Origin of the sequence: Thiomonas sp. UBA7699 (genome assembly GCF_002482605.1) — a bacterium.
In the GTDB taxonomy this organism is placed as follows: Bacteria; Pseudomonadota; Gammaproteobacteria; order Burkholderiales; family Burkholderiaceae_C; genus Thiomonas; species Thiomonas arsenitoxydans.
The window spans coordinates 1-57671 of record NZ_DLGH01000025.1 but is presented as its reverse complement, the minus strand read 5'-3'; the positions used below and the strand labels follow the sequence as shown (position 1 = coordinate 57671).

Annotated in this window: 47 protein-coding genes and 1 pseudogene (1 of these 48 running past the window's edge); 19 read left to right on the top strand and 29 right to left on the bottom strand. The window is 65.0% G+C overall.

All coding sequences use genetic code 11. The annotated features are described in order from the left end of the window. The 4 genes from B3H47_RS11375 to B3H47_RS11360 form a co-directional block, all read right to left on the bottom strand. Positions 1-2111, bottom strand: the 5' portion of a protein-coding gene (locus B3H47_RS11375; RefSeq protein WP_276710457.1) for a glutamate synthase-related protein. 2641 nt of this gene lie to the left of the window's left edge; only the first 2111 of its 4752 coding nucleotides appear in the window; its start codon is at positions 2109-2111; the stop codon falls past the left edge of the window. Positions 2112-2261: 150 nt separating this feature from the next. Then, positions 2262-2999: a hypothetical protein gene (locus tag B3H47_RS11370; RefSeq protein WP_276710454.1), complete on the bottom strand. Its 738-nt coding sequence runs from the start codon at positions 2997-2999 to the stop codon at positions 2262-2264. Further along, on the bottom strand, positions 2999-3319 hold the full coding sequence (locus B3H47_RS11365) for a chaperone modulator CbpM (RefSeq protein ID WP_013104944.1): 321 nt from the start codon (positions 3317-3319) through the stop codon (positions 2999-3001). The genes B3H47_RS11370 and B3H47_RS11365 overlap by 1 nt, the downstream gene beginning before the upstream one ends. Further along, positions 3316-4293, bottom strand: coding sequence for a DnaJ C-terminal domain-containing protein (locus B3H47_RS11360; RefSeq protein WP_286987069.1), 978 nt, complete (start codon positions 4291-4293; stop codon positions 3316-3318). The genes B3H47_RS11365 and B3H47_RS11360 overlap by 4 nt, the downstream gene beginning before the upstream one ends. A 290-nt stretch (positions 4294-4583) precedes the next feature. Here B3H47_RS11360 and B3H47_RS11355 point away from each other — a divergent pair, with 290 nt between their 5' ends. Further along, positions 4584-6050: a DEAD/DEAH box helicase gene (locus B3H47_RS11355; RefSeq protein WP_276706220.1), complete on the top strand. Its 1467-nt coding sequence runs from the start codon at positions 4584-4586 to the stop codon at positions 6048-6050. 24 nt (positions 6051-6074) lie between these two features. On the opposite strand, the gene B3H47_RS11350 is transcribed toward B3H47_RS11355, so the two are convergent. Beyond that, complete coding sequence (locus tag B3H47_RS11350; RefSeq protein ID WP_276706221.1) at positions 6075-8030, bottom strand: hypothetical protein; 1956 nt, start codon at positions 8028-8030, stop codon at positions 6075-6077. Between the two features lie 291 nt (positions 8031-8321). Here B3H47_RS11350 and B3H47_RS11345 point away from each other — a divergent pair, with 291 nt between their 5' ends. From B3H47_RS11345 to egtD, 6 genes are all read left to right on the top strand, one after another. Continuing rightward, positions 8322-8984: an enoyl-CoA hydratase-related protein gene (locus tag B3H47_RS11345; protein WP_276706223.1), complete on the top strand. Its 663-nt coding sequence runs from the start codon at positions 8322-8324 to the stop codon at positions 8982-8984. Positions 8985-9002: 18 nt separating this feature from the next. Continuing rightward, a complete protein-coding gene (locus tag B3H47_RS11340; RefSeq protein ID WP_286987068.1) occupies positions 9003-10220 on the top strand; it encodes an acyl-CoA dehydrogenase family protein in 1218 nt (405 codons plus the stop codon). An 80-nt stretch (positions 10221-10300) separates the two neighbouring features. Beyond that, on the top strand, positions 10301-10993 hold the full coding sequence (locus B3H47_RS11335) for a glutathione S-transferase N-terminal domain-containing protein (RefSeq protein ID WP_276706312.1): 693 nt from the start codon (positions 10301-10303) through the stop codon (positions 10991-10993). Positions 10994-11004: 11 nt separating this feature from the next. Beyond that, a complete protein-coding gene (locus tag B3H47_RS11330; RefSeq protein ID WP_276706226.1) occupies positions 11005-11856 on the top strand; it encodes a fumarylacetoacetate hydrolase family protein in 852 nt (283 codons plus the stop codon). A gap of 97 nt (positions 11857-11953) precedes the next feature. Continuing rightward, positions 11954-13264: an ergothioneine biosynthesis protein EgtB gene (egtB, locus tag B3H47_RS11325; RefSeq protein WP_286987067.1), complete on the top strand. Its 1311-nt coding sequence runs from the start codon at positions 11954-11956 to the stop codon at positions 13262-13264. Positions 13265-13443: 179 nt separating this feature from the next. Next, entirely contained in the window at positions 13444-14421 is a 978-nt protein-coding gene (gene egtD, locus B3H47_RS11320) for an L-histidine N(alpha)-methyltransferase (RefSeq protein WP_286987066.1), read from the top strand. Between the two features lie 21 nt (positions 14422-14442). On the opposite strand, the gene B3H47_RS11315 is transcribed toward egtD, so the two are convergent. The 4 genes from B3H47_RS11315 to B3H47_RS11300 form a co-directional block, all read right to left on the bottom strand. Further along, positions 14443-15006 (bottom strand): response regulator transcription factor, encoded by a 564-nt coding sequence (locus B3H47_RS11315; RefSeq protein WP_041608351.1) that lies wholly within the window; start codon positions 15004-15006, stop codon positions 14443-14445. Next, a complete protein-coding gene (locus tag B3H47_RS11310; RefSeq protein WP_286987065.1) occupies positions 15003-16319 on the bottom strand; it encodes an ATP-binding protein in 1317 nt (438 codons plus the stop codon). Before B3H47_RS11310 ends, B3H47_RS11315 begins: the two co-directional genes overlap by 4 nt. 82 nt (positions 16320-16401) lie before the next feature. Continuing rightward, a complete protein-coding gene (locus B3H47_RS11305; protein WP_286987064.1) occupies positions 16402-17382 on the bottom strand; it encodes a quinone oxidoreductase family protein in 981 nt (326 codons plus the stop codon). Further along, entirely contained in the window at positions 17379-18608 is a 1230-nt protein-coding gene (locus tag B3H47_RS11300; RefSeq protein WP_286987063.1) for an MFS transporter, read from the bottom strand. Before B3H47_RS11300 ends, B3H47_RS11305 begins: the two co-directional genes overlap by 4 nt. Positions 18609-18704: 96 nt before the next feature. Here B3H47_RS11300 and B3H47_RS11295 point away from each other — a divergent pair, with 96 nt between their 5' ends. From B3H47_RS11295 to B3H47_RS11280, 4 genes are all read left to right on the top strand, one after another. Next, complete coding sequence (locus B3H47_RS11295; RefSeq protein ID WP_414718242.1) at positions 18705-19481, top strand: response regulator; 777 nt, start codon at positions 18705-18707, stop codon at positions 19479-19481. Then, a complete protein-coding gene (locus B3H47_RS11290; protein ID WP_276727869.1) occupies positions 19478-20848 on the top strand; it encodes an ATP-binding protein in 1371 nt (456 codons plus the stop codon). The genes B3H47_RS11295 and B3H47_RS11290 overlap by 4 nt, the downstream gene beginning before the upstream one ends. 150 nt (positions 20849-20998) lie before the next feature. Then, a complete protein-coding gene (locus B3H47_RS11285; protein ID WP_414718241.1) occupies positions 20999-21790 on the top strand; it encodes a 3-hydroxybutyrate dehydrogenase in 792 nt (263 codons plus the stop codon). A gap of 156 nt (positions 21791-21946) precedes the next feature. Further along, positions 21947-23098 (top strand): patatin-like phospholipase family protein, encoded by a 1152-nt coding sequence (locus tag B3H47_RS11280; RefSeq protein WP_286987062.1) that lies wholly within the window; start codon positions 21947-21949, stop codon positions 23096-23098. Between the two features lie 12 nt (positions 23099-23110). Here the strand turns inward: B3H47_RS11280 and B3H47_RS11275 are convergent, their stop codons facing one another. Then, positions 23111-24058, bottom strand: a complete 948-nt coding sequence (locus B3H47_RS11275; protein ID WP_156054493.1) for a hydrogen peroxide-inducible genes activator — start codon at positions 24056-24058, stop codon at positions 23111-23113. A gap of 55 nt (positions 24059-24113) precedes the next feature. Then, positions 24114-26273, bottom strand: coding sequence for an ATP-dependent DNA helicase RecG (gene recG / locus B3H47_RS11270; protein WP_286987061.1), 2160 nt, complete (start codon positions 26271-26273; stop codon positions 24114-24116). Positions 26274-26420: 147 nt separating this feature from the next. On the opposite strand from recG, the gene B3H47_RS11265 reads away from it, so the two are divergent. The 4 genes from B3H47_RS11265 (at position 26421) to B3H47_RS11250 (ending at position 32580) form a co-directional block, all read left to right on the top strand. Then, positions 26421-26912: a hypothetical protein gene (locus B3H47_RS11265; RefSeq protein ID WP_286987060.1), complete on the top strand. Its 492-nt coding sequence runs from the start codon at positions 26421-26423 to the stop codon at positions 26910-26912. A gap of 99 nt (positions 26913-27011) precedes the next feature. Continuing rightward, entirely contained in the window at positions 27012-28106 is a 1095-nt protein-coding gene (locus B3H47_RS11260; RefSeq protein WP_286987059.1) for an efflux RND transporter periplasmic adaptor subunit, read from the top strand. Next, positions 28103-31234 carry an efflux RND transporter permease subunit gene (locus B3H47_RS11255; RefSeq protein WP_286987058.1) on the top strand — a complete coding sequence of 1044 codons (3132 nt, stop codon included), beginning with the start codon at positions 28103-28105 and terminating at the stop codon, positions 31232-31234. The genes B3H47_RS11260 and B3H47_RS11255 overlap by 4 nt, the downstream gene beginning before the upstream one ends. Next, entirely contained in the window at positions 31234-32580 is a 1347-nt protein-coding gene (locus B3H47_RS11250; RefSeq protein ID WP_276706251.1) for a TolC family protein, read from the top strand. The genes B3H47_RS11255 and B3H47_RS11250 overlap by 1 nt, the downstream gene beginning before the upstream one ends. A gap of 72 nt (positions 32581-32652) precedes the next feature. On the opposite strand, the gene B3H47_RS11245 is transcribed toward B3H47_RS11250, so the two are convergent. The 8 genes from B3H47_RS11245 to B3H47_RS11210 form a co-directional block, all read right to left on the bottom strand. Next, a complete protein-coding gene (locus tag B3H47_RS11245) occupies positions 32653-33792 on the bottom strand; it encodes a deoxyguanosinetriphosphate triphosphohydrolase (protein ID WP_276706253.1) in 1140 nt (379 codons plus the stop codon). Beyond that, positions 33789-34901, bottom strand: coding sequence for a 3-dehydroquinate synthase (gene aroB / locus B3H47_RS11240; protein WP_276706254.1), 1113 nt, complete (start codon positions 34899-34901; stop codon positions 33789-33791). Before aroB ends, B3H47_RS11245 begins: the two co-directional genes overlap by 4 nt. Positions 34902-35019: 118 nt before the next feature. Then, positions 35020-35532: a shikimate kinase gene (locus tag B3H47_RS11235; protein WP_414718240.1), complete on the bottom strand. Its 513-nt coding sequence runs from the start codon at positions 35530-35532 to the stop codon at positions 35020-35022. 71 nt (positions 35533-35603) lie between these two features. Continuing rightward, positions 35604-37844, bottom strand: coding sequence for a type IV pilus secretin PilQ (gene pilQ / locus B3H47_RS11230; protein WP_276706256.1), 2241 nt, complete (start codon positions 37842-37844; stop codon positions 35604-35606). Further along, entirely contained in the window at positions 37841-38413 is a 573-nt protein-coding gene (locus tag B3H47_RS11225; RefSeq protein WP_276706257.1) for a pilus assembly protein PilP, read from the bottom strand. The genes pilQ and B3H47_RS11225 overlap by 4 nt, the downstream gene beginning before the upstream one ends. After that, positions 38410-39093, bottom strand: a complete 684-nt coding sequence (locus B3H47_RS11220) for a type 4a pilus biogenesis protein PilO (RefSeq protein WP_013104915.1) — start codon at positions 39091-39093, stop codon at positions 38410-38412. Before B3H47_RS11220 ends, B3H47_RS11225 begins: the two co-directional genes overlap by 4 nt. Positions 39094-39103: 10 nt before the next feature. Further along, a complete protein-coding gene (locus B3H47_RS11215) occupies positions 39104-39736 on the bottom strand; it encodes a PilN domain-containing protein (protein WP_276706263.1) in 633 nt (210 codons plus the stop codon). Positions 39737-39755: 19 nt separating this feature from the next. Next, positions 39756-40835 (bottom strand): pilus assembly protein PilM, encoded by a 1080-nt coding sequence (locus B3H47_RS11210; RefSeq protein WP_013104913.1) that lies wholly within the window; start codon positions 40833-40835, stop codon positions 39756-39758. Positions 40836-41231: 396 nt separating this feature from the next. Between B3H47_RS11210 and B3H47_RS11205 the strand changes: the two genes are divergently transcribed. Further along, complete coding sequence (locus B3H47_RS11205) at positions 41232-43601, top strand: penicillin-binding protein 1A (RefSeq protein WP_276706265.1); 2370 nt, start codon at positions 41232-41234, stop codon at positions 43599-43601. 12 nt (positions 43602-43613) lie between these two features. Here the strand turns inward: B3H47_RS11205 and cyaY are convergent, their stop codons facing one another. Beyond that, the gene (gene cyaY, locus B3H47_RS11200; protein ID WP_013104910.1) at positions 43614-43940 is read right to left on the bottom strand and encodes an iron donor protein CyaY; all 327 of its coding nucleotides are present in this window, start codon (positions 43938-43940) and stop codon (positions 43614-43616) included. Positions 43941-43965: 25 nt separating this feature from the next. On the opposite strand from cyaY, the gene lptM reads away from it, so the two are divergent. Together lptM and lysA are read left to right on the top strand one after the other, a co-directional pair. Further along, positions 43966-44124, top strand: a complete 159-nt coding sequence (gene lptM / locus B3H47_RS11195; RefSeq protein WP_079668451.1) for an LPS translocon maturation chaperone LptM — start codon at positions 43966-43968, stop codon at positions 44122-44124. 68 nt (positions 44125-44192) lie between these two features. After that, entirely contained in the window at positions 44193-45485 is a 1293-nt protein-coding gene (gene lysA, locus B3H47_RS11190) for a diaminopimelate decarboxylase (RefSeq protein ID WP_276706269.1), read from the top strand. Here the strand turns inward: lysA and B3H47_RS11185 are convergent. The 5 genes from B3H47_RS11185 to B3H47_RS11165 all read right to left on the bottom strand — a co-directional run bounded on the left by B3H47_RS11185 (position 45458) and on the right by B3H47_RS11165 (position 52256). After that, positions 45458-46189 carry a sulfite oxidase heme-binding subunit YedZ gene (locus tag B3H47_RS11185; protein ID WP_276706270.1) on the bottom strand — a complete coding sequence of 244 codons (732 nt, stop codon included), beginning with the start codon at positions 46187-46189 and terminating at the stop codon, positions 45458-45460. The genes lysA and B3H47_RS11185 overlap by 28 nt on opposite strands. 5 nt (positions 46190-46194) lie before the next feature. Next, entirely contained in the window at positions 46195-47211 is a 1017-nt protein-coding gene (msrP, locus tag B3H47_RS11180; protein ID WP_276706272.1) for a protein-methionine-sulfoxide reductase catalytic subunit MsrP, read from the bottom strand. A 223-nt stretch (positions 47212-47434) separates the two neighbouring features. Next, the gene (ccsB, locus tag B3H47_RS11175) at positions 47435-48799 is read right to left on the bottom strand and encodes a c-type cytochrome biogenesis protein CcsB (RefSeq protein WP_414718243.1); all 1365 of its coding nucleotides are present in this window, start codon (positions 48797-48799) and stop codon (positions 47435-47437) included. A 112-nt stretch (positions 48800-48911) separates the two neighbouring features. Continuing rightward, a complete protein-coding gene (locus B3H47_RS11170) occupies positions 48912-51131 on the bottom strand; it encodes a cytochrome c biogenesis protein ResB (RefSeq protein WP_013104905.1) in 2220 nt (739 codons plus the stop codon). 408 nt (positions 51132-51539) lie between these two features. Next, a complete protein-coding gene (locus B3H47_RS11165) occupies positions 51540-52256 on the bottom strand; it encodes a c-type cytochrome (RefSeq protein ID WP_013104904.1) in 717 nt (238 codons plus the stop codon). Positions 52257-52472: 216 nt separating this feature from the next. Between B3H47_RS11165 and yihA the strand changes: the two genes are divergently transcribed. Continuing rightward, positions 52473-53165, top strand: coding sequence for a ribosome biogenesis GTP-binding protein YihA/YsxC (gene yihA, locus B3H47_RS11160; protein WP_276706318.1), 693 nt, complete (start codon positions 52473-52475; stop codon positions 53163-53165). Here yihA and B3H47_RS11155 read toward each other — a convergent pair. The 4 genes and pseudogenes from B3H47_RS11155 to B3H47_RS11140 all read right to left on the bottom strand — a co-directional run. Continuing rightward, positions 53146-55434, bottom strand: coding sequence for a patatin-like phospholipase family protein (locus tag B3H47_RS11155; protein WP_276706276.1), 2289 nt, complete (start codon positions 55432-55434; stop codon positions 53146-53148). The two genes, yihA and B3H47_RS11155, sit on opposite strands and share 20 nt — an antisense overlap. Positions 55435-55462: 28 nt before the next feature. Further along, entirely contained in the window at positions 55463-56026 is a 564-nt protein-coding gene (locus tag B3H47_RS11150; RefSeq protein ID WP_276706278.1) for a zinc ribbon domain-containing protein, read from the bottom strand. Positions 56027-56202: 176 nt separating this feature from the next. After that, positions 56203-57324: a zinc ribbon domain-containing protein gene (locus tag B3H47_RS11145; RefSeq protein ID WP_276706280.1), complete on the bottom strand. Its 1122-nt coding sequence runs from the start codon at positions 57322-57324 to the stop codon at positions 56203-56205. Positions 57325-57379: 55 nt separating this feature from the next. After that, a pseudogene (locus tag B3H47_RS11140) lies at positions 57380-57671 on the bottom strand (zinc ribbon domain-containing protein); the annotation flags it as partial.

Here is a 57671-nt window from a genome sequence, read left to right as displayed (position 1 = left end):
TGCACCGCTTCGGCGCCATAGCCCGCGAGCACGGCGAAATGATGCGTTTCGCGCGCGCTGCCGGTTTCCACCACCAGCCCGGTCTGGGTGCGCAGGCCGTGGGCGGTGAGGTGCTGATGCACCGCGCTCAAGGCAAGCAGCGCGGGAATGGCCACCTGCTGCGCGCTCATGTGGCGGTCGGTGATGATGAGAATGTTGTGACCGCTCTTGAGCGCATCCACCGCTTCGGCGCAAATGGACGCAATGCGCGCCTCGATGCCTTCATGCCCCCAAGCCACCGGATAGCAGATGTCGAGCTCGAAACTGCGGAACTTGCCGCCGGTGTGCTGGGCGATGGAGCGCAGCCGCGCCATGTCGTCGTAGTCGAGCACGGGCTGGCTGACTTCCAGCCGCATGGGCGGATTGACCTGATTGATGTCGAGTAGATTGGGCCGCGGGCCGATGAAAGACACCAGCGACATCACCATGTTCTCGCGGATCGAGTCGATCGGCGGATTGGTTACCTGCGCGAATAGCTGCTTGAAGTAGTTGTAAAGCGGCTTGGCGCGGTTGGACAGCACCGCCAGCGCGGCGTCGTTGCCCATCGAACCCACCGCCTCGTCGCCCTTTTCGGCCATCGGCGCCATCAGGAACTTGAGGTCTTCCTGGGTGTAGCCGAAAGCCTGCTGGCGGTCGAGCAGGGGAATGGGCGAGGGCTCGGCGTGGCCCAGATGATCGAGGTCGTCAATGCGGATGCGCAGGTTTTCGATCCACTGACCGTAGGGACGCGCACTGGCGAGCTGGCTCTTGATTTCCTTGTCGTCGATGATGCGGCCGGCCTCCATGTCGATGAGGAACATCTTGCCCGGCTGCAGACGCCACTTCTTGACGATATGGCTCTCGGAAATGGGCAGCACGCCCGACTCGGACGCCATGATGACCAGATCGTCGTCGGTCACGATGTAACGCGCCGGGCGCAGGCCGTTGCGGTCGAGCGTGGCGCCGATCTGGCGTCCATCGGTAAAGGCGATCGCGGCGGGGCCGTCCCACGGCTCCATCATCGCGGCGTGATACTCGTAGAAGGCGCGGCGGCGCGGGTCCATCAGGGTGTGCTGCTCCCACGCCTCGGGAATCATCATCATCATGGCGTGCGACAGCGGGTAGCCCGCCATCAGCAGCAGTTCCAGACAGTTGTCGAAGCTCGCGGTATCGCTCTGGCCGGGGTAGATCAGCGGCCAGAGCTTTTGCAGATCGGCGCCGAGCACCGGCGAAGACACGGCGCCTTCGCGCGCGCGCATCCAGTTGTAGTTGCCCTTGACGGTGTTGATCTCGCCGTTGTGCGCCACCAGCCGGTAGGGGTGCGCCAGCGGCCACTCGGGGAAGGTGTTGGTGGAAAACCGCTGGTGCACCAGCGCCAGCGCCGACACCACGCGCGGGTCTTTGAGGTCTTTGTAATACTCGCCCACCTGATCGGCCAGCAGCAGGCCCTTGTACACAATGGTGCGCGCCGACATCGACGGCACGAAATACTCTTTGCCGTGACGCAGATCGAGCTTCTGGATGGCGTGGCTGGCGGTCTTGCGGATGACGAACAGCTTGCGCTCCAGCGCGTCGGTCACCATCACATCCGGGCCGCGGCCGATGAACACCTGGCGGATCACCGGCTCCTTGGCCCGCACCGTGGGAGACATCGGCATTTCGGCATCGACGGCCACATCACGCCAGCCGAGCAGTACCTGGCCTTCGGCACGGATGGCGCGCTCGATTTCCTGCTCGCAGGCCAGACGCGAAGCCTGCTCGCGCGGCAGGAAGATCATGCCCACGCCATACTCGCCCGGCGGCGGCAGTTCCACGCCCTGCGCCGCCATTTCTTCGCGGAAAAAAGCGTCTGGAAGCTGTATCAGGATGCCCGCGCCGTCGCCCATGAGCTTGTCGGCCCCCACCGCGCCGCGATGGTCGAGGTTCTTGAGAATGAGCAGACCGTTTTGCACGATGTCGTGGGACTTCACCCCTTTGATGTGCGCCACGAAACCCACGCCGCAAGCGTCGTGCTCGTTTTGCGGGCAATAAAGCCCGTCGCGGGACAGGGCGGCGATTTCGGCGCCAGGGGCGGAATTTAGGGGCGTGGACATGGCAGGCTCCGCAGTGAGTCAACAAGAGTGTGCGAATTTACTGCATCGCAGCACGCGACGCAACAAAAATTCACTATTCTGTCCCTATTAAATAGTAGAACTTGAAATCGACAAAATTAAAAAGGGACAGATTATTCTCACTGAGGCGGGCTAATCACGAGCAACTTTCATGCGCGGGCGCCCCCGCCGGGCAGGAGCCAACCGTCGCCCGCTCTCAGACTCCAACTCCGTCAGAAACGCCGCATCACCCACTGCGAGGCCGCTGCGCAACGCGGCCTCCAGCGCCTGGCATTGCGGCGGCTCGACGCCGTGCGCCAACCGCTCGCAGTAGGCCGCCTCGCGGGCAAAGGGCGTGTTGCCCAGTTGCCAGTAAGCGTCTGGCGCCGAAAGCAGCGGAGGTCGTGCACCACCTGAGGGCACTTCGCCGCAATGCGCCGCCTGGCTGCTCCAGGGCCAGGCGGCGGCACCGGCCAAGTCGGCGCGGTCTGCCGCGCGGTCGATCCACACCATCGCGGTCAGCTCCCAATCGCCGGGCTGCACTAGCGCGCTCTGAAACCGTCCTGCCCAGGCCGGTGCGCGCTGAATGGGCGGCGACGCCCCAGCCGACTCCGCCGACGCCGTGGCCCGCGCGCGACTCGCACGCCGCGCCAGACCCTGGACATAGCGCGAAAGGTCGGCAGCGCTCTGTGGCGTGAGGAGCAACAGCACCGCTTCGGGCAACACGGCATAGCCATGCAGCCGCACCGAAGCCAGACTCAGCCCCTGCGCCATCCACAACACAAACTGATCGCGCAGACCGGGCGTCGCCACCGGCGAAGCGCCACGCGCGGCCTGCAATCGCACCAGATGCGCCCGTCCGGGGCGGCAAAAACGGGCTTGCCGCGCCATCAGCGGCGCAGCGCCTCGCGCAAGGCAGCGATTTCGTCGAGCAAATCGAGCACCAGCGCAGCGGCGGCGGGATTGAGTTCCAGCTCGCGCTGCAGCCGCACCGCGCGGCGAGCCCGTGCCAGCGCCTCGCCACTGAAGCGCCATTGCGCCACGGCGCTTGCGGGCTGCATCGGGTCGATCACGCCCTCTTCGACCAGATGCACGATCTGCGTACGCTCCACCCGGCAAAGGGCACAGACCTGGTCGACCGTGATGTCGATCTGTTCTTCCAGCACCACGCCGACCAAGGGCGCGGCATTCGCGTTCGAGGGGGCGTTCATGATTGAGCTCCTTGGTACAGCGCGGCGCGCGGGTTGAACGAGGAGAAATCTTCCTGCAGACGACGGTAAGCCGAGCGTGCGGCCTCGGTATCCGCCGGGGGCAGCGCCACTTGCGCGACCACATACAGATCACCCGGCGTAGCCCCGGGGATGCCGCGGCCCTTGAGCCGCAAGCGACGCCCGCTGCCGGTGGCCGGGGGAATTTTGAGCGCGACCTTGCCGTCGGGCGTGGGCACATTGACTTCAGCGCCCAGCGCCGCTTCCCACGGCGCCAGCGGCAGGTCGATGAACACGTCGCGCCCTTCCACGCGGTAAAGCCCGTGGGGGTTGAAGCCGATTTCCAGATAAAGATCGCCCGCGCCACCCTCACCCAGACCCGGCGCGCCCTGGCCCGCCAGACGGATGTGCTGCCCGGCGCGCACCCCTTTGGGAATCTGCACCTGCAGAGTGCGCTCGCGCGTCACCACATGGCCCTGCGCATCGACTTCGGGCATGCGAAGGTTGAGCGTTCGGGTCGCGCCCCGGTAGGCGTCTTCCAGATCGATGAGGATTTGCGCATGGTGATCTTGCCCGCGCAGATGCATGCCTTGGGCTCCCGGCCCGCCCTGGCCCGCCCCCGCGCGCCGCGCGCCGCCAGCGCTGCGCGCAAACAGGGCCTCGAAAAAGTCGCTGAAATCGGCCTCATCGCCCGGCATACCGCCGCGCTGCTCGAAGCCCGCGCCCCAGTCCGGCGGCGGCTGAAAGTCTTGACCGGCGCGCCAGTTGCTGCCGAGCTGATCGTAGGCCGCGCGCTTTTCCGGGTCTTTGAGCACCTCGTAGGCCTCACCCAATTCCTTGAACTTGGCCTCGGAACCGGCTTCCTTGTTCACGTCCGGGTGGTATTTTCGGGCGAGCTTGCGGTAGGCGCGCTTGATTTCGTCTTGCGTCGCGCTGCGCTCTACGCCCATGACCTTGTAGTAATCCTTGTAGTCCATCGTGCGTTCCTGTGCGGAAAATGAATCTGGTGATGAAGTGGGGACGGAATCTGAATTTGCAAAACGCTGAGCGCTATTTTCCACCGCATCGGCGCCCCGCAACCACGACCGTCTTGCTCGCCTAGAATGGAGGAGAGTGAATCCGCTGCGGCAGGCTTTGTCCTGCAAATCCCCAGGCGGAACTCTGCGCGGGTCAGGGTGCCCGCCCGTTGACGCCGTCAACGCCCGAGCCGGTTTCAACTGATGTCCGGCTGCTCAATTTTCCATCGCCGCCATCACACACCGCACGGATGAACACCACGACAACCCCGACCGAAGACACTCCTCAGCCTGAACGCTTTTCCGACCTGGCGCTCGACGCGCGCATTCTGCGAGCCGTCAGCGATATGGGCTACGAAAAACTCACACCCATCCAGGCCAAGGCCATTCCGCTGTTGCTGGATGGGCGCGACATCATGGGCGCCGCGCAGACCGGCACCGGCAAGACCGCCGCGTTCTCCCTGCCCATCCTGCAGCAGCTCCTGCCGCTGGCGTCGACCAGCGTGTCGCCGGCGCGCCACCCGGTGCGCGCGCTGATGCTGGCGCCCACGCGCGAGCTGGCCGATCAGGTCTACACCAATCTCAAGGCCTATGCCAAGCACACGCCGCTGCGTTGCGCCTGCGTGTTCGGCGGCATGGACATGGCGCCGCAGAAGGCCGAGCTGCGCACCGGGGTCGATCTGCTGGTGGCCACCCCCGGGCGCCTGCTCGACCACCTCGAAGCCAAGACCGTCAACCTGGGCCAGGTGCAATTCGTGGTGCTCGACGAGGCTGACCGCATGCTCGACATCGGCTTCCTGCCCGACCTGCAGCGCATCCTCGGCTTTTTGCCCAAGCAGCGCACCACCCTGCTGTTCTCGGCCACGTTCTCCGCAGAGATCAAGCGACTGGCTCAGAGTTATCTGCAGAACCCGCTGCTGGTGGAGGTGGCCCGTCCCAACGCCACCGCGACCAATGTGGAGCAGCGCGTCTATCAGGTGGAAGAGGACGACAAGCGCGCCACCCTGGTGCAACTGCTGCGCGACAACCCGCTGCCGCAGGTCATCGTGTTCGTCAACAGCCGCCTCGGCGCCGGCCGCCTGACCCGCTTGCTGGAGCGCGACGGCATCAAGGCCGCGGCCATGCACGGCGATAAATCGCAGGCCGAACGCCTCACCACGCTGGAGGCCTTCAAGCGCGGGGAGATTCAGGCGCTGGTCGCCACCGACGTGGCCGCGCGCGGACTCGACATTGCCGAACTACCCGGTGTGGTGAATTACGACGTGCCCTTCAGCGCCGAAGACTATGTGCACCGCATCGGCCGCACGGGTCGCGCCGGCGCCTCCGGCCTGGCCATTACCCTGGCAACGGCGCGCGACGCGCGCTCTCTGGCCGATATTGAGAAGCTGATCAAGCGTCAGTTTGAAAAACAGACCGTATCGCTTGAGCGCGCGCCTCGGCCGCGCCGCGATGCGGACGAGACGCGGGAACATCGCATCGCGCGTGCGCCTCGTGCACTGCCGAGCGACACCGGCGCCTCGGCGCCGGTGACTGCACGCGTCTCACGATCCTCGCGGCAGGATCCGTGGTTCGACAAACCCTACGAAGCCGACCCGAATGCCCAGCCGGTTTGGGAGGCCGCATCGGCCTCATCCGCAAGCGGCGTGCGCTCGACGTCTTCGAACATCCGCCCGCGACGCAAAATCGCCGCCCTGCTGGGCGGAAGCGATCCGAAATAAGCCGATTCGGCTAAGCGAAGAAGGTCAAGCCTCTTTCTGCTCGCCGCCCTCGCGGGGAAGAAGCTTGAATTGCGACGAGTCGGGTTCGGCAGGCTCAGCCTTTGAAGTCTGCGGCTCCAGCGGCAACTCGAAGTCCAGATCGAGATGTGGCGGTTCTGAGAGAGTCGCCAGTTCCACATGCTCCACCTCGGCGGCGGGCATGCCTTCAGGAAAGCGGTCACGCGCGACTGCGTACAGCATCAGCAGATCACGGTAGGCCGCCAGCTCGAAACCCATGCGGTGTTGGTGCGGGTCGTCGAGCAACATGCGCTCGAGCACGTTCACGATCTGCGGTTCGCCCCAGGTCATGGTGATGAGTTTCATCGCACGGTCGTAATCCATCAGATCGCGGCCCTGCGATTTCCGCAAGGCATCGGCATCCGCCCCCCAAGGCGGCACAGCCACGTTGAAACGACGCTGAAAGCGGCTGTAGAGCGACTCGAACTCGGCCTTGCGCCCATGCTTGCGGTACAGATCGAACAGCAGCAGATAGGGCAGCGCGAAGCTGTCGCTGGCACTGTCGTCGAGCGATTCTTCGAGCAGGGCCATGGCGCGGTCTTCGTCGCCGGTTTCGATGAAGTATTCGGCCAGATGCCCGGCGTCCATCATCTCATCGACATGCACCTGCTTGTCCTGGCTCATGGGCTGCATGAAGCGCGAATCCCAGTCGATTCCGGAGTCTCCCGAGTCTCCCCATTGACCCGCCTTGGCGGATTGGAGAGAGGGCGCGTCGATTTCGGGCTGCAAAGGTCGGCCGTCCACCAGCGGGGCCAGTCCAAAAGGCAGCACGGCCGGCGCGATGGTGCTGGCCTGCACCGACATCGAGGTCATGGCCACGGTGGGCGCCTGAGCAGAGGCGGCCCGCTCGGGTTCCGCCGCAACCCGGTGGCCCACGGAAGCTGACTCGAAGGGGCTGCGCGACAGACCCGGATCGGCGCCGCGACGCCATAGCCAAAAACTCAGCAACGCGAGCGCGATCAGCGCCGCGACCAGGGCGTACACCAAGCTGGCGGAATAGCGCTGCGAGCGCATCTGCCCCAATTCGGCTTGCGACTGCTGCAACTGCTGTGAGGCTTGCTCGAACTGCCGCTGCAGCACGTTCGCCCGGTCCTGCAGAGCGTTGATCTGCTGCAGGGTCGGCTGGGCCTCGCCCGGGGCAGCGGTCGCGTCCATGATGAGCTGGCGCAGTTGATTGAGCTGGCTGCGCTGCTCGGCGCTGAGGGCGGGCACGGTCGCGGGCAGCGCGGTCGCCAGACGCAGTTGCGGCACAGCAGCGAAGTCGGCCGCGTTGAAATCATCGAGTTCGAGCCGGTTGCCTGCATGAACCGGCGCGAGCGGCGCCTTGATGACCTCGGTCCTGCGCGCCTTCGCTTTAGCGGGTTCATGCCCTTCGTGGCGCGCAAGCTCTTGCCGCGCTGACACGGGCGCCTTCGGGCGTTCAGCTTTCGATGCGGTCTTTTTCACGACTGGCGCCTCAGACGGCGACTGACGTGACCCCGGCGTTTGCGCTGGCGCCGCGACCTTGCTGGACGGCGCCTGCCCCGCAGAACGATTGCCAACCGCACTGCCTGCAACCATCGGCAATTCGGGCGCTGGCGGATCGACCAGCAAGGTATAGACCTGAGTGCGTTGGTACTGGCAGGCCAGGTGCAGACGCACGATCAGAATCGGCTCGCGCAGCGCTTGCTGGCTGCGCAGTAACAAAGTCAGACCGTCAGCCGACGGCTTGGAAGTGATCGCCAGCGCCCCCACCCCGCCGCCAAACTCGCCCGATTGCGCCTGGGCCTGCACGCATGACAGCGGCAAGGACTCCTGCGCATCGAGGTGCACCGGAATCGTCATCTGCAGGGTACGGCCGAGTTCGGCGCGCGTTTGCGGGGCGCCGATCATCAGCGCCTGCGCTGGAGTCACGAACTGCGCCGCGAGCCCGACCGCAACCATCCAGGGCCGCAAGCACAAGAGCAGGCCATTGCAAGTCGTGAAAAAAGAGGCGAAACGGCGAAAAACTGAGGGCATTGCAGCGCAAATAAGGGTCGACATCAAAATGTGTCGAATAATTTGAAAGCAATGTATCACGCAGCTTTCATTCCAATTGGCGCCAACAAAATCCGGATGAAAAGGGTGTGAAAAAATTAACAATCGCCTGATTTTCTGTGGGAAACACCCCACAGTCCCCGGCCGCGCATGGCGAGCTGAATATGATGCTTGCACCTCTGGCCCCACCCTCTTTGCATGAGCGCCGAACTCCGAGCCGAACGACAGGGCGACAGCCTCGTGCTGCGCCTGCACCACCCCGAAAGCCGCAACGCCCTGAGCGCCGCGCTCTGCTCGGCCGCGCTGGAGGCGCTCACCACGGCGCAACGTGATGGCGAGATCCGCGCCGTGTTGCTCACCGGAAGCGAACATCACTTCTGCAGCGGCCTGCACGACACCAGCGCACTTGACGCCTTGCACGATTGCATCCTCGCCCTGCGCGATTGCGAACCGCTGGTGGTCGCCGCGGTCGAAGGCCAGGCGCGTGGCGCCGGAGCCGCGCTGGCGCTGGCCTGCGATCTGCTCGTCGCGGCCGACAACGCCCAGTTCCAGTTGATCGACCCCCTGCTGCCCGAGAGCGACGTGGGCGGCGCGCAATGGCTGGCCGCCCAACTGCTGCCGCGGCCCGCGTGCAACGAGGCCGCGCTGCCCGGTCTGGGGCTCGGCGCTGCCCGGCTGCATCAGCTCGGCGTGGTCAACCGCCTGTGTCGGCCCGCCGATGCGCTGCAGACCGCGCTGCAACTGGTCGACGCCATCCCCGGCGCTTCGGGCAGACCGCGCAAAGTCCTGCCCAATGCGCAGGGCTACGCCAGCGCCCTGCATGTTCATCTGGCCAGCCAGATCCTGCCGCCGCGCGACTGAGAGGGTGTGAACGCTCCCATGCCGCCCAGATCGGTCGAAACCGCGCCTTCGCCGCGCGTCAGCACCCTGCAAACCCGGCTGCACCGCTTTATGCACACCGTGGTGCTGCCGCAGGAAGGCGCCATCAACGCCGCCCTGCGCCTGAGCGCGACCGGGCCGCAGGACGCCGTCGGCCAGCTACTCGCCCCCCTCCGCCAGAAGGCCCAACTGGCGGGGCTGTGGAATCTGTTTCTGCCCATCTCCCCCCGCGCCAGCCAGGGGTTGAGCCATTGGGAATACGCGCCGATGATCGAAGCCATGGGCCACATCCCCTGGGCAGCCGAGGTGTTCAACAGCGCCCAGCCGGACGCGGGAAACATGCAGTTGCTCGACAGCTACGGCAGCGAAGCGCTGAAAGATGCCTGGCTCGACCCGCTGCTGCGCGCCGAGACCCGCAGCGCCTGGGCCGCCGCCGAGCCCGACGCCGAGCTGCACAACCCGGACTCGCTGCAGTGCCACGCCACGCAAGACGGCAATTCCTGGCGCCTGAGCGGTCAAAAAACCTGGGTGCAAGGCCTGCTGGACCCGCGCACCGCCAGCCTGCTGGTGCTGTGCCGCACCGATGCGCAGGCGGCCCTGCATCGCCAGTTCAGCGTGCTGCTCGTGCCGCTCAAGACCGATGGCGTGCAGCTCGGTCGGCAGTTGCAGGGCTGGGGTACGGCGCAGAAGGCCTTGGCCGAAGTGTCTTTCGAAAATGCGCGCGTGCCCATCCATCATGTGTTGGGCCAGCCGGGACAGGGCCTGGAGATTTTGCAAGCCCGCCAGCGCATCGTCGGCCTGCACGATGCGCTGTGGTGTCTGGGCGCTGCGGAGCGCGCCCTCGATCTGCTGATCGCGCGGATGCAAACCCGGCGCATCGGCGAACAGCTCGCGGTGCATCACCCGGTCTGGCAGCAGCGCATCGCCCGCACCCGCACCGGGCTGGACACCACCCGCATGCTGGCGCGGCGCAGCGCCTGGCAGATGGACCAGAACGACAGCCACCTGCCCCCGCAGGAACTCGCCATGCTGCAAAGCCTGGCCCTGCCGCTGGCGGTGGATGCGGTGCAATGGAGCATCCTCGCGCACGAGGCCGATGCGCTCGACGACAGCCTGCCCCTGGCCGGTCTGTCTGCGCAATTGCGGCTGATGCAACAACTCACCCCGCCCATCGAGGTGCTCCACGCCCAGATCGCCCAGGGCGAACTGCTGCGCTGAACGAGCGCCTGCAGCAAGGCGGCAAACGTCGCACAATGAGGCGCACCGTTCACCTCGCCGCACAGACGGCGCCTCCCGCCATGATCGACCTCTACTCCTGGGCCACCCCCAACGGCCACAAAATCCACATCCTGCTCGAAGAACTCGGCCTGCCCTACCGGGTGCACGGCGTGAACATCGGCCGCGGCGAACAGTTCGCGCCCGACTTTCTCGCCATCAGCCCGAACAACAAGATTCCCGCCCTGATCGATAGCGACGGCCCGGATGGCCAGCCCATCAGCGTGTTCGAGTCGGGCGCCATCCTCCTCTATCTGGCCGAGAAGACCGGCCGCTTTCTGGGCACAGGGCCGCGGGCGCGCATCGCCACGCTCGAATGGTTGATGTGGCAGATGGGCAGTATCGGCCCCATGCTCGGCCAGGCGCACCACTTCCGCCAGTACGCCCCCGAGAAAATCGACTACGCCATCGCCCGCTATACCAACGAGGCGCACCGGCTCTACGGCGTGCTCGACCGGCGGCTGGCGTCGCAGCCTTATCTGGCCGGTGACGACTACACCATCGCCGACATCGCCGTCTTTCCGTGGTGTCGCAGCGCCGCCAATCAGGGCATAGACTGGGCCGAGTTTGCGCATGCCAAGCGCTGGTTCGACGCCATCGCCGCGCGGCCCGCGGTGCAGCGCGGGGTGCAAGTGCTGACCGACGTGCGCCCGGCCGAAATGGACGCCACCGCACGCGAACAGTTATTCGGCAGCACCCAATACCAGCGCCGCTGAAGGAGCTCGTCATGAAGTTCGTCCGCTACGGCCGCAACGGCCAAGAGCAGCCCGGCCTGATCGACGCGCAGGGCCGCCTGCGCAGCCTCGGCGGCATCGTCGACGAGATCGACGCCGACGTCTTCGGCCGACCTCAGGCGCTGCGCGGCATCGACGCTGAAAGTCTGCCGCTGGTGGGCGGCAAGCCTCGGCTGGGCGTGCCCTTCGTCGGCATCAGCAAGTTCGTCGCCATCGGCCTGAACTACCGCGACCATGCCAACGAGGCGCGCATGGCCATCCCGACCTCGCCCATTGTGTTTAACAAGTGGACGACCTGCATCAGCGGCCCGAACGATGCGGTGCTGCGCCCGCCCGGCGCGCACAAGCTCGATTGGGAAGTCGAACTCGGCGTGGTCATCGGGCGCGAGACGCGCTTTGTGCGCGAGGCCGATGCGCTCAAACACGTGGCCGGGTATTGCCTGGTCAACGACGTGTCCGAGCGCGCCTATCAGCTAGAACAGGGCAGCCAGTGGAATCTGGGCAAAGGCTGCGACACCTTCGGCCCGATCGGCCCCTGGCTGGTCAGCCGCGACGAGATCGCCGACCCGCAGAACATCGACCTCTGGCTCGACGTGAACGGTGAGCGCATGCAGACCGGCAATACGCGCGACATGATTTTCGGCGTGGCCTACCTCGTCGCCTATCTCAGCCGCTACATGACCCTGCTGCCCGGCGACCTCATCGCCACCGGCACGCCGCCCGGCGTGGGCATGGGCCGCAAGCCCCCGCGTTATCTGCAGCCCGGCGATGTGGTCACGCTCGGCAGCCCACAACTCGGCACGCAGCGGCAGGAGATCCGCCCCGCTCCACAGCGTCCGCTGTGATCGGCGCCGCAGCCCGCGTGGTGACCTGCGCAGAGACCTGCGCGGCGAAGTTCATCCCCTGCGGCTATTCTTGAGCTTCACCCTGGAGGGCGTTGCCATGCCGACACTCGATCTGGCCTTGCCGCTGCACGCGCATGACCATTCGCATGAACACCCGCATGACCATCTTTTGCAAGCGGTGCTGCACACCCGCGCGCGCAGCGTGGCGCTGGTGCAGGGGCTGAGCGATGCCGACTGCACCGTGCAGTCCATGCCCGACGCCAGTCCGGCCAAATGGCATCTGGCGCACACCACCTGGTTTTTCGAGGAGTTCATCCTCGCGCCGCATCTGCCGGGTTACCGCGTGTTCGATCCGGCCTTCCGTTATCTCTTCAACTCGTATTACGACACCGTCGGCCCGCGCCACCCGCGCCCGCAGCGCGGCCTGCTCACCCGACCGCCGCTCGAACAGATTCTGGCCTTCCGCGCCCATGTCGATGCGGCGCTGCAACGTCTGACGCGCGAGGCCGCCCCGGCCTCTTTGCTCGAACTTGGGCTGCACCACGAGCAGCAGCATCAGGAACTGCTGCTCACCGATCTGCTGCATCTGTTTGCGCAAAACCCGCTGCACCCCGCGTATCGAGTCGCTGCCGGCCCCATGCCTGCAGCGCAGAACCCGCCGCCGGTGCGCTGGGTGAGTTTTTCCGGCGGTCTGACCGACATCGGCCATGCCGACGAACGCTTCGCCTTCGACAACGAAGGCCCGCGCCACCGCGTCTGGCTGGACGACTACGCCCTGGCGCACCGCCCCGTGTGCAACGCCGACTGGCTCGACTTCATCGCCGACGACGGCTACGCCACACCCGCTCTCTGGCTGGCCGACGGCTGGCGCTGGGTGCAGGAGCAGAACATTCGCGCGCCCGCCTACTGGCAGGCGCACGGCGATGGCTTTCACACCCAGACCATGACCCTGCACGGCCTGCAGCCCCTACTGCCGCAGGCGCCCGTGACTCACCTCAGTTTTTACGAAGCCGATGCCTACGCCCGCTGGGCCGGTGCACGTTTGCCGACCGAGTTCGAGTGGGAGGCCGCCGCGCGCCGCCAGCCCCTGTCGGCCGCGACGCCCGCGCAATTCGCCGATCACCCGTGGCGGTTTCCCCTGCCCGCTGATGACGCGGCCATCGACGGCCTGCAGACCCTCTGGGGCGGCGTGTGGGAATGGACGGCTAGCGCCTACCTGCCCTACCCCGGCTTTCACCCGGCGCCCGGCGCCGTGGGCGAATACAACGGCAAATTCATGAGCGGTCAGATGGTGCTGCGCGGCGGCTCCTGCGCCACGCCGCCCGGCCATATCCGCCCGAGCTATCGCAACTTTTTTTATCCCCACCAGCGCTGGCAATTCACCGGTCTGCGGCTGGCGCGGGCCTGAGAGGGTGTGAACGAATCCGCCATGCCCGCTCCTCGCGCCCAAACACCCCCGCTCGGCGTTGCAAATGCGCGCCGTGCCGACGGGCACGGCTGTGCTTTGCGCCTTGACCGGAGGCGTTTGGACGCGCTGCTCGGCCACGCCGGATTCATTCACACCCTCTGGTACAGAAAGGATCGCCGATGACCTCGCAGACCGCCACCGTCCTGCACCCGCCCGACTTGCCCGACCTCAACCCCGAGTTCTCCACGCAAGTGCTCGAAGGCCTGAGCGCGCATCCCAAACGCATTCCCTCCACCTGGTTCTACGACCACCGCGGCTCGGAGCTGTTCGAGCAGATCACCGAGCTGAACGAGTACTACCTCACCCGCAGCGAAACCGCGCTGCTGCGCAACCTGCACGACGAGTTTGCCCAACTACCCGCTGGCGCAGCCGTGATCGAATTCGGCAGTGGCTCCAGCCGTAAAACCCCCTTGCTGCTGGGCGCCCTGAACGCCCCCGCGAGCTACACCGCCATCGACATCAGCGGCGACTTTCTGCGCCAGTCGGTGCGCGGGCTGCAACTGCGTTTTCCCCAGCTGGATGTGCACGCGCTGGAAGCCGATTTCACCGCCCCGCTGCACTGGCCCGCCGCGCTGGAGGCCGACGTGCGGCAGCAGCCCCGCATCGGCTTTTTTCCCGGCTCGACCATCGGCAACTTCACCCCGGAGCAGGCGGTGCGCTTTCTGCATGGCGCGGCGCAATTTCTCGGCCCCGGCGCGCATTTGCTCGTCGGCGTGGACGGCACGCAGGACAAGGCCAAACTCATTCCCGCGTATGACGACGCCCGCGGCGTAACGGCGGCGTTCAACCGCAATCTGCTCACCCGCATCAACCGCGAACTCGGCGCCGATTTCAATGCGCAGGCGTTCCGGCATGTGGCCCGCTTCGACCCCGCGCACGGCCGCATCGAGATGCATCTGCTCAGCCCCCGGCCGCAGACCGTGCGCCTGCTCGGGCAGAGCTTCACCTTTGCAGAAGGCGAGACTCTGCACACCGAAAATTCCTACAAATACCCGCTGGCGATGTTTCAGCGCCTGGCGCACTCGGCGGGGTGGACGCCGCAGAAACACTGGCTCGCCGCCGATACCGATGTTGCGCTGCACTGGCTGCAGCGGTGAGGCGGTTGGCCGCCCACCGCGTCAGCGCGGCTCTGCGTCGGTCGGCGCTTCGCGCACCGGATGCTTGAGCAGCTTGCGCTGCAGGGTGCGGCGGTGCATCTGCAGCGCGCGGGCGGTGGCGGAGATATTGCCGTCGTGCTCGGCCAGCACTTTCTGGATGTGCTCCCATTCCAGCCGATCGACCGGCAGCGGCTGGGCGGCCACGGCCCGGTCGGCCTCGGGTTCGTCTTGTTCCAGCGCGGCGAGGATGTCGCTCACCGTCGCCGGCTTGGGCAGATAGTTGGTCGCGCCGAGCTTGATGGCATCGACCGCGGTGGCGATGCTGGCATAGCCGGTCAGCAGCAGGATGCGCAGGTCGGGATAGGCCTCGCGCAGCGGCGCAATCAGCGTCAGACCGCTATCGCCAGGCAGGCGCAGATCGAGCACCGCAGCGTCGAACGCCGCCGTACCGATGAGCGCGCGCGCGGCGGGCGCCGAATCGGCATGCCACACGGAAATACCGCGCCGTTCCATGGAATTGCGCGTGGCGGCAGCCAGCGCGGCGTCATCTTCGACCAGCAACAGATTCATCGATTTGCCATTCATTGAGTTGGATCGAGGCGCGGCCATTGCAGCGTGGCGCTCAGCCCGCCGCCCGCGCGTCGTGCCACGGTGAGCGTGCCACCGAGGCGCTCGATCCCGGCGCGGGCCAAGGCCAGCCCGAGGCCGCGCGTCTCGCCCTTGGTGCTGACGAAATCGTAGCCTGCCCGCGCCAGCCGATCATCCGACAGACCGGGGCCGCGGTCGAGCACATGCACGCGCAGACTGGTCGCGTCCCAGTCGGCCTCGACTTCCACCGCGTCGGGGCTGGCGTCGGCGGCGTTGTTGAGCAGACTCACCAGTGCGGCGTTCAGACCCGCATCCACCCGCAGTACCGGGGGCGAACCTGCGCTGCGCAGTGCGAGCCCCGCCTGCGACTGCGGTCGCATGAGGTGCCAGTGCTCCAGCGTTTGCTCCAGCCAGTGCGCCAGCGTTTCGGTCTGGTCGCTGCGGCTGCGAGCGGCGCCGGCTGCCGCGGTGATGTGACCAAGCACGGTGCGGATCTGCGCCACCTGCGCCTGCATGCGCTGCAGTTGGGGCCCGAGTTCATCGTCGCCCGCGTAGTCGGCCTGCAAATCGTCCACCGTCATCGCCAGGGTGGACACGGGCGTAGCGAGTTCATGCGCGGCGGCGGCGGCCTGCATGCCCAGCGCGAACAGATGCTGGTCGCGCAGACCGACTTCACGGCTGCGGGCCAGTTCGATTTCGCGCTCGCGCAAGGCTGAAGCCAGACGCGCCACCACCGCCGCCACCAGCAGCGCCGTGATGAGAAAGTTGCCCCACATGCCCGTCAGATGCTCGCCGAGCATGCCGGTCGCGACCCCGCAGGCCTCGGTCAACGGGGTGGGGAAGAATGACACCAACGAGTAAAGCGTGATGACCACCGCCGTCATGGCCCAGACATAGAACCAGGGCAGAGCCACCGCACTCAGGACGAGCGGTATCAGCAGCAGGGAGATGATGGGGTTGACCTCGCCGCCGCTCCAATACACCAGCAGGGCAAGAATGAGGGCATCGGCCAGCAGGTGGACGAAACCGCCGAAGGCGCCCAAGCCGCGGCGGCTGCGAATCTGCCACCACAGCAAGACGCCGAGGGCCGCCTGAAGGCCGATCAGCCCCAGCACTTTGTAGACCGGCCAGGTGATGTCGAGGAAGTGATGCGCCCAGGGCAGCACCGCCAACTCGGCCAGCAGCATGGCCACGCGCGCCGCGAGCAGTCGGGTCAGGGTGACAGCAGGCAGATGTGGCGAAGCCGACAAAGAAGCTTGCGCTCCCTGATCGGCAAGGGGCAAACGCGGAATACGGGAGGACAGCGGCATGCAGCCATTTTAGGAAGCCCTTGCGGCACGCCAGTACGCGGTTCTCCCTGCGACGCACTGCCGCAGGGAGAACCCGCGCCTGTTACGGCAGCAGCACCGTCGAGCCGATGGTCTTGCGGGCTTCGAGGTCGCGATGCGCCTGCGCCGCCTCGGCCAGCGGGTAGCGCTGGTTGATGTGAATCTTCACCTGTCCGCTGCGAATCAGGGCGAACAGCGCATCGGCCATTTGCTGCTTCACCACCGGATCGGCCATATGCGTGCCCAGCGTGGGGCGGGTGACATAGAGCGAACCGGCTGCCGCCAGGTCGGTGAGCTTGATCGGCGGCACGGCTCCCGAAGCATTGCCGAAACTCACCATCAGGCCGAAGGGCTGCAGGCAGGCGAGCGAACGCTCCCAGGTGTCGCGGCCAATCGAGTCATACACCACCGGCACGCCGCGACCGGCGGTGAGGTCTTTGACCCGGGCGACGAAATCGTCCTGCACATAGTCGATGGCGTGGGCGTAGCCGTTTTCCAGCGCCAGCGCGCATTTCGCCACTGAGCCCGCCGTGCCGATAAGCGTAGCGCCCAGCGCCCGTGCCATCTGCCCGGCAATCAGCCCCACCCCGCCGGCGGCGGCGTGAAACAGCGCCACATCCCCGGCCTTGAGCGCGCGGGTGCGATGCAGCAGGTAATACGCCGTCAGGCCTTTGAGCAGGCTGGCCGCAGCCACCTCGAAAGCGATGTCGTCGGGCAGTTTGATCAGCGGCGCCACCGGCACCACCCGGCGCTGCGCATACGCGCCGGGCGCGCCGGTGCAGTAGCCCACGCGGTCGCCCACCGCAAAGCCCTCCACCCCCGGCCCCACCGCCTCGATCACCCCGGCGGCCTCGCCGCCCAGACTGCCCGGCAGCGGCTGTGGGTACAGGCCGGTACGGTGATACACGTCGATGAAATTCAGCCCGATGGCTTCCTGGCGCACCCGCACCTGGCCGGGGCCGGGATCGGCCAGTTCTTGCTCGCGCCATTGCAGCACTTCGGGGCCGCCGTGTTGATCAAACCGGATCGCGTGGGTTGTCGTCATGTCTCTTCCTTTGTCGTGGGTTGTTCGTGCAGCCACAGCCACAGTGCGGGCAGGCACAGCAAGGCCAATGCCGCGGCCAAGGTGAACAGGGCCGCCGCGCCGATGGTCTGCCACAGCCAGCCCGCGCCGATGGCCGCGAGCAATTGCATCAGCCCAATGGTCAGGTGATACAAGCCGAACGCGGTGCCGCGCAACTGCGGCGGCGCGGCCTCGGCCACGGCTGCGGAGAGTAATCCCTGCGTGAGCCCCATGTGCAGCCCCCACAGCGCAACCCCCAGCCAGAACCCGGGCATTCCCAGCGGCAGCACGCCGCCGAGCAACAACATGGCAGCCGCCAGCACCGCCAGCCCCAGGCCGAACAGCCGCTTGCGCCCCCAGCGCGCCGCCAGCAGACCCACCGGGTAAGCCGAAAGCGCGTAGGCCAGCGACAGCACCAGCGTGACCAGCGCGATCCACACCACCGACACGCCGATCTGGTCGCCGCGCAGCACCAGAAACGCCTCGGTCAGCCGCGCCAGGGTGAACAGCGCGGCCAGGCTGACGACCTGCCAGAATGCCGGCGGCAACTCGCGCGCTGCGCGCCAGTCCATGCCCTTCTTGCGCGCCTTGGCCGCCGCCACGCCAGCCTGAACCCGGCGCGGTTCACGCACGCCAAAAGCCAGAATCGCCACCGCGATGACTGCCGGAATCACCCCGAACCACAGCACCAGCCTCAGGTTGTCGGCATACACCGCCAGCAGGCCGATGGCCGCCAGCGGCCCGAGCACCGCGCCCACGGTATCGAGACTTTGCCGCAGGCCGTAGGCGGCATTGCGCAGCGCGGGCGGCGTGGCGTCGGCCACCAGCGCGTCGCGCGGCGCACCTCGGATGCCCTTGCCGATGCGGTCGATGAAGCGCGCCGCGATCACCTCGCCCGCGCCCGAAGCCAGCGGAAACAGCGGCTTGGTCAGCGCCGACAGGCCATAGCCCGCCACCGCCAGCCATTTGCGCGAACCGATCTTGTCCGACCACACCCCAGACACCACCTTGAGCATCGACGCCGTGGCCTCGGCAATGCCCTCGACCACCCCGACACTGAGCACGCTCAGCCCCAGCACCGTGGTCATGTAAACCGGTAGCAGGGCGTGGATGAGTTCGGACGACATGTCCATGAACAGGCTGACCAAACCCAGCATCCACACGGTGCGGGGCAAGCGGCTGCTTGTTGGATCAGAAGGGAGTTGCATGCGGAATTTGTGGTGAGTGGCCCTGTGCCGGGCGTTAAGCGCAGTCTAAGCGCCTGCCGCTAAAGTCCGGTCTGTATCCATTTGCAATCCAGCCCCATGCGCCTGCTCCTGGTTGAAGATGATGTGATGATCGGCGAAAGCGTGCTCGACGCCTTGCGCGGCGAGGGCTACGCGGTGGACTGGGTGCGCGACGGCGCCGTGGCCGACTCGGCGCTGCGCACCGAGCAGTACGACCTGGTGCTGCTCGATCTGGGCCTGCCCAAGATGGACGGCATCGCCGTACTCAAGGCGCTGCGCACCCGGCGCGAAACCACGCCGGTGCTCATCGCCACCGCGCGCGACGCCGTCTCGGCGCGCATCGCCGGGCTCGACGCCGGAGCCGACGACTATGTGCTCAAGCCCTACGACCTCGACGAACTCTCCGCCCGCATCCGCGCGCTGCTGCGCCGGGCGGCGGGGCGGGCCGAGCCGGTGTTCAGCTACGGCCGCATCAGCCTGAACCCGGCCACCCACGAAGCCCTGCTCGACGGCGAGCCGGTGGCGCTGTCGCAGCGCGAGTGGGCCGTGCTCGAAGCGCTGATCGCCCGCCCCGGCATGATTCTGTCGCGCGCCCAGCTCGAAGAAAAACTCTATAGCTGGAAGGACGAAATTTCGAGCAACGCGGTGGAGGTGTACGTTCACAGCCTGCGCAAAAAGCTCGGCGCAGACCTCATCCGCAACATCCGCGGTATGGGCTACATGATCGCCAAGGAGCCCGCGCCTGCAAGCCCGAGCCGTGATGGCGGCGGTGACGGCCGCCACACGCCAGAAGCCGATAGCGTTGGCGATGGCGGAGATGGCGGCGACGGCGGCGGCGATGGGGGCGGCGATTGAAATCCCTGCGCGCCCGCCTGCTGCTGCTGCTCTCAGTGGCCGTCACCCTGGCGGCGCTGGTGCAGGCGGTGGCCGTGTTCCGCAACGCCATGAACGAGGCCGACGCGGTGTTCGACTATCACCTGCAGCAACTCGCGCTCAGCCTCGCCAGCGGCGATATGGGCCTGCCCGGTTTCGGCCCCAATGTCAGCGCGGGCAACGATGTGGACTATGTCGTTCAGGTCTGGGCGCCCGATGGCAAACGCATTTACGTCTCGCGCCCACGCAGCGAGCTGCCCAGCCAGGCCGTGCTGGGCTACACCAATGTGCAGGTTGGCGGCGAGCAGTGGCGCGTCTATTCCATGCAGGCCGGGGGGCGCACCATTCAGGTCGGCCAGAGCACCGCCACGCGGCAGGCGTTGGCGCTGGGCTTCGCGCTGCGTTCCATCTGGCCGATGGCCGTCATCGCGCCGCTGCTGCTGCTGGCCGTTGCGTGGGTGGTGCGACGCTCGCTGCGGCCGCTGAGCGATCTGTCGCGCGAGCTGGAGAACCGCGCCGCCACCAGCTTCGACCCGCTCGACCCGCACCCCGTGATCAGCGAAATGCAGCCCGTGGTGCGCGCGATGAACGGCCTGTTCTCGCGCACCCGGCAGGCCTTCGATACCCAGCGCATGTTTGTGGCCGACGCCGCGCATGAACTGCGCTCGCCGCTGGCCGCGCTCAAGGTGCAGGTGCAAATGCTCGGCCGCGCGCACGACGACGCCCAGCGCGGCGTGGCGCTGGCCCGGTTGGAAAGCGGCATCGACCGCGCCAGCCATCTGGTCGAACAACTGCTGCTGCTGGCGCGCAACGAGTCGGGCGCTGAAGAGGCGCTCACCGCTGTGAGCCTGCTCGACACCGCGCGCCTGGCCCTGTCCGACACCGCCGAACTCGCCCAGACCCGCGGCGTGGACGCCGGGATGGAAGACGCCGAAGACTGCACCGTGCTCGCCCCGGCCAGCGGCCTGCGCATTCTGGTGCGCAACCTGGTGGACAACGCCCTGCGCTACACCCCCACAGGCGGCCGGGTGGACGTGCGGGTGCGCTGCGAAATGCAGCCCGCGCCACCCGCCGCGCAAGCAACCGACGGCACAGCGGCACCCCGACGCATGGCCGTGCTCGAAGTGGACGACTCCGGCCCCGGCATTCCGCCCGAAGACCGTGATCGCGTGTTCGACCGTTTCTATCGCCGCGAAAACGCCCCGCCCGGCGGCAGCGGCCTGGGTTTAGCCATCGTGCGCAGCGTGGCCGAACGCTGCGACGCCCGCATCGAACTCGACACCTCCCCACTGGGCGGGCTGCGGGTGCGGGTAATTTTTGCGTCCGCAGGGCACACGCTCCCGCGCTGAAAAAACGTCGCTTGGCGGGCTTCAGTCCAGGTTAAGGCCCATCACCGAGTCTTTAAACAAGACGCCGCCGCGCTTGCCGCGTTGCAGCAATTGCGTTTCAATCGGCTCGCTGACCCGCTTGCCTAGCTACTTTCCACTCAGGAGACCCCCATGACCATGCAACTCAGCCTCAAGGACAAAACCGCCATCATCACCGGAGCCGCCAGCGGCATCGGCAAGGAGATTGCCGAAACCTATGCCAAGGCGGGCGCCAAAGTCGCCATTGCCGACCTGAACCTCGACGCCGCCAACGCCACCGCCGAAGCCATCAACAAGGCTGGCGGCAAAGCCATGGGCGTGGCGATGAACGTGACCGACGAAGCGCAAGTGAACGCCGGCTGCGCGGCGGTCGCCAAGGCCTTCGGCCCGGTGGACATTCTGGTGTCCAACGCCGGCATCCAGATCGTCAATCCCATCGAAGACTTCGCCTTCGCCGACTGGAAAAAGCTGCTCGCCATTCACCTCGACGGCGCCTTTCTCACCACCAAGGCGGTGCTGCCGGGCATGTATGCCAAGAAAGGCGGCGTGGTGATTTACATGGGCTCGGTGCATTCGCACGAGGCCAGCAAGCTCAAGAGCGCCTACGTCACCGCCAAGCACGGCCTGCTGGGGCTGGCGCGGGTGCTGGCCAAGGAAGGCGGGCCCAAGGGCGTGCGCTCGCACGTCATCTGCCCGGGCTTTGTGCGTACCCCGCTGGTGGAAAAGCAGATTCCCGAGCAGGCCAAAGAACTGCACATCAGCGAGGAGGAGGTGATCAAGAACGTGATGCTCAAAGACACGGTGGATGGCGAGTTCACCACCACCGCCGACATCGCCAATCTCGCGCTGTTCCTGGCCGCCTTCCCCACGGCCGCACTCACCGGCCAGTCCATCGTCGCCAGCCACGGCTGGTGCATGAACTAAAAGGCGCAAGTCATGACGACCGCCACGACGACCCGTCTCACGCAGCGCACAAAGACTGCCTCCTCGCCTGAAGAAGAAACTCGCCGGGCCGCCCCAAGAGTTTCTTCGCCCCCTGGGGGGAGACGTGAGCAAGGCGAGCGTTTCGGGGGGGATCTCATGCCGTCCTGCCGCGCGGATGCCGTGTTGGCGCAGGTGCGGCATTACGACCGCATCGCCCTGGTGCTTCAAGGCGGCGGGGCGCTGGGCGCTTACCAATGCGGCGTGGTGGAGGCGCTGGAAGACTGCGGCGTGCATCCGCACTGGGTGGCCGGTATTTCCATCGGTTCCATCAATGCGGCGCTGATTGCGGGCAACCCGCCGGGCCAACGCGCAGCCGCCTTGCGCACGTTCTGGGAAACCGTCACCCAGCAGCCGCTGCTGCCCACCCTGCCCTGGGAACACGGCGCCGCGCTGGCCTGGATTCCCGAGCCTCTGCAACCCCAGTTTGCGGTCATGCAGGGGCTGCGCGCCATACTCGAAGGTCAGCGGGGCTTTTTTCTGCCGCGCTGGCCGCTGGGCGGCAACAACCCGGCGAAGGCCAGCTTTTACGACACTGCGCCGCTGCGCGACACGCTGGAAAAGCTGGTCGATTTCGACCGGCTCAACAGCGGCGAAACCCGCATCAGCGTGGGCGCGGTGAATGTGCGCAACGGCAACCAGGTGGTGTTCGACAGCGCCGAGATGCGGCTCGGCCCCGAGCACATCATGGCCTCGGGCGCGCTGCCGCCGGGTTTTCCAGCGGTGGAGATCGACGGCGAGTTCTACTGGGACGGCGGGCTGGTGTCGAACACGCCCTTGTCGCAGGTGCTGGGCGGCCATCCCAGCCACCACACCCTGGTGTTCCAGGTCGATCTGTGGAGCGCGGCGGGCGAGGTGCCCAAAACCTTGCTCGACGTGGCCGAGCGGCAAAAAGACATCCAGTTTTCCAGCCGCACGCGCATCATCACCTCCACCCTTCAGCGGGCGCAGCAGCAGCGTCGCATTCTGCGCGATTTGCTGCAGCGCATTCCGCTCGACAAACGCGACGTGTTGTGCGAGCAGGTGCAGGAAATGGCGCAGGACAAACGCTACAACGTCATCCACCTGATCTACCGCGACAAAGCCTTCGACGGTCAGGGCAAGGACTACGCCTTCGGCCGCGCCGAAATGCGCTCGCACTGGCAAAGCGGTCTCGACGACATGCACCGCACCCTCGACCACCCGGACTGGTTCGCCCTGCCCAGCGCCGAGCAGGGCTTCGTCACCCACGACGTGCACACGCAGGCCTGAGTCGTTGCTCCTTCAGGGCATCAGCAAAGTGACGCCCTGCAGATCGCAGGCCATGACGGCCTGCCGCAGCGCGGCAATGGCTTCATGCCGGGTGAAGCTCTTGCGCCACACCAGCACCACGCGGCGCGTGGGCGGCGGATCGGAAAACGGCACATAACAAACGTGATCGGTGCTCGGATCGGCCGCATGCGGCACGTCCTGCCGCGGCACCGACAGCTTGGGCACCACGGTGATGCCCATGCCCGAGGCCACCATCTGCTTGATGGTCTCCAGCGACGAGCCCTCGAAACTCTTGCGGATGCCTTCCGAGCTGGGCGAAAACCGGGCGAACTCCGGGCAGACTTCGAGCACATGGTCGCGAAAGCAGTGGCCGGTGCCGAGCAGCAGCATGGTCTCGTCCTTGATCGCCTCGGCGCTCAGCTCCTTGCAGGTCGCCATCGCATGGGTGCGCGGCACGGCCACGAGGAAGGGCTCGTCATACAGCGGCGTAACCGCCAGCCCCTGATCGGGGAACGGCTCGGCCAGAATGGCCGCGTCAAGCTCGCCGGTGCGCAACATTTCCAGCAGGCGGGTGGTGAAGTTTTCCTGCAGCATCAGCGGCATCTGCGGGCTGCGCTTGATGACGTTGCGCACCAGCTCGGGCAGCAGATAGGGCGCAATGGTGTAGATGACCCCCAGCCGCAGCGGCCCGGCCAGCGGATCTTTGCCGCGTTTGGCGATCTCTTTGATCGCCGCCGCCTGCTCGATGACGCGCTGCGCCTGCTCGACGATTTCCGCGCCGATGGGCGTGATGCTCACCTCATTGCCGCCGCGCTCGAACAGACGCACATCAAGTTCTTCCTCGAGCTTTTTGATGGCGACCGACAGAGTGGGCTGGCTGACGAAACAGGCCTCGGCAGCCCGGCCAAAATGCCGCTCGCGAGCGACGGCGACGATATAGCGTAATTCTGTCAGAGTCATAGAAAGAATTAAAACAGAAACGCCGTCAGATTGTGTTAATCAATGCAATTGGGCCTCAGGCGCTCAACCAGTCGAACCCTTCGCCCAGCCAGCGCGCGGCGTGTTGCCGGGCGGCTTCGGGCGCGGCGACCAGCAGACGTTGCGCGGTGTCGCGGGCGGCTTCGAGCAGATCGATGTCTTGCGCCAGATCGGCGTAGCGCAGGCCGGGCACGCCCGACTGCCGCAGGCCCAGCAGTTCGCCCGGCCCGCGCAGTTCCAGGTCTTTCTGCGCCAGGGCGAAGCCGTCGGTGAGTTCGCGCATCGCCCCCAAGCGCTCGCGCGCCGTGGGTGACAGCGGCGAGGTGAACAGCAGCACGCAATCCGACTGCGCCGCACCCCGCCCCACCCGCCCGCGCAGCTGGTGCAACTGCGACAGCCCGAAGCGCTCGGCATGTTCGATCACCATCAGGCTGGCGTTGGGTACGTCCACCCCCACCTCGATGACGGTGGTGGCAACGAGCAGGCCGATTTCGCCCGCGCTGAACGCCCGCATGGTGGCGCGCTTTTCCTGCGCCTTCATGCGCCCGTGCAGCAGGCCGACTTGCACCGCCCCCTGACCGGACCTCGTCGCCAGCGCGGTGCTGAGTTCGGCGTGGGTGGCCACGGCGTTTTGCAGATCGAGCGTCTCGCTTTCCTCAACGAGCGGGCAAACCCAATAGGCCTGCCGCCCCTGCGCGGTCAACGCGCCGACCCGGGCGATGAGTTCGTCGCGCCGGTCCGTGCTGACCACGCTGGTTCGCACCGGCGTTCTACCCGGCGGCAGAACATCGATGGTAGACACGTCCAGATCGCCAAACAGCGCCATCGCCAGGGTGCGCGGAATGGGCGTGGCGCTCATCATCAGCAGATGCGGCTGCAGGCCGCTGCCCTGCGTGCCCGCGCGCAGGCTGTCGCGCAGGGCCAGGCGCTGCGCCACGCCGAAGCGATGCTGCTCGTCCACGATCGCCAGCCCCAGGCGGGCAAAACGCACCTGCGCCTGAATGACGGCGTGCGTGCCCAGCACGAGCTGCGCCTGCCCGCTGGCCACGCGCTGCAGCGCCGCCTCGCGTTCTTTTTTCGTCTGGCTGCCCGAAAGCCAGGCGACGCCCACGCCCAGCGGCTCCAGCCAGTCGGCGAGCTTGCGCGCGTGTTGCGCCGCGAGAATTTCGGTGGGCGCCATCAGCGCGCACTGCCAGCCGGCCGCCACGGCCTGCGCCGCCGCCAGCGCGGCCACGACGGTCTTGCCGCTGCCCACGTCGCCCTGCAGCAGCCGGTGCATCGGCGCGGTCTGCGCGAGGTCGGCGGCGATTTCGGCCACGCAGCGCTCCTGAGCTGCCGTGAGGATGAAGGGGATGGCCGCCCGCAGCTGCGCCGGGAGGCTGTGCGCCTCGGGCGCGGCGGGCAGCATCGGCGCCTTCCACCGTTGTCGCTGTGCGCGGGCCTGCTGCTGGGCCAGTTGCTGTGCCAGCAATTCGTCGAACTTCAACCGCCGCTGCGCCGGATGCGCGCCCGCTTCCAGCGCGGGCAAGGCTGCGGCCGGCGGAGCATGCAGGGTGCGCAGACTCGAAGGCAGATCGGGCAGATGATGGCGTGTCAGTTCCTCCTGCGGCACGGTGTCGCGCCAGACCAGCCGCTCGAGCGCCCCAGCCACGGCCTTGCGCAAATAACTTTGCGGCACGCCGGCCGTGGTGGGATAGACCGGCGTGAGCGTGTTCGGCAGGGGCGCATTGGCGTCCACCAGCTTCCAGGTCGGGTGCACCATCTCCCAACCAAACAAACCCTGCCGCACCTGCCCATGCACCCGCAGCCGCACCCCGGGCTGCAAGGTTTTGAGCTGATTGGGGTAGAAGTGGAACAACCGCAGGGTGAGGACGGCGTCGCCCGCTTCCGGGTCTTGCAGCCGCACCAGCAACTGCCGACGCGGCGCGCGGCCCTGCACCTGCGCCAGGGTCACCACAGCATCCGTGGTGACAAGCTCACCGTCGCGCAGCGCATCTAACGGCGTGAGCCGCGTTTCATCTTCGTAGCGCAGCGGCAGATGCAGCGCAAGGTCCCAGTCGGTGTGCAGACCCAGACGGGCGAGCGGCGTGGGCCGTGCCGGTTTGGCCTTGTCCGCCGGGTCTTTGCGAGGCGCGCTTGCCCGCTGCGACGGATCGGCAATGGGGTCTTGCTGAGAGGGCTTGCGCGCGGCGGTCATCGAAGCATTCTAAAAATGACAGGGACGTCGTCCGCGCCTGAGCCCGACATGGCGCACCCGCTGGATGCCGAGCCCCCAATAATTCCCCCATTCGCACGGGTTTTTGTGTGTCTCGTTATAGTTGTTACAAATTTACGTATTTTGCCCATGTCCAAAGCCCTTTCCACTCTGCGCACAGCCTGGTTCTCCATGCTGGTGCTGCTGCTTGGGTTGGCGCCATTCATTCATGGGCATCTGGGCCAGCCGGTGCAAAGCGGCTGGCACATCCATGCGCTGACGGCCGCGGCGGAAGTGCAGGCCAGTCCGCAATTCAGTTTGCAATCAAGTCCCGACGGCCTGGCCTGCCTTGCCAGCCACCCTCAGCACACGGCGCAGCAGTCGGGCTTTGCGCTGCAGACCCCCGAGCCCAGCGATGTGGAATTGGCCTCGGGCATCGCCCAATCCCGGCTTTCCCAAATCCGCCTGGCCAGCGTTTTGATCGACACCGAAGTCGTGCTGCCGACGTTTGCTTTCGCGTCACAGCACACCTTGGCCGTCACCGCGCTCATTTCTTCGCCGCAGCTCTTTGACGACGCGCTTGCGCGCGTCCACCACGGCCTGCCGCCTCCCGGTCAGGCTCCGCCCTCCACTCTGGTCTGATTTTTTCTGCCGCAACACGCGTGAAACACAGGTGCAACCTGTCACGCGCAAGATGCCACTCAGTCCCAGATGGAGCCCGGCGCATGGCCGGGATGCAAGATGCCCCAATTCTTTTTGTCGCGCAGCCCGTTGGCGTGCGCCGTGTCCGCCAGCCTGTTGAGCCTGGCGCTCGTTTCCCTGCCTGCCGCCGCACAACCCGCCTCGCCCGGCGTCATCGCCATGACGGCCGACCAGCAGACCGCGCTTGGCGTGCGGCTTGCCACGGTGCAGGCCGCCGCGGCCGCGCAGATCGACCTGCCCGCCCGCGTGGCCGTGCCGCTGTCGCAGCAGGCTGTTGTCTCTGCTCCTGCCGCCGGAATGATCACCCGCCTGCTGGTCAACCCGGGCGATACGGTGAAAAGTGGCCAGCCGCTGGCCGAGCTCAGCAGCCCGCAAATTGCCCAGTTGCAGCGCGAGCGCAGCGAGGCGCAAAGCCGATACGACCTGGCGCAGCGCCAGTTGCAGCGCGACACCACGCTGGTGAACGAGGGCATCGTGCCCGGCGCCCGGCTCGAGGCGGCCCGCGCGCAAAGCCGCGAGGCGCAAGCCATGCTGGCCGAGCGCAATCTGGCGCTCAAGCTGGCCGCGGGCGGCGCTGCGCTCAACGGCGTGGCCATCTTGCGCGCCCCCATCGCCGGGGTCATCACCGAAACCACAGCCTTGCCAGGCCAGCGGGTCGATATGGCCGCGCCGCTGTTCCGCATTGCGCAGCAAGGCCAGTTGTGGCTGGAAATGGAAGCCAGCCCACAGCAGGCGAGCGGCATTCAGGTGGGCGCCGAAGTGGAGGTGCCCGCACTGCAGGCGCGAGGGGTGGTGCAGGCCAAGTCCACCGCGCTGAACGCGGGGCAGAGCGTGCTGATTCGCGTGCGCGTCACCCAATCCGGCGGTCTGCAAGCGGGCGCCGTGGTGCAGGCTCGCTTGAATCTGCCGACGCAAGCCGGGGTGTGGCGTGTGCCGCCCGCCGCGGTGGCGCAGATCAATGGCCGCGATGTCGTGCTCACTGTGACGAAACAGGGCTTTCGCATCGTGCCGGTTACCGTGGCCGGTCGTCTGAATGACGCGGTGATGGTCAGCGGCCCGCTGAAGGCTGGCGACAAGGTGGCAGCCACTGGCGTCGTGGCGATCAAGGCGGCCGCTGGCGAGGTGGCGCCATGAATTTGATGTTTCTCACGCATGGCGCGTTGCGCCAACGCCTGCTGACCCTCGGCGCGATGCTGGCGCTGGTGGCGGGCGGCATTTTTGCCTGGCGCGCGCTGCCCATCGACGCCTTTCCCGACGTGTCTTCGCCGCAGGTGAAAGTCATCATGAAAGTGCCGGGCATGACCCCGGAAGAGGTGGAGACGCGGGTTGTCCTGCCCATCGAGCAAGAGGTGCTGGGCATTGCCAACAAGCGCATCGTGCGTTCGGTGTCGAAGTACGGCATTGCCGACATCACGGTGGATTTCGTCGAGGGCACCGATGTGTATTGGGCGCGTCAACAGGTGGGAGAGGCGCTGGCGAATGTGCGCGGCGACCTGCCGGCTTCGGCGATGGGCGGGCTCGCCCCCATCACCACGCCTTTGTCCGACCTGTACATGTTCACTATCGAGGGACCGGCCAGCCTGGAAGAGAAGCGCAGCGCGCTGCAATGGCTCATCCGCCCGGTGCTGCGCACCGTGCCCGGCGTGGCCGATGTGAACATGCTCGGCGGCGATGTACGCGCCTTCGCGGTGCAGCCCGATCCGGCGCGGCTGGCGGCCTGGGGGCTGTCGCTCAATCAGTTGCGCACCGCGCTGCAGGTCAACAACAGCAATGACGGCGCCGGCCGCCTGGACGAAGGCGAAGAAACCCGCATCGTGCGGGTGCAGGGCGCATTCGCCAATGCCGACGACATTCGCAACACCGTCGTCGCCAATGTGCGCGGCACGCCGGTGCGCATCAGCGATGTGGCGCAGGTCAGTGTGGACAGCAGCACGCGCTACGGCATCGTCACCGCAAACGGCAAGGGCGAGGCGGTCGAGGGCATTGTGCTCGGCCTGCGCGGCGCCAATGCGCAGCAGGTGATCCACGGGGTGAAAGCACGCCTGGCCGAGCTGGAGCCACGTCTGCCCCAAGGCATGACCATCAAGGTGTTCTACGACCGCAGCCAGCTGGTCGAGCGCGCCGTGGGCACCGTGCTCGAAGCGCTGGGCGAGGCCGTAGTGCTGGTGATCGTCATGCTCCTGCTGTTCCTCGGCAACTGGCGCGCAGCTCTGGTCGTGGCCATCACCCTGCCGCTATCGGCCCTGGCGACCTTCATTCTCATGCGCTGGTTTGGACTGAGCGCCAACCTCATGAGTCTGGGCGGTCTGGCCATTGCGCTGGGCATGCTGGTCGATGCCGCCGTGGTGGTGGTGGAAAACCTGGTGAACCACTTGAGCCACGACCCTGAACACGCGCCGGATCACAACCCGGGCGGCGCCACCACCGACCGTCTGGGACGCATCCTGCGCGGGGTGTCGGAAGTGTCGGGGCCGGTGCTGTCGGGGGTGGCCATCATTGCCATCGTCTTCCTGCCGCTGCTCACCCTCGAAGGACTGGAGGGCAAGCTGTTCCGCCCAGTGGCGCTGACCATCGTGTTCGCGCTGGGCGCGTCGCTGCTCATTGCGCTGACCATCGTTCCGGTGATGGCCTCTTTGCTGCTCAAGACCGCGTCGCACACCGACCCCTGGCTGGTGCGCAAGCTCTCCGCCGGTTATCGGCGCGTGCTGGACTGGAGCTTCAATCACACCCGCATCGTCGTGACCGTGGCGCTGCTGTCGCTCGTGGCCGCCGGTTGGGCCTACACCCGGGTGGGCAAGACTTTCATGCCCACGCTCGATGAAGGCGATGTGATCGTGCAACTGCAAAAGCTGCCCTCGGTCAGCCTGGGCGCCACCGCCGCGCTCGATCTGCGGGTGCAGCAGGCGCTGCTCAAAGAGGTACCCGAGATCAAGTCCATCGTCGCCCGCAGCGGCTCGGACGATCTGGGCCTCGACCCCATGGGGCTGAACGAGACCGACACCTTCCTGGTGCTCAAACCCATGTCGCAGTGGCGCGGCAGCAAGGACGAGGTGATCGAGGCCATGCGCAAGGTGCTGGAACGCTTCCCCGGCGTGGACTTCGGCTTCACCCAGCCGATCGAGATGCGCGTGTCCGAAATGCTCACGGGTAGCCGCGGCGATCTGGTGGTGAAAATCTTCGGCCCCGACATCGCCCAGCTGGGCGATCTGTCGCAACAGGTGGCCGAAACGCTCAAAGCCGTGCCCGGCGCGCAGGAAGTGCTCGCCGCCCGACCGGAAGGCGTGCAATACCTCACCGTGCAAGTCGATCGTCTTGCCGCGGGCCGCGCCGGGTTCGATGTGGACAGCCTGCAGCAAGACCTGCGCGCCCTGGTCGAAGGCCAGCCGCAGGGCATGGTGCTCGAAGGCGTGCGCCGCACCCCGCTGCTGCTGCGCGGGGGCGCCGATCTGCGCAGCAATCCGCAGGCGTTTGCCCAGGTATCGATCACCGCGCCGGATGGCACCGCCTACCCGCTGTCGCAACTCGCCAAGCTCACCCCAACGCAAGGCCCGGTGCTGGTGGCGCATGAGGACGGCAGCCGCTTTGCTGCTGTGCAGGCCAATGTCAGCGGGCGCGATCTGGTGAGCTATGTGGCCGACGCCAAGCAGGCCGTGGCCACCAAGGTGAAGCTGCCAGAAGGCTTCCGGCTGGAGTGGGGCGGCCAGTTCGAGAACCAGCAGCGCGCCGCTGCCCGGCTCGGGCTGGTGGTGCCAGTGGCGCTGGCGCTGATTTTCGTGCTGCTGATGACCACCTTCGGCTCGGTACGGCAATCGGTGCTGGTGTTCGCCAACATTCCCTTCGCTCTCGTTGGCGGGGTGATTGCGCTGTGGGCCAGCGGGCAATACATGTCGGTGCCGGCCTCGGTGGGCTTCATCGCGTTGCTGGGCATTGCCGTGCTCAACGGCGTGGTGCTGGTCAGTCACTTCAACGAGCTGCTGCAGCGCGGGCTTCCGTTGGCGCAGGCTGTGCGCGATGGCGCCATGCGCCGACTGCGGCCGGTGATGATGACCGCCACCATCACCGCGTTCAGCCTCATCCCCCTGCTCTCGGCCACCGGGCCGGGCTCGGAAATCCAGAAGCCGCTGGCCATCGTGGTCATCGGCGGATTGATCACTTCCACCGCCCTGACCCTGGTGCTGCTACCCCTGATGTTTGCCCGCTTCGGTCTGCCGCGCATTGCGCGCGAGACCGAAGCCGCAACCCAAAAGACGGAGAACGTCTGATGAAACCGCTATCCAAACCCTTTACCCTGAGTGCATTGAGTGCCGCGCTTGCCCTTACGCTGACCGCGGCCCCCTCCTGGGGCGCCGAGAAGGCATGGGCCAAGTCGGCGGATGCGCCTTCGCTGCAAGCCGCCCTGCCCGCCTTGAGCGAACTGCCCAGCCCGACACTGCCGCAAATCGCCGCGGTTGACCAGATCCTGGCCGAAACACCCGCGCTGCAAGAGGCGCAAGCCCTGCAACAAGCCGCGGCACAAAACGGCGCCGTGCTGCGCGCCGGAACCAACGAGTTCACCGGTCAGGCGCAGGTGCAGCAACGCCGCATCGAGTCACTGCCCGACAGCGGGCGCTACAACGAATGGCAGTTGCTCATCAACCGCCAGTTGCGTCTGCCTTCGCAGGCGCAGGCCGATGGCCGCATGGCCGAAGCGTTGCAGACTTCGGCGCAGGCCGCACTGGTCGCGACGCGCCAGCAGTTTCTCGGTGCCTTGCTGACCGCCTGGTTCGCGGCCCAGCGCGCGCAGGCCGAGGCCGTGCTGGCGCAGCAGGATCTCGACTTGATCAATGCCCAGGTCAAGGCGCTGCAGCGTCGCCAGTCTCTGGGGGACGCCAGCGTGCTGGAGCTGGAGCAGATGCAGGCCGAACAGGCCCGGGCGCAATCGACCCTGCTGCTCGCGCAGGGCATGGCGGCCAGCAGCCGCGCCGCCTTGTTTGCGCGCTATCCGGCGCTGTCGCGCGGCGGCAGTCTGCAAGGTCAGAACGATCCCGGCGCGCTCGCACTGCCTACCCTTAACGCCGAGCAACTGAGCGCGCGGGCGGTGCAATCCAGCCCGTTGCTGATCCAACAGCGCGCCATGCTGCAAAAGGCGCAGGCGATGGCAGCGCAAGCCCACGCCGCGCGCACGCCGCAACCGACGGTGGGCGCCTACATCGGGTCGGACCGCGGGGGCAGCGAGCGCATCGTCGGCCTGCAGTTCGCGATGCCGTTTGGCGGCTCGGCGCGCGTGTCGCAAGAGCGGGCCGCGCTGGCAGAAGCGGATGCCGCGCAGTGGCGTCTGCGCGATCTGCAAGCGCAGGCCGAAGCGGACTTCCAGCGGCTTTACGCCGATGCACAGGCGCAGGGGGCTGCGGCCAAAGCCACCGAACAGGCCGCGCAGGTGCAGACCCAGGCCAGCAACCGCATGTTGCGCGCCTATCAGTTGGGCGAAGCCGGTCTTTCGGACTGGCTGCTCGCCCGTCGCAGCGCGCTGGAGTCCACCAAGCTGGTACTGCAATCGCGTTTCGACGCGGCGACCTCCAGCGCTCAACTCAAGCTGCAAACCGGCTTGCTTTACGAACTGACGCCGTAGGCAATGCATTTGCCCCTAACCGCCCGCCGCCGAACCTGCGAGGACAGAGCCCCCCTGATGGGCCGTCTAGGTTCAATACACCGGCCAGTCGCGCATGGAAAACAGGCGCTGGTGCTCGCGGATGGCGTAGCGGTCGGTCATGCCGGCCAGATAGTCGGCGATGGCGCGGGGCTGGCGGGCAGCGTCCTCCCGCTGATAGGCGCGCGGCAGCAAGCGCGTATCGGCGTGATAGGCCTCAAATAATTCGGAGAGCAATCGCTGCGCCTTGGTGGTGTTGCGCAGCACGTCGGGGTGTCGGTAGAGGCGATGCAGCAGAAGCTGCTGGAGCTGCTGCAACTGCTCTTGCACCGGCGCGCTGAAGGCCGCCAGTGGCGGCGCGGCGCGCACGGCGTCGGGCGAATCGACGCCTGACTGACGGATGCGCTGCGCCGTTTCGGCCACCAGGTCGGCAATGAGCGCCGAGATCATGCGGCGGATGGTTTCGGCCACCCGCCGCCGCCCCTGCACGGCCGGGTAGGCGCGTTGCACGGCGTCGAGGTGCCCGGCGAAGAACGGCACCGTCTGCAACTCCTCCAGGTCGATCAGGCCCGCGCGCAGGCCGTCGTCGATGTCGTGATTGTTGTAGGCGATGGCGTCGGCCAGGTTGGTGATCTGCGCTTCCAGACTGGGTTGGCCGCCCTGCAGAAAGCGCGCGCCGATTTCGCCCAGATGTTCGGCGTTGCGCCGCGAGCAATGTTTGAGCACGCCCTCGCGGGTTTCGAAGCTGAGGTTCAGGCCGTTGAAGGCGGCGTAGCGCTCTTCCAGTGTGGTGACCACGCGCAGCGATTGCAGGTTGTGCTCAAAACCGCCGCCCTGGGGGGCATGTTTTCGCATGCAGGCGCCCAGCGCATCCTGTCCGGCATGGCCGAAAGGCGTGTGTCCCAGATCGTGCGCCAGGGCCAGCGCCTCGGTGAGATCTTCGTTCAAGCGCAGCGCCCGGGCGAGCGCGCGGGCGATTTGCGCGACTTCCAGGCTGTGCGTCAGGCGGGTGCGGAACAGATCGCCCTCGTGATTGAGAAACACCTGGGTTTTATATTCCAGCCGCCGAAAGGCCGAGCTGTGGATGATGCGGTCGCGGTCGCGCTGGTAGCCAGTGCGATCCAGCGGCGGCGGTTCGGCATGTTCACGCCCGCGAGAGGTGGCCTCAACACAGGCGTAAGCGGCAAGCGTCATGCCGAGGGCACGGCTTGGGGCTGCGACGGCTGCAGATGCGCGGCTATGCTGGCCTGCGCTTCCGTCATGGGCGCGGCGCGCAGCACCGGGCGCCCCAGCCCGTTGAGCAGCACAAAACGCACTTCGCCGCCCTCGGTCTTCTTGTCCACCTGCATCCACTCGGCCCAGCGCTCGGCGCCCAGGTCGGGGGCGCGCACGGGCAGTCCGGCGCGGGCGATCAGCCGCGCCAGCCGCTCGGCATCCGCAGGGGCGAGCAGACCCAGACGCACCGACAGATCGGCCGCCAGCACCATGCCCGCGCCCACCGCTTCGCCGTGCAGCCAGTTGCCATAGCCCATACCGGCCTCGATGGCGTGACCGAAGGTGTGGCCGAAATTGAGAATGGCGCGCAGCCCGGTCTCGGTTTCGTCCTGCGCCACCACCTTCGCCTTGATGCGGCAGCAGCGCGCCACGGCCTCGGCCAGGGCGGCGGCGTCCTGCGCCCTGAGCGCGTCGATATGCGCTTCGAGCCAGGCGAGGAAATCGACATCGGCAATCGCCGCGTGCTTGATGACCTCCGCCAAACCGGCCGAGAGTTCGCGCGGCGGCAGGGTGTGCAAGGTGGACAGATCGGCCACCACCAGCCGGGGTTGATAGAACGCCCCGATCATGTTCTTGCCCAGCGGATGGTTGATCGCGGTCTTCCCGCCCACCGAAGAATCCACCTGCGCCAGCAGCGTGGTGGGCACCTGCACGAAAGGCACGCCCCGCATATAACTGGCCGCGGCAAAGCCCGTCATATCACCAATCACCCCGCCGCCCAGCGCGAACAGCGTGGTCTTGCGGTCGCACTGGTGGCGCAGCAGATCGGTGAAGATCTGGTTGAGCGTCTCCCAAGTTTTGTATTCCTCGCCATCGGGCAGAGTGCAGCGCAGCACCCGCGCAAAATGCAGTTGCAGACTTTGCTCCAGCCGCGCCGCATAAAGCGGGGCCACCGTGGTGTTGGTCACAATCAGCGCCGTGCCCTTGGGCGAGGCAACCGCAGCGAAAGTGTCGGGCGCACCCAGCAAGCCGCTGCCGATGCGAATGTCATACGCGCGGGTGTCGAGCGCGATGCGAACCGTGGTCATGTGAGCATCCTGTTCTGAAGCAGGACCCGATTGTAGAAAGCCGCGTCAAGGCCGCATCGAAGTGCGGCCCGGCGCCAAGGAATCTCCCTGCCGGGCCAGCATCCTCGCGCCCGTGCGCTCAATCTCGCCGATCTGCCGCCGACAATACACCGGCGAGTTCAAGCTGCATCTGCACCATATTGGTCAGCAGGGCCGGAGAAGGCCGCCCCGTGTCCATCACGAAATGCGCCGTCTCCCGATACAGAGGATCGCGCACACGAAACAATTCATGCAGCTTGGCCCGCGCATCGCCTTGTTGCAGCAAAGGCCGATTGCGGTCGTTGCGCAAGCGATGCGCAAGATCGTCCGGGCTGGCGCGCAGATAGACCACCGTACCCCGTTCGTGCAGCGCCTTGCGGTTTTCCGGCCGCAGCACCGCACCGCCCCCGGTAGCGAGAACGATGCCCTCAAGCTGCGTCAGCGCGTCAATAGCGCGCGCCTCGATGTCGCGAAACCCCGCCTCACCCAGCCGAGAAAAAAGGGCCGCAATCGTGCAGCCTTGCTCGCGCTCGATCTCATGGTCGCTGTCGATGAACCGAAGGCCGACGCGTTGCGCGAGCGTACGGCCGACGGTGGTTTTTCCGGCGCCCATGAGGCCAATCAAATAAATACTTTTAATAAAATACCTTTTGATAACGGTAGAGAATTTTTGATCGGCAAAAATCAGTGCGTTAGATCCGCAGAGGTCACAATTTTTGGAGTCAGAAAAACCATCAATTCATTTTTGTTATACATTTTACTATTATTCTTGAATAGATTTCCCAGGACCGGAATATCCCCCAGCAGCGGCACTTTATCCGTTTGATTCTGCTCTTGCGAAGTATATATACCACCCAGCACCACGGTACCGCCGTTTTCTACCTGGACCTGGGTAGCCACGGTATTGGTATTGATGGAGGGCACACCTGCCGTTGAGGCACCAGGGCTGTCTTTGTGAATCTCCACGTTCATAATTACATTCCCGTCCGGCGTAATTTGCGGAGTGACATCCAAGCTCAAAACTGCCTTCTTGAAAGTCACTGCGGTCGCGCCGCTGGAAGTGGCCTGCTGATAAGGAATTTCAGTCCCCTGTTCAATGGTGGCCTTGCTCAAATCGGCTGTGATGACGCGCGGTGAAGAAATGATTTTGCCTTTGCCATCCGCTTCCATGGCCGAAAGCTCAAGGTTGATGAAACGGTTGGCCGCTGCGTTGAAAAGGCTGATGCCTAACGAACTTGGCGTTGCGCCCGCCAACAAACTACCAGCTAAACCAAACGCGGGAAGATTGACAAACTGAGAGTCTGTTACCGTTGCTCCGGTTGCATTATTTTGACCAGTCTGCTGGGAGACACCGAGATAATCACCCGAAACAGAGACTCCAGGTGTATTGCCTCCCGTACCCGGAAGATTGTTATTCAGAAAACCCAGCTTCACCCCAAGGCTGCGTCCAAACTGGTCGCTGGCTTCCACAATCCGCGCTTCGATCATCACCTGACGCACGGGTTTGTCGATCTTGGCGATGAGTTGGGCGACTTCTTCGAGCTTGGAGGGAATGTCGGTGACGAAAATCTGGTTGGTGCGGGGGTCAGCCAGCACGGTACCGCGCGGGGAGAGGATGCGCGAGGTGGGCGCTGCGGAACTGGACAGGCCGGGCAACAGTACCGGAGAAGGCGTTGCCGTCGTGCCAGACTGCGCGCCCCCAGCGGCGCCCGTCAGCATGGCGACCACGGTAGCGGCTTTCTGGTAGTTGAGCTGGAAGGTCTCTGACTTCACCGGCTCCAGGGCGCTGAGCGATTTTTTCGCCTCGAGATCGGCCTTTTCACGGGCGAGGATTTCGTCTCGCGGTGCGATCCACAGCACATTGCCTTCCTTGCGTTCGCCCAAGCCCTTGGCGCGGAGGATGACTTGCAGCGCCTGATCCCAAGGCACGTCTTTCAGTCGCAGGGTGAGGTTGCCGGTGACGGAATCACTGACCACCACGTTCAGGTGCGTGAAGTCGGCGAACACTTGCAGCAGCGAGCGCACGTCGATGTTCTGGAAATTGAGAGAGAGCTTTTGGCCGTGGAAGCCGGGGCCGTTGCCTTGCACCAAGGCATTCGGGTTGGGCTGGGTGCGACGCAATTCGACGACGAACTGGTCGTCAGCCTGGTAGGCGCTTTGCTCGTAGTCGCCATTGGGCTGAATGACCATGCGCACGTTGTCGCCCATCTGGAAGGTCGTGATGGAGGTGACAGGGGTGGCGAAGTCGGTGACGTCGAGACGACGGCGCAGGTCGGCGGGCAGCGAGGTTTTGAGGAAATCGACGACGATATTCTGGCCCTGTTGGTGAATGTCCACGCCCACCTGATTGTTGGGCAAGTTGACGATCACGCGGCCCGCGCCGTCGGTGCTGCGCTTGAAGTTGATGGCCCGAAGCGCAACTTGATGGGTGTTGAGGTTGTCGGCGAAGTGCACGGTCTGGGCTTGCGGAGCCCCCGTGGCGGCAGAAGTCGCGGCCGCTTGTTCATGCGTGGTATTGAGCAGCACGAGCAGGCGATTGCCTTCCAACTGGGTTTTATAGGTGGCAGACTGGCGCAGGTTGAGCACCATGCGGGTGCGGCCCTGGGCCTGCACCACGTTGACCGAACGCAGATTGCCCTGCTCGAAGTTGACGGTCTGACGATCGAGCGCCGAATCAACGCCGGGAAAATCGAGCACGATGCGAGCCGGCTGGTCGATCACGAAGCCATTGGGCGCGGCGCTCAGAGGCTGCGCCAGATTGACCTGCACCACGGTTTCCGTGCCCTGCCGACTGGCGGTGACGTTCTGGATCGCGTTGCTGGCGGCGTAAGCCGGAACGGCCCCAAGCCCCAATACGACCGCAACGGTCAACAGTGCAGCCCCCAGAAATCCGTTAAAAAGCGGCCGTTTGAAAGGCGTCTTCATTGTGTGCTCTCCTGCAATTGAAGGGTTGCCGGGTGCTCGACCCAATCGCCTGTGGCGTCTTGCACCAGTTCCCTCAAATCGACTTCGCTATCAGTGATTTTGATGATCTTTCCGAAGTGCTGGCCGGCATACTCGCCGACATGCGCCCGGTACAACAGGTTGCCCGCCTTGAGCAGGGCGTATTGCTGCCCTTTGATCTTCACACTGCCCACCATTTGAATCTGGTCGAGTGAATACGCCTCAAGCGGCTGCTTGGGACGGGCCAGCTCGGCCTGCAGCAGCGGATTGAGTTGCTGCACCTCCTGCCGCACGCCCACTTCGAGTTTGGTCGTGGAGAACGGATCGGTGCCGATCGTCGGGTCGTAAACGGCAGGAATGAAAGGCTTGGGCGGCTCGATGGGCTTGATGCGCGGGTGCATGCTGGCGCGCTGTTGCGCCATCCACTCGCGCAGATCTTCATGCTGCTGCCCGCAGCCCGACAGGAGTACCGCTGACAACAGGGCCGCAGAAATCAGCGGCAGACGAAAGCGCCGAAAGTGCTGATATGGGCTAACGCGGTGCAAACTCATTTCGCCCCTCCCGGTTTTTTCGCCTGCTTGGCCTGGGCGGCGATTTCATCGGCGTCCAGATAGCGGAAGGTCTTGGCCGTGGCGTCCATGACCATCGGGGCGCCGGTCTTGCCCGTATTGGCCGTCAGGCTAATGTTGTTGAGGGTCACGATGCGCGAGAGCTTGGCGATATCGGTGGCGAAGCCCGCCAGATCGGTATAGCCGCCGTCGAGCTTGATCGAAATCGGCAGTTCGGCGTAGTAGGGTTTCACATCCACCTGACCCGGTTTGAACAGCTGGAATTGCAAGCCGCGACCAATGCCCGCCTGGTTGATGTCGGAGAGCAGGGCGTCCATTTCGGCCTTGCTCGGCAGCTGTTTTTCCAGCAGGGCCACGTATTGCTGCACCTGGGCTTTCTGCGCCTTGAGCAAATCGAGGCTGACGGCCTGTTCGAGTTTGTTCTTGTATTCCTGACGCAGGGTGACTTCCTGCTGCTGGGCCGAGGTGAGTTCGTCACGCGTGCCCGACAGCCAGGCATACCAGCCCAACCCCAGGGTCAGCAAAAAGGCAGCGACATAAACGGTGTTGCGCGGCCAGGCCGGCCAAGCGCCCGGATCGTTGGGATTGAGCCCGCGGAACTGTGCCGAAATGTCCTGAAACGCACCGTTCAGGTCGATTTTTGAGAGTTTGGAGGTCGCCATCAGTGTCGCCTCACGAAGGATTCTTGGCCATTGGCGCCGGACCTGAAGTGGCACCCGAGGAGGCGCCCGCCGGCGTGGGCCGCTTGAGAGTGGCGCGCAACTGGAACTGCGCCACGACGCGCGCCGCATTGCCCGCCGCAGCGGGAGCAATCTGCGAGCGGATCTCGATCAGTTCAGGCTTTTCGAGCCAACCATCGGGGCGGCTCAGATTGCGCAGAAAGTCGGCCACGCGCTCCTGGCTGAGCGCGACGCCCTGAATGAGCACAGTCGCCCCGTCCTGGCGAATTTGCGAGAGCTGAACCCCGGTCGGCGTGTCTTTGGTCAGATCGTCGAACAGGTGCACCGGCAGGTTGCGGTCGGCCTGCAGACCCTCAACCGCATCTTGACGCGCCCGCAGCGCTTCGATCTCGGCCTTGAGCGAGGCGATGTCCTTGATCTGGCTGTCGAGTTTGGCGTTTTCCGCCTTCAGGAAGTCGTTGCGGCTTTGTTGCTGGGTGATCATTTCACTCAGCACGGTATAGCCGAGCGCCAGCACCAGCCCGCCCAGCACAATGGAGGCAAAAACTCCCGCATAGAAGGCCTCGCGCCGTTTTTTGCGCTTGGCATCCCGGTGGGGGAGCAGATTGATCAACACGATATTCATGACAGATCCCGTTGCTGCGTCATTGCAGGAAACGCCGCATCGCCAAGCCGCAGCAGGTCAGATAGGACGGCGCCTGACTGCGCAGCTTCTTTTCGCGCACGGATTCGGCAACCGCCATGCCCTCGAACGGGTTGATGACCATGCAGGCCACCGAGGCCGTTGCGGTAATTTTTTCCGCCAGACCGGGCAAGGCCGACGAGCCGCCGGCCAGCAGGATGTAGTCGACCCGGCCAAACGGCGTGGCGCGATAGAAGAACTGCAGCGCCCGCGCGATTTCCTGCGTGAGACTGTCCATATAGGGCGCCAGCACCTGCGTGGCGTAGTCGTCCGGCAGGTCGGCGGCGCGTTTCTTGGCCTCGGCCTCCTCGAGCGAAAAACCATAGGTGCGGGCGATCATCTGGGTGAGCTGGGCACCACCGAAGGCCTGATCGCGGTCGTAGAGGGTTTCACCGTTGCGCAGAATCTGCAGACTGGTGGAACTTGCACCCACCTCGAACAGCGCCACGAGCAAGTCGAGCCCGGCGCGGGGCAGACGCTCAATCAGACGTTGAGCGGCCAGACGCGAGGCGAAGGCTTCGATATCCATCACCACGGGCTTGAGACCGGCCGCCTCGGCAATACCGCGGCGATCATCCACCTTTTCGCGCCGTGAGGCGGCGATCAGCACCTCCTGGTCGCCAGGAGAGGTGCTGCTGGGGCCGAGGACGCTGAAATCAAGCGCCACCTCATCGATAGCGAACGGAATGTACTGGTTGGCTTCGCTTTCGACCTGCACTTCGATTTCTTCTTCGCGCAACTCGCCCGGAAGAACAATCTTTTTAGTGATGACGGCCGACGGCGGCAGGGCCATGGCGACTTGCTTGGCCTTGGTGCCGCTCTTGCGGACGACCTTGCGCACGGCCTCGACCACATCGTCGAGCTTCTCGATGTTGCCATCGACCACGGAACCCTTTTCGAGAGGCTCCATGGCGGCGCGCAGCAAGGTGTACTGGCCGCGGTCATCCATATCGAGCTCAACGAGCTTGACGCTGGAACTGCTGATATCCAGCCCGATCATTGGCGCATAGCGCTTGCGAAACAGACTGCCAAATGTGGCCACTGAAGACCCCCCGATTGATTTGCAACATTGTGCGCAAGCTCGTAGGCCAGCTTTTGGTGCACCGAAATGCGTGCCAGCCCCTGTTGGTGCGTCAACCTGCACCCCGGTTTGTTTGCGCTACGAACTCAGATTTTTTCTTCGATCCTACCAACAAGTCCTTGATGTACTAACGTGTAAACCCCGGCCCATCCGAAAAACGTTGCAAAACTCCCACGACGGCTAGGCGGTGAGCATTTGTGATTTCTTACGGCACAACGGCGGGGATTTTTATAATTTGCAACAAAATTTTCTTTCCGCCCTCTCCAAGCGTTTGCTCGTGGGTCGTGCGGCTGCCTCCTTCTCCACTGCGCGCAAGCCGCGTAAGCCTCCTGCGGAACTTCGCGTCCGCCCGCCTCGATGAGTTCTTCCTCTACCGCTTCGCCCTCTCCGACGCCGCGCCCGCGCGCTCGCTCTCCCTGGTGGCTGCGCGCCCTGATCGGCCTGGTGGTCACGGTCGTGGGGCTGCTGATCGCGGCCGCGCTGGTTGTGGGGCTGGTGCTGGCGCTCAGCTGGCCGCGACTGCCTGACATCTCGGAATTGCAGAACTATCAACCCCAGTTGCCGCTGCGGGTGTATTCGGCGGACAACGCGCTGCTGGGCGAGTTTGGCGAGGAGCGCCGGGTGTTCATGCCCATTGGACAGATTCCCGATCTAATGAAAAAAGCGGTGCTAGCCACCGAAGACGACCGCTTCTATCAGCACGGCGGCATCGATTGGCCCGGGGTGGCTCGTGCGCTGCTGGCGAATCTGGAGCGCTCGCGCAGTCAGGGCGCCTCGACCATCACCATGCAGGTGGCGCGCAATTTTTATCTGTCGCGCGACAAGACCTTCACCCGCAAGTTGTTCGAGGTGCTGTTGGCGCTGAAGATCGAGCAACAGATGAGCAAGGACCAGATTCTGCAGCTTTACATGAATCAGATTTTCCTCGGCCGCAAGGCCTACGGTTTTGCTGCGGCCGCGCAGGCTTATTTCGCCAAACCGCTCGACCAGCTCTCCCTGGCGCAGATGGCGATGCTGGCAGGTCTGCCCAAAGCGCCCTCGGCTTACAACCCCATCAGCAACCCGCAGCGGGCGCGGCAGCGCCAGTTGCATGTGATCGCGCGCTTGCAGCAACTGCGCTGGATCACCCCGACGCAGGCGCAACAGGCCCGGGACGAGCCGCTGGCGCTGCGCACCGCGCAGACGGAGGACAATGTGCATGCGGGCTACATCACGGAGACGGTGCGTCAGATGGTGTTCGACCGCTACCACGAAGCCGCCTACACGCGAGGATTAAATGTTTACACGACCATACGCTTGCGCGATCAACTGGCGGCCTGGCGCTCGGTGCAGAGCGGCGTACTGTCTTACGAGTTGCGCCAGCCGTATCGCGGACCTGACGCCTTCATCGATCTACCAGGTGCGGTGGACGCGATTCCCGGTGCGATCGAACAGGCCTGCGCCGACCGAGTCGCAGCCGACGACATGGTGTGCAGCGTGGTGCTCAGCGCAAAGCCCGCCGAAGTGAAAGTGATGACCGAGGCGGGACAGATCGTGACCGTCTCAGGCGCGGGGTTGCGACAGGTGCGCGCACTCGGGCTGTCGGACAAGGCGCAGCCCGCCATCAAGCTGCGCGCCGGGGCGGTGGTGTGGCTGGCGGAGGATGGGCCAGGGCAATGGGTCATCACCCAACTGCCGCAGGTGCAGTCGGCCTTCGTGTCGATGAACCCGAATAATGGCGCCATCGTTTCGATGGTGGGCGGCCTGGACTTCGCGCGCAACAAGTTCAATCACGCCACCCAGGCCTGGCGCCAACCGGGATCGAGTTTCAAGCCCTTCATCTACTCGGCCGCGCTGGAAAAAGGCATCACCCCGCTCACCGTGGTCAACGACGCGCCGATATTTTTCTCCGCGGCGCAGACAGGCGGCGAATCGTGGGAGCCGAAAAATTATGACGGCAAATACGAGGGGCCGATCAGCCTGCGGCGTGCCGTGGCACAGTCGAAGAATATGGTGGCCATCCGCGTGCTCGACCACATCGGCCCGAAGTTCGCGCAAACCTGGAGCACCCGTTTTGGCTTCGAGGCCAGCCGCCAGCCGCCTTACCTCACCTTGGCGCTGGGCGCGGGCACGGTCACGCCCTTGCAGATGGCGCGTGCGTACAGCGTGTTTGCCAACGGCGGCTATCTGCTCAAACCTTTTTTGATCAGCAAGATCACCGATTCCCAAGGGCAGGTGCTGTTTCAGGATCGGCCGCAGCAAGCGGGCGATGAAAAACTGCGGGTGATTTCGCCGCGCAACGCCTATGTCATGGACAGTCTGCTGCAGGAGGTCACGCGCTCGGGCACCGCGGCGCGGGCACAGGCGACGCTCAAGCGCCCCGACCTTTACGGCAAGACGGGCACGACCAACGACTTTCTCGACGCCTGGTTCTGCGGCTTCCAGCCCAGCTTGGTGGGCGTGGCCTGGGTAGGCTACGACACGCCGAAGAAACTGGGCAACAAGGAAACCGGCGGTGCGCTGGCCCTGCCGATCTGGATTCGCTACATGCAGACGGCTTTGCAGAACGTGCCGGTTGCCAGCTATGCGCAACCGCCGGGCATCGTGGTGGAAAACGGCGAGCCCGTGTACAGCAACTTCGCCAATGGCGGCGGGGTTGCCAGCCTCGGACTGGACGCGCCCCTGCCGCCTCCCGAGGTCACGCGGCAAGAGCGCGACTCCATCCTCGATCTGTTCAAAGGTAATTGATCGCTGACGGACTTACAGCGTGGGCAAGTCGAGAGACGGCGCGTCCAGCGTCTGCATGACCCGGTGCAGCGCCGCGCCCAGCGTTTCGCCGGTGCGGGTGTCGCACCAATGGCTGCCGCTCCACACAAAGTGATGCGCTCCGGCGCGCGAGGCGAGCCAGACCTGATGCGTGGGCTGCTGCAGGTTGATGATGACCTGATCTCCGCTGTCGAGTTCCAGCCGCAGCACGGAGCCGTCGCGTTTGGAATCGAGGTCGGCGGCGTCGGCGGCCGCTTCGATGGCGGCCATGGCCTGTTCGGCAATCTGCAGATAACGGGTGTCGTCGAGCGTGTCGGACATGGGGCGGCTGATACACTGATTTTCGATGGACACAAAGCTTAATCGACCGCAACACCTGCGCCCACTGCTACGCCTGATGGCCGCGCTCGGGGTGGTTGTTTTGCTGGGCGGCTGCGGACAGACCGGCCCCTTGTACCTGCCCACGCCCGCCCCAGCGCATTCAGCCTCTGCCGCGCCGCGCTGAGGGTTGGCTGCCTCGGTTTGCTGCAATTGCTTGCCACGTTTGTTTGCCGCCCTTTTTCGGACGCCTTGATGAAGACCTTGCTCCTCCCTGCCCTGCCTGGGCATCCCCACATCGCCTATGTCGGCTCGACCTTGAAGATCGAGCAAGTCACCGCCTCTGCCGTGGCGGCTGAATTCGGCACCCCGACCTATGTCTATTCGCGCGCCTCGATCGAAGAGGCGGCGCAACGCTATAGCCAAGCGGCGCAGGCCAGCTCGGTGCATGTCGCCCTGCGTTACGCGGTGAAGGCGAACTCCAACCTGGCGGTGCTGCAGCTGCTCGCGCGCCTGGGCTGGGGCTTCGACATCGTTTCGGCGGGTGAACTCAAACGGGTATTAGCTGCAGGGGGCGAAGCGTGCAAGGTGGTGTTTTCCGGCGTGGGCAAGTCGGCCGACGATATGCGCTTTGCGCTCGATGTAGGCGTGGAGTGCTTCAACGTCGAGTCGCCCAGCGAGTTGGCCGCACTCAACCGGGTCGCACAGGCCGCGGGCAAAGTGGCGCGTGTGGCGCTGCGCGTCAACCCGGACGTCGACGCCGGTACGCATCCCTATATTTCCACGGGCCTGAAAACCAACAAATTCGGCATCTCGCAAGATCAGGCTGCGCAACTTGCGCTGCAGACTGCGCAGTTCGAGCAAGTGCAACTGGTGGGCATCGCCTGCCACATCGGCTCGCAGATCACGACCGTCGAACCCTATCTGGACGCGCTGGACAAGGTGCTCGATCTGGTGGAGCAGATGGAGCGAAAGGGCGCGAAAATCGAGCACATTGATCTCGGCGGCGGTCTGGGCATCCGCTACACCGACGAAACCCCGCCAACGCCGCAGGAGTGGCTGAGCCCGCTGCTAGCGCGCATCTCGGCGCGCGGTTTCGGTCATCGCACCATCGTGATCGAGCCCGGTCGTTCCATCGTCGGCAATGCCGGCGTGCTGCTCACGCGCACCCTGTTTCTCAAATCCACCCCGGTCAAGCACTTTGCCGTGGTCGATGCTGGCATGAACGATCTGATCCGCCCCGCGCTTTACTCGGCCGAGCAGGCCGTCGTCCCTACCGAGCAAAGGGAAGGCAGCGCCTTGAAATACGACATCGTCGGCCCGGTGTGCGAATCGGCCGACTGGCTGGCGCGCGACCGCGCGCTGGTGCTGGCGGAAGGCGATCTGCTGGCCATTTTGTCGAGCGGCGCCTACGGCATGGTGATGGCGTCCAACTACAACAGCCGCGGCCGACCTGCCGAAGTCATGATCGACGGCGCCACCGCCACGCTGATTCGCCCGCGCGAAACGCCCGAACAACTCTATGCCAGCGAACTGCTCTTGCCCTGATTGCCGACCTGTTTTCCGGCCGGATCGTTGCTCTGATCATCGATAGCTCTTGCACGGTGCAGTTGAGCGCGGCGAGCCAGCGCCGCCCGCCAGGCCCACCACAGCCGCAGCCCCAGCAGCAGCGCGAGAATCAGCGCATAGACCGTGGGGCTGGCGGTATTGTTCTTCGCCAGCTTGCCCCACCAGAAGTGGAACACCGCCACCACGCCGACCAGGTAAACCAGACGGTGCAAGGCCTGCCAGCGGCGGGCGCCGAGACGGCGGATCATGCCGTTGGTGGAGGTCAGCGCCAGCGGGGTCATCAGCAATAAGGCGGTCATTCCGGCGAGCACAAAGGGATGTTTGACCACATCGCGCAAGGCCATATCTACGCTGAAACCGTTGACCAGGCCCAGCCACGCGGTGAAGTGCAGCAGCGCGTAGAAAAACACGAACAAGCCGAACATCCGCCGAAAGCGCGCCAGCTCGGCCCATCCGGTGAGCTTGCGCAAGGGCGTGACCGACAGGGTGATCAGCAGCAGTCGCAGCGCCCAAAGGCCGGTGGTCCAGATCACGGTCTGTTCAGGGTTGGGCCCCAGATCGTTGGTCCAGCCGCGCCAGAACAAACCGGCGAAAGGCAGCAGGCACAGCACGAACAACAGCGGCTTGACCGCCCGGCTGCGAAAGACCCGACGCGGCAGAGAGAGCAACGACGCGGTAGTCATGGCGCTCAGAAAAACTTTTTCAGATTCATGCCCTGATACAGGCTGGCGACCTGCGCGCCATAGCCGTTGAACAGTTGCGTGGGAATGCGCGGCGCGAACAGGCCGCCGAAGGCGCCACCCTGTCCGATCATGCGTTCATTGGCCTGGCTCCAGTTCTGCGGGCTCACGTCGGGGTTGACGTTGGAGTAGAACCCGTACCACTGCGGCACGGCTCGCATCCACGAAGTGACGGGCTGCTTTTCCACCAGCCGAATCTTGACGATGGACTTGCCGCCCTTGAACCCGTATTTCCAGGGAATGACCATGCGCATCGGCGCGCCGTCCTGATTGGGCAGCACTTCGCCATAAAGGCCAAACGTGAGCAGAGTGAGCGGGTGCATGGCCTCGTCCATGCGCAGCCCTTCGAGATACGGCCATTGCAGAATGGGGTCGTTCTGTCCCGGCATCTCCGCCGGGTCGAGCAAGGTGATGTATTCCACATACTTGGCGTTGCCCGTGGGCTCGACGGCCTTGAGCAGGTTGGAGAGCGAATAGCCCAGCCAGGGCACCACCATCGCCCAACCCTCGACGCAACGATGGCGGTAGATGCGCTCTTCCATCGGCGCGAGCTTGAGCAGATCGTCGATGCCGAAGGTGCGCGGCTTGTGCACCTCGCCCTCCACCACCACGGTCCACGGCCGGGTCTTCAGACTGCCGGCATTCTGGGACGGATCGCTCTTGCTCGTACCGAATTCGTAGAAATTGTTGTAGGTCGTGACGTCCTTGTAAGGCGTCGTCGCCTGCGTGGTGGACAGGGCGGTGTTTTTTTGCGCGGCCAGCGCAGGCAACTTGCCCGGTGCGGGCAGGCCGCCGTGCACAGGTGTTGCGGTCGCCTGCGCACGATGTGCAGTGAGCGCCGCAACGCCTGCCGCGGCGCCGACTCCGGCCGCAGCGAGAAAGTGCCGACGATCTTTATAGACTTCTTTCGGCGTGATTTCCGAAGAATGCGGGTGTTCAAAACCTTGGTCTTGACGCTTGCTCATGATGCGCTCCTGTGCGGCGGGCTGGTATGCCGTTCGATAGACGGCAGATCGGGCGACCTTATTCCATCGCGACAGCGGATAGTCGCTGCAACACGCCGAACCTTACAGTGCAACGCCATCCCCGCCTGCTCTGAGGGGATTGGGGTGTGAAGGAGGTTTTTCTTCATGGCTACTTCCAATAAAAAAGGCCCCGAAGGGCCTTTTTTTGCGTCGCTAGTTCATCTCACAGCTTGCCGTAGGAATGCAGGCCCGAGAGGAACATGTTCACGCCGAGGAAGGCGAAGGTGGTGACCAGCAGGCCGGTCAGCGCCCACCACGCGGCAACCTGACCGCGCAGACCCTTGATGAGGCGCATGTGCAGCCATGCGGCGTAGTTCAGCCAGACGATCAGCGCCCAGGTTTCCTTCGGGTCCCAGCTCCAGTAGCCGCCCCAGGCCTCGGCGGCCCACAGCGCACCCAGAATGGTGGCGATGGTGAAAAAGGTGAAGCCGATGGCGATGGACTTGTACATCACGTCATCCATCACTTCCAGCGAGGGCAGATGCGAGGCGATGCGACGGCGGCCATACAGAATACCGGCCACGATCAGCGCCGAGACACCGGCGAACACGCCCCAGTACTCGGAGATGCCGCCCTGACGGAACACCAGCGGCTCGAAGAACATCACAAAGCCGATCAGCCACAGCGGCGTGAGCTTCCACAAGGAAGTCTCGTTGGCATGGGTCTTGATGAGGTAAGCGAACCCGACCATGGCCGCGATGGCGAAGGTGCCGTAACCGATGAAGTTCGCCGGGACGTGCAGCTTCATCCACCAGCTTTGCAACGCAGGCACCAGCGGCTGAATTTCATAGGCGTTCTGCACCATGCTGTACCACAGCAGGAAGCCCACCGCGGCGCTGACCACCAGCATGGCGAAGGCGCCCATGCTGCGGGTCTTGTATTTCTGCTCGAAATACAGATACAGAATGGTGGTCAGCCAGGAGAACAGCACGAACACTTCGTACAGGTTCGACAGCGGGATGTGGCCGATGTCCGGCCCGATCTGATAGCTCTCATACCAGCGCATCATGGTGCCGACCAGCGCCATGGTGATGCCCACCCAGGCCAGACGCGAACCGAAGTACTGCGAGAAATTGGACTGCCAGCCCTTGGCGTCGCGCACCATACCGTCGCCGCCGCCTGCCATCGCCCCGCCTGCGCCGGCCAGCGCCATGCCTGCTGCGGTATTCTGCGCCGGGCCGGTGAACATGCCGAACCAGTAGGCTGCGGTGCTCAGGAACATCAGGAACGCCATCCACAGAATCGCAGACTGGCTGGCAAGGAAGTACTTGAGGAAAAACACCTGTTCACTGCGCGCCAGCACGGCGTGCCCATCCGGCCCCTGATACAGCCAGATGCCGAAGAGCGACAGGCCCGTGACGACAAGCGCCAGATTCTTGATGGCCGTCCACCCCCATCCGAGGAACATCAACGTCGTCGTCGCTCCCAGGAAAATGAGCTTGACGTAATAGTTCATGTTCTGGCCGTACTGGCTCAGCACATACGCATCACCACCGGCGATGAGCAGTAGAAAAATCCAGTCATACATGGAGCGTCGGCGCAAGTAAGCACCGATGCCGTTCTGGCGCGGAGGTTCCGAACTCTTGGAGTTCAGTGGCAAGCTATGGGATTTGCTGGCAAGTTCCATGGCGGGTCCCTATTCAGGTCGAGGCAGTGTCCGGCGATTGTGCTTTCGCCGGGTCGGGTGATGCTACGCCCAGACTGGCTGTGCGCAGTGTTTCAAATTCCTTCTTGTATTCCATGGTGCGACGGTTGGTGCTCATGGCCATGAGGGTGTCGCTGCCGCCGTCTTCCCGGTCTTTCACCAAAAACCAGACGCGGCGTTCACGGATGTAAAGCATGGCAAATACGCCAAGAATGAGCAAGACCGCGCCGGTATAGACCACGACCTTGCCAGGGGCGCGCGCCACCTGGAAGATGCTGGCCTGGATCTGCTTGTAATTGGTCATCTGCAGATAGAGCGGAGACGGATAGAAAAAGGTGTCGGACAGGGCGAGTACGGCCGAGTCGAAGAATTTTTCATGCGCCGGGTCTTGAGTGACCGGCTTTTCGCCATGGTTTTCGCGGCTGATCTGCCAGAGCTGCCACAGCGTGCCGTTCAGAATGCGCACGAACACGTCGGACGCCTGCTGCTGCTTGTCTTGCGGCACGGCGGCTTCGAGATACTGCGCGAGCGCGGGCAGGCCGCCGGGCGCCTGAACCACCGGCTTGCCGGTTTTGGGATCGTTAGGAATTTCGCCCGCAAAAATATCCAACGTGCGCGAGGCGGTTACCAGGAGTTGATTTTTCAGCTCGGCAGTCGCGTCTGGCGGCAAAGACGCGGCGACGTACTGGGCTGCGGCCTCCTGACGATCTTTCGAGTTGAACAAGGCGGCGCGGAACCGCATCCAGCCATCGATGGAATCATTGCTGTCGGCCGGTATGCGCAGATATTTGTAACCCGCGTCAAGCGAACCGCGCTCCCCGGCGAGGAACACCTTTTCGCCATTGAGCTCAACCGGCAACATGTAGTTGAAATACTCGTGCGCCTGACCCGAAGCATCGCGAATCTTGTAGATCACCGCGGGGCCGATGTTCTGCAGATGCCGCTCACCCGGCGCGGCCACGGGTGCGCCCAGGTGCCGATCGAAGCCGGACATGAAGGATTGCTCCTTGGGCTTGACGCCGGTCATCTGCGCCGGGCTCATGTCCTGCACGTTGAAGATTCGCAGTTCAGTGAACTCGACCTGCATGCTCTGCGCCCCATTGCTGAGCTGGCGATCCGAGCCCACGGTGCCGGTCAGATCGAAGGTCTTGTCGCTGGGGCCGTGCATCGGCCAGGCCTTGAGGAACAGTTCAGATCCGCCATCGGCGAAGCCCGACTGGAAGATGGTGACGCCGTCATACGTCAACGGATGGTTGACCTCGATCTTCGCCGGAAAGCTCTTGCCCGTGCGGGGATCGGTGATCACCACATCACTGGCGAACAAGCGCGGCATGCCGGTGGAATAGAAGTCGATATTGAACTTTTTCAAATGGATGTTGAACGGCAGCGGCTGCAGCAACACGCCGTCGCCCATGCTGAGCACTGCCATATTCGATTCGCCGCCATCGGGAATCTGCAGATTGCCGCGAAAGGTCGGGTTGTGCACCGACAGCTTGTTGATCTCGGGCACCTGCGACAACAGCATATTGGCCTTGAGCGGCTCTTTGCCGAACATCCACATCTGCGCCTTGATCATCATGTCGCCATCGAACAGCGCGCCCACGCAGATCAGCACGAATGCGGCATGCGCCAGCACATAACCAATGCGGTTGATGCCTCCGGTCTTCGCAGCGATCATGGTGGCGCCCGCACCGCCCTCCTGCGCCGCAGGACGCTCCTGCACCTTGAACTTGTAGCCGTGGCTCTTCATGACGCCCGTCAAATGCGCCACGGTGGCCGCGCGGCCATCGGTGAACGTGGTTTCGCCGCGCTCGTGGAAGTGACGCATGCTCTGCTCGCGCATCCCCTCTTTATAGGTCTTCAGATCGGTGATGATCTTGGGCGTATTGCGGATCAGGCACAGGCTGGTGGACACCACCAGAAAGGTCAGGATCAGCAGGAACCACCAGGAGGAATAGACGTTATATAGCTCGAACTTGCGGAACACTTCCGCCCAGAACGGTCCGAACTGGTTGATGTAATTGTTGTAGGGCTGTCCCTGGGTGAGCACCGTGCCGATGATGCTGGCGACGGCGACGATCACCAGCAGCGCAATGGCGAAGCGCATCGACGAAAGCAGTTCGACAAAGGCGCGCCAGGCGCGTGAGCCGTGCTGCAGCTCCCAGCCGGAGGTACTCAGAGTGGTGTTGGGAACTGGCGATGGGGTGGCAGACATACGGTGGGAAACTTGGCGCAGCGAACGATTAGCGATCGATGGGAAATCGGTAGGCCGGACTTTGATGAATCAGACCACCCAGCGGCACCCCGCAAAAGGGTAGGTGGACAGCATCGAAGACAGGTATGACAAATGCAATAGCTTGAAAAAATCAACGAATCAATATAACAAAACAGAAAAACCTCAAATTTGATATCCCACAGGCCAGAGGTGTCATGCGCCAGGCTGGGGCAGCGTGGTTTTCCGCAGAGCGAGCGGCCGTTCGTGCCGGGTCATTTCAAGCCAAACCCAAACCATCGGCCCCTGACTCTCACCCTTGGTCTCGCCGTAGGACAGAGCATGCCCGGCGGGCGAAAGTTCCGGTAACAGAGCGTATCGGCCGCCTTTCGGCTGGAGGCGCGGCCCGATTCAGCGCGGCAACTCGGACGGAGCGCGCAAGCCAGCCGCATACTCGGCCACGGCGGTGATCTGCTTGTCGGTCATGCGCGAGGCGATGTCGTGCATTTCCGGGCTGTTGGTGCGGCGGTCGTTGCGGAACATCTGCAGTTCCATTTCCAGGTAGCCCTGCCACTGCCCGCCGATACGCGGATAGCGCGAAGGCATGCCCGCGCCGCCCGGGCCGTGGCACGATACGCACGCCGGTACGGCCCGGTCGGGAATGCCCGCCATCCAGATCGCCTGGCCGAGTTTCAACTCTTTTTTGTCGGCAAAGGCCACCCCGGGCTTGAAGGTCTGGCGGCTGTAATACAGCGCGACATCTCGGATTTGCGCGTCGGTCAGCGTTGCCGCCATGCCATTCATGATGGCGTTGACCCGCGCCGGGTGTTTGGCGCCCTTGGCGATGCGATAGTCGTGCAACTGCTTGACCAGATAGTCGGCATGCTGGCCGGCCAGTTTGGGAAATTCGGTCGAAGTGGCGTTGCCGTCGATGCCGTGGCAGGCAGCGCAGGTCTGCGCCACCTTGGCGCCCGCCTGAAGCTGCGCCGACGTGGGCGCGGGAAAGGAAGTTTCGCTGACGCTGGACGCCGTCGCCGCCGGGGCGTCTGCGCCCCACGATGGAGCAGACGCCAGCGACAGGCCGGCAAGAGTCAAGACAACGCGCACTGCAACCGAAGGGGTAGGCATGAAAGCGATCCATCAGAAATTCGCCCGCGCCGGACTAACAGTGACAAACAGCGACAATGCACTGCGCCGCGCGGCTCGGACACCGGCGAGAGCGCAGCCCTTTGCTGCACCCGGCCAGCCTGTTTGCACAAGATGGCGCATCCTACCGATACATAAGTTATGGCGAATATAGGGAATTCCAGCAGGTCAACCCCCCCGCAGGTGCGTTTCAGCCCCTTGCTCCACAGTGCGCGTTTTATGGTGACGAGTTCTTCGATGGAGAACCTGCCCGTTACCGGGCTGCCTGAAATCGCTTTTGTCGGCCGCTCCAACGCGGGCAAATCCACGGCAATCAACACCCTGTGCCAGCAGCGGCAACTGGCGTTCGCCTCCAAAACGCCCGGCCGTACCCAGCACATCAATTTTTTCGCCGTCGGCCCTAAAGACTCACCCAGCGGATTGCTGGTCGATCTGCCGGGCTACGGCTATGCGGCGGTGGCCAAAACCGACAAAAAGCGCTGGCAATTGTTTCTCGCCCAGTATCTGGCCGAGCGCGGGCCGCTGGTCGGGCTGATACTGCTGGCCGATTCGCGCCTGGGGCTGACCGAAACCGATCTGAGCCTGCTGGCTTTCATGGCCCCGGCCAGCGTGCCGCTGCATGTGCTGCTGACCAAGGCCGACAAGCTCAACCGTCAGGAGGGACAGCGCGCCGCGCAGGCGGCACGCGATCAACTCGCGCAGCACGCGCAGGCGGTGGGCATGACGGCGCCGATTTCGCTGCAACTGTTTTCAGCCACCAAGCTGTCGGGCGTTGAATCGGCGTCGCAACTCATTGAAAGCTGGCTGGAGGAGGCTGCGCGGCCAGTAGAAGGTTCCGAATCCGACCGGCAGTCCGGCGCGGCGAGCGGCCTCACGGACGACCCAGAGTGAGATAGAAGTTGACTTTCTGCCCTGGCGCCTTGCCCAGGCCGAAATACACCGGGCCCAGCGGCGTATCAGTGCCGAGATACACACTGGTGCTCGAACGCAGATCGCTCAGGCTGACCTGCGCGCGCTGCGCCCAGGTGTTGCCGCGCTCGTAGGCCAGCCCAAGATAAGCGGCGCCGCCAAACAGTCCGGGCGTGACCAGTTCGTAGCGATAGCCGATGCGGCCATAGATCAGATAGTTGCCGATGAGCTGGCCCTCGCGATAGCCGCCCAGCGCGTCGAAGCCGCCGAGCGAGAGGTAGTCGAGATTGAGCAGCCCGGCGCGGTCGCGGAAGCTGGCCACCCGGGCCGCCACCTCCACGGTGTGCCGCCCGAAGCTGGCGACGTCTTGCCCGGAGAGGTCGATGCGGTCGTAATTGGCATCGCTGCCCAGCGCGGTGCGGGCAAAAAACAGCTCGCCCCGCCCGCTCCATCCTTTGCGGGGAAAGTAGGCATGATCGAGCCGGTCGGCCAGCACCAGCAGCCGCATGCCGCCTTCGCGCAGCAGGGCGCTGCTGTTGTTCAGCGGCGGCGTTCCGAGCAAATAGGTGCCGTAGATGTTCGCCCGGCTCAGACCGGCGCGCAATTCGCCATAGTCGCCCAGGGGCACGCCCAGATCGAGGCCCACGCGCTGCGTGGTGAGGCGGTAGCGCAGCACGGGGTTGTTGCCGGAATACACATCGACGGGCCGCGCGTCCAGATCGAGATAAGGTGAGACGAACAGCCAGCCACCGCGCGTGATGGGCTGGTACAGCTCGGACATCCAGCGGTTGCGCCAGCCGATCTGCAGATCGTTACGCCACTCGCCGCCCAGACTGTTGAGCCAGGGCCGCCGCTGCGAGAGCTGCAGCGAAAACCGCGACTGGTTGCGCAGATCGGTATAGAGCCCGAGCCCGAAGCGCAGATAGTTGGGGCCCCAGGGCTTGTCCTGCAGGCGATATTCGAGCACCTGTCCGCGCCGACCGGAGACCAGGCGGTAATCCACCCGCGAAAAATCGCCGCTGCCGAAGAGACGATCGACATCGGTGCGCACTTTGTCGAACTGCAGCGGCTCGCCGGGCTTTTGCTCCAGCCGGGCTTTCAAGGTTTGATCGATGCCCGCAGACAGCCCGCGCACTTCCACCCCGGCCAGCGGCGCGTTGAACTGCAACTGCGCCACCAGCGACTGCGCCCGGCGGGCGAAGGCGTCGCGCCACTGCGCGTACTGCGCGGGCGGCAAGGCCAGCGGTTCGAGCTGCGCGCGGGCGGCCATCACCGCGTCATAGCCGATTTTGATGGCGCGGTCGCCCGCCTGAAAATCGAGCGAGGACAGGTCGCCGAGGTCGGGCGAGATGAGCACGTCGCCCGGCTTGAGCGTGGCGATCTGTGCGCGGATGTTCTGCTCGATCAGAATATTGATCATCTGCGAGGTCAGCCCGACGATGTTGTCGAGCGACTCGCGCGATGCCAGCGGCGTGCCGATATTGATCGCCACCACATGCTGCGCCCCCATGTCGCGCGCCACATCCACCGGCAAGTTGTCCACCAGTCCGCCATCGCCCAGCAAGGCACCGCCAAACTCGGTGGGCGGAAACACCCCCGGCACCGACATGCTCGCGCGCAGCGCCGTGGCCAGCACGCCCTGCTGCAGGATGACCTTCTTGCCCGTCACCATATTGGTCGCCACGGCGCGGAAGGGGATCGGCAGATCGTTGAAATCGCGCACGGTCAGCGCGGGCAGGGTGAGATTGGTCAGCACCTGCTCAAGCTGGGTGGTGTTGACCGCTGCGTTGGGAAACTGCACCTGTCCGTGATCGCTCAACCCGAACTCGATGCCGCCGGGCATTTGCTCGTCGGCCCGTTTGCGGCGGAAGGCCAGCCCTTCGCGCGCCGGGCGACTGGAGAGCACGCTGGCCCAGTCCATGCCCGAAACCTGACTGCGCAGCACATCCACCGACACGCCCTCGGCATACAGCCCGCCGATGATGGCGCCCATGCTGGTGCCGGCGATGCAGTCGATCGGCACGCGCAGTTGCTGCAAAGCCTGTAGCGCGCCGATGTGCGCCAGCCCCCGCGCCCCGCCGCCCGAGAGCACGAGACAGGTCTTGCCGGGCACGACGGTGGGTGCAAGCGCGGGCGCGGAAGGTGTTTGAGCGACGGCAGGCAGCAGCGACAAGCCGCCGACGACCAGCACCCCGATCAGGCACGCAGCCGCCGCGCCCCGAATCCGCCTGTAGCCCGGAAATTGCCGCATGCGAACTTTCTCGGCCCTTACCTGGCACTCAGGCCAAAGCGTTTCCGCAAGAGCCGCAAAACCGATCTTCCGGAGCCGTCTGCGCGCCACATTGCGAACAGAACCGCCCTTTCAGCGACGGCGTCGTCGAGGCAGATTCGGCCGCCGGTGTGGCGGGCATCAGCCCCAAGGCCTGAGCGGTCGCCGCGGGCAGCACCGCGGCCGACTCCGCGCCGCCGCCGAGCAACTGATTGAACTTCCCGATATGCGCCGCGCGCTCCGCATCGAGGCTGGACTGCGGCGCGATCAAGGTGGGGCGTTCCTGGCCAAAGCCGCGCAACTCGCCCGCCATGCCACGCGCCACGTCGGGCAGCCCGCGCATGGCCAGCACCTGTCGCGGGCCGGTGCGCTCGAACAGCACGGTGTCGATCTCGGAAGCCCAGACCCGCAAGGTCATGGCCTCGATGTTGATGACGTCTTTTTCTGTCTTGAGCCGATCGGCCAGCACATTGCCCATTTCCATGCGCGCCGATTCATAGCTGCCCTGAATATCGACCCAGACCACGGTGGAACGAAAGTCGTAGCGCCCCCACAGAGCATACACCGCCGCCACGCTCAGCCCCGCCCCAACAGCGCCGCTGCCGCAAAGTAGAGAAACAGGTTTTCGATGCGGTAGGGATTGGGCAGATTCAGCGCCTGACTTCGGTCGGAGAATTCGTAACTCATGGCAATGGGTTGGGTGGATGTTGGCAGGCGATTTTCCGGCCTCCCTGGCTTCAGGGAGCGTGTTTACTTGAGCCGATGACCGCAACTACCGCAAAACACATCGTCCGGGTGCACGGCGGCGCCGCAGGCCGGGCAATGCGTGGTGTCGGCCGACTGGGCGGTGGAAGGCGGCTCCGGTGATGGAGCGGGAGGTTCGGCCGGAGGAGCCGACGGAGCCGGGGGCGGCGGCGCGACAGGCGCGGGGCGTGGCTTGTAGTCGTCGAGCTTCTGTTTGAACTGGGCCAGCTTCTGCCCAATCTGCTCAGACCCGGCCGACTCCACGCCTTCACTCACCGCCCGGTATACGAAGATCATGCCCAGCACATAGATCAGGCTCACCACCGACCAGGCGAGAAACCACACCAAGCCGATCGACAGGCCCGCGCCGCCCAGCGCCACACCTTCCATGCCGCGCATGCCACCGAAGCCACCGAAGCCCCCCATACCGCCCATACCACCGAAGCCCCCCGCGGCAAAAAATCCGCCGACGAACATGCTGCCCACGAACACCACGGCAAAAATGAACGCCACAGCCGGGAACACCAGCAGCCCCAGTACCAGAAAGTGCATGAACACTTCCAGCGGCCGCTGGGTGACGATGCCCACGGCGCGCGACAGGCTGGCGATGAAACCCTCGCCATGCCAGACCGCCGCAATCATCAGCGGCCCGGCGAGCAGCAGCACGGCGTAAGCCAGCGCCACCACCACGACCAAAGGCCCGCCGAGGAGAAAACCGAGAAACCCGCCAATGCCCGGAATGCGGCCGAACAGCGACAGCAGATAAGCCGCCAGCAGAATCACGCCAAACCCCAGGCCGAGCAGAATCAGCAGCCCGATGACGTAGAGCGCCGCCTGCACCCCGCCCAGAAACGCCGGGGCGAAACCGCGGATCGGCTGGTCATACGCCTGATCGACCAGCATCAGCCCGCTGGCATTCATGCCCACGATGATGATGATCGCGCCCAGCAGCCCCATCAGCATCGATACTGCGGCGCTGCCCGAGCTCATGCCCGCCGCCGCGCCGCCGCTGATGGCCAGCCCGCCGAGCACGAAGCTGCCCGCCAGCATGGCCAGCGCGCGCCAGTTGTGCAGCGCCTCGTAGCTGCGCAGCAGCACGCCGAGGTTGTTGGTGGTTTTCACGGTCATGATGTCCTCCCTGGACGGTGGTGAAATTTGGTCGGGTCAAACCCGGTACAGGCTCTCACGGATTGTTCTGTTCCGACGACGAATTGGGGCATTCGGGAATCTTGCCCCACAGCGGATCGGGCGACAGCGGCGCGCCGCAATACTTCCAGCGCGTTTCCTGAATGCAGAGTTGCTGGGTGAAAAAATTACCCTTGGTCTGGCAGGCCGCAAGCGCAGCGCGCAGGGCTTCGACCCGTCCCGTCGGCTTGGGTGATGCGGCGTGAGGCACGGGCTCTGCGACGGGCGCGCGGGCCTGCGTCGGCTGAGGCGCTGGCGGCGCAGGGCGCGCAGGCGCAGCAACGGGCGCT

Excerpts from the sequence above, each read along its gene's own strand:
- B3H47_RS11370 (WP_276710454.1), bottom strand. The coding sequence starts at position 2,999 with ATGGCGCGGCAAGCCCGTTTTTGCCGCCCCGGACGGGCGCATCTGGTG.
- B3H47_RS11365 (WP_013104944.1), bottom strand. The coding sequence starts at position 3,319 with ATGAACGCCCCCTCGAACGCGAATGCCGCGCCCTTGGTCGGCGTGGTG.
- B3H47_RS11360 (WP_286987069.1), bottom strand. The coding sequence starts at position 4,293 with ATGGACTACAAGGATTACTACAAGGTCATGGGCGTAGAGCGCAGCGCG.
- B3H47_RS11355 (WP_276706220.1), top strand. The coding sequence starts at position 4,584 with ATGAACACCACGACAACCCCGACCGAAGACACTCCTCAGCCTGAACGC.
- B3H47_RS11350 (WP_276706221.1), bottom strand. The coding sequence starts at position 8,030 with ATGGTTGCGGTCGGGCTCGCGGCGCAGTTCGTGACTCCAGCGCAGGCG.
- B3H47_RS11345 (WP_276706223.1), top strand. The coding sequence starts at position 8,322 with ATGAGCGCCGAACTCCGAGCCGAACGACAGGGCGACAGCCTCGTGCTG.
- B3H47_RS11340 (WP_286987068.1), top strand. The coding sequence starts at position 9,003 with ATGCCGCCCAGATCGGTCGAAACCGCGCCTTCGCCGCGCGTCAGCACC.
- B3H47_RS11335 (WP_276706312.1), top strand. The coding sequence starts at position 10,301 with ATGATCGACCTCTACTCCTGGGCCACCCCCAACGGCCACAAAATCCAC.
- B3H47_RS11330 (WP_276706226.1), top strand. The coding sequence starts at position 11,005 with ATGAAGTTCGTCCGCTACGGCCGCAACGGCCAAGAGCAGCCCGGCCTG.
- egtB (WP_286987067.1), top strand. The coding sequence starts at position 11,954 with ATGCCGACACTCGATCTGGCCTTGCCGCTGCACGCGCATGACCATTCG.
- egtD (WP_286987066.1), top strand. The coding sequence starts at position 13,444 with ATGACCTCGCAGACCGCCACCGTCCTGCACCCGCCCGACTTGCCCGAC.
- B3H47_RS11315 (WP_041608351.1), bottom strand. The coding sequence starts at position 15,006 with ATGAATGGCAAATCGATGAATCTGTTGCTGGTCGAAGATGACGCCGCG.
- B3H47_RS11310 (WP_286987065.1), bottom strand. The coding sequence starts at position 16,319 with ATGCCGCTGTCCTCCCGTATTCCGCGTTTGCCCCTTGCCGATCAGGGA.
- B3H47_RS11305 (WP_286987064.1), bottom strand. The coding sequence starts at position 17,382 with ATGACGACAACCCACGCGATCCGGTTTGATCAACACGGCGGCCCCGAA.
- B3H47_RS11300 (WP_286987063.1), bottom strand. The coding sequence starts at position 18,608 with ATGCAACTCCCTTCTGATCCAACAAGCAGCCGCTTGCCCCGCACCGTG.
- B3H47_RS11295 (WP_414718242.1), top strand. The coding sequence starts at position 18,705 with ATGCGCCTGCTCCTGGTTGAAGATGATGTGATGATCGGCGAAAGCGTG.
- B3H47_RS11285 (WP_414718241.1), top strand. The coding sequence starts at position 20,999 with ATGACCATGCAACTCAGCCTCAAGGACAAAACCGCCATCATCACCGGA.
- B3H47_RS11280 (WP_286987062.1), top strand. The coding sequence starts at position 21,947 with ATGCCGTCCTGCCGCGCGGATGCCGTGTTGGCGCAGGTGCGGCATTAC.
- B3H47_RS11275 (WP_156054493.1), bottom strand. The coding sequence starts at position 24,058 with ATGACTCTGACAGAATTACGCTATATCGTCGCCGTCGCTCGCGAGCGG.
- recG (WP_286987061.1), bottom strand. The coding sequence starts at position 26,273 with ATGACCGCCGCGCGCAAGCCCTCTCAGCAAGACCCCATTGCCGATCCG.
- B3H47_RS11265 (WP_286987060.1), top strand. The coding sequence starts at position 26,421 with ATGTCCAAAGCCCTTTCCACTCTGCGCACAGCCTGGTTCTCCATGCTG.
- B3H47_RS11260 (WP_286987059.1), top strand. The coding sequence starts at position 27,012 with ATGCCCCAATTCTTTTTGTCGCGCAGCCCGTTGGCGTGCGCCGTGTCC.
- B3H47_RS11255 (WP_286987058.1), top strand. The coding sequence starts at position 28,103 with ATGAATTTGATGTTTCTCACGCATGGCGCGTTGCGCCAACGCCTGCTG.
- B3H47_RS11250 (WP_276706251.1), top strand. The coding sequence starts at position 31,234 with ATGAAACCGCTATCCAAACCCTTTACCCTGAGTGCATTGAGTGCCGCG.
- B3H47_RS11245 (WP_276706253.1), bottom strand. The coding sequence starts at position 33,792 with ATGACGCTTGCCGCTTACGCCTGTGTTGAGGCCACCTCTCGCGGGCGT.
- aroB (WP_276706254.1), bottom strand. The coding sequence starts at position 34,901 with ATGACCACGGTTCGCATCGCGCTCGACACCCGCGCGTATGACATTCGC.
- B3H47_RS11235 (WP_414718240.1), bottom strand. The coding sequence starts at position 35,532 with ATGGGCGCCGGAAAAACCACCGTCGGCCGTACGCTCGCGCAACGCGTC.
- pilQ (WP_276706256.1), bottom strand. The coding sequence starts at position 37,844 with ATGAAGACGCCTTTCAAACGGCCGCTTTTTAACGGATTTCTGGGGGCT.
- B3H47_RS11225 (WP_276706257.1), bottom strand. The coding sequence starts at position 38,413 with ATGAGTTTGCACCGCGTTAGCCCATATCAGCACTTTCGGCGCTTTCGT.
- B3H47_RS11220 (WP_013104915.1), bottom strand. The coding sequence starts at position 39,093 with ATGGCGACCTCCAAACTCTCAAAAATCGACCTGAACGGTGCGTTTCAG.
- B3H47_RS11215 (WP_276706263.1), bottom strand. The coding sequence starts at position 39,736 with ATGAATATCGTGTTGATCAATCTGCTCCCCCACCGGGATGCCAAGCGC.
- B3H47_RS11205 (WP_276706265.1), top strand. The coding sequence starts at position 41,232 with ATGAGTTCTTCCTCTACCGCTTCGCCCTCTCCGACGCCGCGCCCGCGC.
- cyaY (WP_013104910.1), bottom strand. The coding sequence starts at position 43,940 with ATGTCCGACACGCTCGACGACACCCGTTATCTGCAGATTGCCGAACAG.
- lptM (WP_079668451.1), top strand. The coding sequence starts at position 43,966 with ATGGACACAAAGCTTAATCGACCGCAACACCTGCGCCCACTGCTACGC.
- lysA (WP_276706269.1), top strand. The coding sequence starts at position 44,193 with ATGAAGACCTTGCTCCTCCCTGCCCTGCCTGGGCATCCCCACATCGCC.
- B3H47_RS11185 (WP_276706270.1), bottom strand. The coding sequence starts at position 46,189 with ATGACTACCGCGTCGTTGCTCTCTCTGCCGCGTCGGGTCTTTCGCAGC.
- msrP (WP_276706272.1), bottom strand. The coding sequence starts at position 47,211 with ATGAGCAAGCGTCAAGACCAAGGTTTTGAACACCCGCATTCTTCGGAA.
- ccsB (WP_414718243.1), bottom strand. The coding sequence starts at position 48,799 with ATGTATGACTGGATTTTTCTACTGCTCATCGCCGGTGGTGATGCGTAT.
- B3H47_RS11170 (WP_013104905.1), bottom strand. The coding sequence starts at position 51,131 with ATGTCTGCCACCCCATCGCCAGTTCCCAACACCACTCTGAGTACCTCC.
- B3H47_RS11165 (WP_013104904.1), bottom strand. The coding sequence starts at position 52,256 with ATGCCTACCCCTTCGGTTGCAGTGCGCGTTGTCTTGACTCTTGCCGGC.
- B3H47_RS11155 (WP_276706276.1), bottom strand. The coding sequence starts at position 55,434 with ATGCGGCAATTTCCGGGCTACAGGCGGATTCGGGGCGCGGCGGCTGCG.
- B3H47_RS11145 (WP_276706280.1), bottom strand. The coding sequence starts at position 57,324 with ATGACCGTGAAAACCACCAACAACCTCGGCGTGCTGCTGCGCAGCTAC.